General features: G+C 75.3%; 53 protein-coding genes, 1 tRNA gene and 1 riboswitch (2 of these 55 only partly in view). Of the genes, 17 read left to right on the forward strand and 37 right to left on the reverse strand.

Features of this window, described 5'->3' with window-relative positions; all coding sequences use genetic code 11:
- Window positions 1-565 carry the beginning of an FAD-dependent oxidoreductase gene (locus Q0840_RS01270; protein ID WP_298455148.1) on the reverse strand. 791 nt of this gene lie to the left of the window's left edge, so 565 of the gene's 1,356 nt are visible here — the first part of the coding sequence; the start codon lies at window positions 563-565; its stop codon lies off the left edge, out of view.
- Window positions 566-747: 182 nt separating this feature from the next.
- Here Q0840_RS01270 and Q0840_RS01275 point away from each other — a divergent pair, with 182 nt between their 5' ends.
- The 4 genes from Q0840_RS01275 to Q0840_RS01290 all read left to right on the forward strand — a co-directional run bounded on the left by Q0840_RS01275 (window position 748) and on the right by Q0840_RS01290 (window position 3,899).
- Complete coding sequence (locus Q0840_RS01275) at window positions 748-2,472, forward strand: FAD-dependent oxidoreductase (protein ID WP_298455151.1); 1,725 nt, start codon at window positions 748-750, stop codon at window positions 2,470-2,472.
- Window positions 2,469-2,828, forward strand: coding sequence for a rhodanese-like domain-containing protein (locus Q0840_RS01280; protein ID WP_298455153.1), 360 nt, complete (start codon window positions 2,469-2,471; stop codon window positions 2,826-2,828). The genes Q0840_RS01275 and Q0840_RS01280 overlap by 4 nt, the downstream gene beginning before the upstream one ends.
- 353 nt (window positions 2,829-3,181) lie before the next feature.
- Window positions 3,182-3,577, forward strand: coding sequence for a DUF302 domain-containing protein (locus Q0840_RS01285; RefSeq protein WP_298455156.1), 396 nt, complete (start codon window positions 3,182-3,184; stop codon window positions 3,575-3,577).
- A gap of 49 nt (window positions 3,578-3,626) precedes the next feature.
- Window positions 3,627-3,899 (forward strand): metal-sensitive transcriptional regulator, encoded by a 273-nt coding sequence (locus tag Q0840_RS01290; protein WP_298455159.1) that lies wholly within the window; start codon window positions 3,627-3,629, stop codon window positions 3,897-3,899.
- Between the two features lie 46 nt (window positions 3,900-3,945).
- On the opposite strand, the gene Q0840_RS01295 is transcribed toward Q0840_RS01290, so the two are convergent.
- The 4 genes from Q0840_RS01295 to Q0840_RS01310 all read right to left on the reverse strand — a co-directional run bounded on the left by Q0840_RS01295 (window position 3,946) and on the right by Q0840_RS01310 (window position 7,167).
- Window positions 3,946-5,037, reverse strand: a complete 1,092-nt coding sequence (locus Q0840_RS01295; RefSeq protein ID WP_298455162.1) for an ABC transporter ATP-binding protein — start codon at window positions 5,035-5,037, stop codon at window positions 3,946-3,948.
- Window positions 5,034-5,807 carry an ABC transporter permease gene (locus Q0840_RS01300; RefSeq protein WP_298455165.1) on the reverse strand — a complete coding sequence of 258 codons (774 nt, stop codon included), beginning with the start codon at window positions 5,805-5,807 and terminating at the stop codon, window positions 5,034-5,036. The genes Q0840_RS01295 and Q0840_RS01300 overlap by 4 nt, the downstream gene beginning before the upstream one ends.
- 96 nt (window positions 5,808-5,903) lie before the next feature.
- On the reverse strand, window positions 5,904-6,725 hold the full coding sequence (modA, locus tag Q0840_RS01305; RefSeq protein ID WP_298455168.1) for a molybdate ABC transporter substrate-binding protein: 822 nt from the start codon (window positions 6,723-6,725) through the stop codon (window positions 5,904-5,906).
- A 31-nt stretch (window positions 6,726-6,756) separates the two neighbouring features.
- Window positions 6,757-7,167: a molybdopterin-binding protein gene (locus tag Q0840_RS01310; RefSeq protein WP_298455171.1), complete on the reverse strand. Its 411-nt coding sequence runs from the start codon at window positions 7,165-7,167 to the stop codon at window positions 6,757-6,759.
- Between the two features lie 256 nt (window positions 7,168-7,423).
- Here Q0840_RS01310 and Q0840_RS01315 point away from each other — a divergent pair, with 256 nt between their 5' ends.
- The 6 genes from Q0840_RS01315 (at window position 7,424) to Q0840_RS01340 (ending at window position 13,212) form a co-directional block, all read left to right on the forward strand.
- Window positions 7,424-7,879, forward strand: coding sequence for a hypothetical protein (locus Q0840_RS01315; protein ID WP_298455174.1), 456 nt, complete (start codon window positions 7,424-7,426; stop codon window positions 7,877-7,879).
- Entirely contained in the window at window positions 7,876-8,178 is a 303-nt protein-coding gene (locus tag Q0840_RS01320; protein WP_298455177.1) for a transcriptional regulator, read from the forward strand. The genes Q0840_RS01315 and Q0840_RS01320 overlap by 4 nt, the downstream gene beginning before the upstream one ends.
- 171 nt (window positions 8,179-8,349) lie before the next feature.
- Window positions 8,350-9,564, forward strand: coding sequence for a class I SAM-dependent methyltransferase (locus Q0840_RS01325; RefSeq protein WP_298455180.1), 1,215 nt, complete (start codon window positions 8,350-8,352; stop codon window positions 9,562-9,564).
- Between the two features lies 1 nt (window position 9,565).
- On the forward strand, window positions 9,566-11,065 hold the full coding sequence (locus Q0840_RS01330) for an NDP-hexose 2,3-dehydratase family protein (protein WP_298455183.1): 1,500 nt from the start codon (window positions 9,566-9,568) through the stop codon (window positions 11,063-11,065).
- Entirely contained in the window at window positions 11,062-12,069 is a 1,008-nt protein-coding gene (locus Q0840_RS01335; protein WP_298455186.1) for an NAD(P)-dependent oxidoreductase, read from the forward strand. The genes Q0840_RS01330 and Q0840_RS01335 overlap by 4 nt, the downstream gene beginning before the upstream one ends.
- A gap of 9 nt (window positions 12,070-12,078) precedes the next feature.
- The gene (locus Q0840_RS01340; RefSeq protein ID WP_298455189.1) at window positions 12,079-13,212 is read left to right on the forward strand and encodes a DegT/DnrJ/EryC1/StrS aminotransferase family protein; all 1,134 of its coding nucleotides are present in this window, start codon (window positions 12,079-12,081) and stop codon (window positions 13,210-13,212) included.
- Here the strand turns inward: Q0840_RS01340 and lanKC are convergent.
- The 12 genes from lanKC to Q0840_RS01400 all read right to left on the reverse strand — a co-directional run bounded on the left by lanKC (window position 13,209) and on the right by Q0840_RS01400 (window position 26,361).
- The gene (gene lanKC, locus Q0840_RS01345) at window positions 13,209-15,881 is read right to left on the reverse strand and encodes a class III lanthionine synthetase LanKC (RefSeq protein ID WP_298455192.1); all 2,673 of its coding nucleotides are present in this window, start codon (window positions 15,879-15,881) and stop codon (window positions 13,209-13,211) included. The genes Q0840_RS01340 and lanKC overlap by 4 nt on opposite strands.
- Window positions 15,878-17,527, reverse strand: coding sequence for a daptide biosynthesis intramembrane metalloprotease (mpaP, locus tag Q0840_RS01350; protein ID WP_298455195.1), 1,650 nt, complete (start codon window positions 17,525-17,527; stop codon window positions 15,878-15,880). Before mpaP ends, lanKC begins: the two co-directional genes overlap by 4 nt.
- The gene (locus Q0840_RS01355; RefSeq protein WP_298455198.1) at window positions 17,527-18,291 is read right to left on the reverse strand and encodes an ABC transporter permease; all 765 of its coding nucleotides are present in this window, start codon (window positions 18,289-18,291) and stop codon (window positions 17,527-17,529) included. Before Q0840_RS01355 ends, mpaP begins: the two co-directional genes overlap by 1 nt.
- On the reverse strand, window positions 18,288-19,139 hold the full coding sequence (locus tag Q0840_RS01360) for an ABC transporter ATP-binding protein (RefSeq protein ID WP_298455201.1): 852 nt from the start codon (window positions 19,137-19,139) through the stop codon (window positions 18,288-18,290). Before Q0840_RS01360 ends, Q0840_RS01355 begins: the two co-directional genes overlap by 4 nt.
- 120 nt (window positions 19,140-19,259) lie before the next feature.
- Complete coding sequence (locus tag Q0840_RS01365) at window positions 19,260-19,421, reverse strand: daptide-type RiPP (RefSeq protein WP_298455204.1); 162 nt, start codon at window positions 19,419-19,421, stop codon at window positions 19,260-19,262.
- 47 nt (window positions 19,422-19,468) lie between these two features.
- On the reverse strand, window positions 19,469-19,633 hold the full coding sequence (locus Q0840_RS01370; RefSeq protein ID WP_298455207.1) for a daptide-type RiPP: 165 nt from the start codon (window positions 19,631-19,633) through the stop codon (window positions 19,469-19,471).
- A gap of 35 nt (window positions 19,634-19,668) precedes the next feature.
- On the reverse strand, window positions 19,669-20,913 hold the full coding sequence (gene mpaC / locus Q0840_RS01375) for a daptide-type RiPP biosynthesis dehydogenase (RefSeq protein WP_298455212.1): 1,245 nt from the start codon (window positions 20,911-20,913) through the stop codon (window positions 19,669-19,671).
- Window positions 20,910-22,205: a daptide-type RiPP biosynthesis aminotransferase gene (mpaD, locus tag Q0840_RS01380; protein ID WP_298455215.1), complete on the reverse strand. Its 1,296-nt coding sequence runs from the start codon at window positions 22,203-22,205 to the stop codon at window positions 20,910-20,912. Before mpaD ends, mpaC begins: the two co-directional genes overlap by 4 nt.
- Complete coding sequence (mpaM, locus tag Q0840_RS01385; RefSeq protein WP_298455218.1) at window positions 22,202-23,167, reverse strand: daptide-type RiPP biosynthesis methyltransferase; 966 nt, start codon at window positions 23,165-23,167, stop codon at window positions 22,202-22,204. The genes mpaD and mpaM overlap by 4 nt, the downstream gene beginning before the upstream one ends.
- Window positions 23,164-24,252: a daptide biosynthesis RiPP recognition protein gene (mpaB, locus tag Q0840_RS01390; RefSeq protein ID WP_298455221.1), complete on the reverse strand. Its 1,089-nt coding sequence runs from the start codon at window positions 24,250-24,252 to the stop codon at window positions 23,164-23,166. The genes mpaM and mpaB overlap by 4 nt, the downstream gene beginning before the upstream one ends.
- Complete coding sequence (locus Q0840_RS01395; RefSeq protein WP_298455224.1) at window positions 24,236-25,270, reverse strand: LLM class flavin-dependent oxidoreductase; 1,035 nt, start codon at window positions 25,268-25,270, stop codon at window positions 24,236-24,238. The genes mpaB and Q0840_RS01395 overlap by 17 nt, the downstream gene beginning before the upstream one ends.
- Window positions 25,267-26,361 carry a glycosyltransferase family A protein gene (locus tag Q0840_RS01400; protein WP_298455227.1) on the reverse strand — a complete coding sequence of 365 codons (1,095 nt, stop codon included), beginning with the start codon at window positions 26,359-26,361 and terminating at the stop codon, window positions 25,267-25,269. The genes Q0840_RS01395 and Q0840_RS01400 overlap by 4 nt, the downstream gene beginning before the upstream one ends.
- Window positions 26,362-26,718: 357 nt before the next feature.
- Between Q0840_RS01400 and Q0840_RS19010 the strand changes: the two genes are divergently transcribed.
- Entirely contained in the window at window positions 26,719-27,141 is a 423-nt protein-coding gene (locus Q0840_RS19010) for a LysR family transcriptional regulator (protein WP_367183053.1), read from the forward strand.
- 97 nt (window positions 27,142-27,238) lie between these two features.
- Here the strand turns inward: Q0840_RS19010 and Q0840_RS01410 are convergent, their stop codons facing one another.
- On the reverse strand, window positions 27,239-29,509 hold the full coding sequence (locus Q0840_RS01410) for an amidase family protein (RefSeq protein ID WP_298455234.1): 2,271 nt from the start codon (window positions 29,507-29,509) through the stop codon (window positions 27,239-27,241).
- A 368-nt stretch (window positions 29,510-29,877) separates the two neighbouring features.
- Here Q0840_RS01410 and Q0840_RS01415 point away from each other — a divergent pair, with 368 nt between their 5' ends.
- On the forward strand, window positions 29,878-31,290 hold the full coding sequence (locus tag Q0840_RS01415; protein ID WP_298455238.1) for an ATP-binding protein: 1,413 nt from the start codon (window positions 29,878-29,880) through the stop codon (window positions 31,288-31,290).
- 16 nt (window positions 31,291-31,306) lie between these two features.
- On the opposite strand, the gene Q0840_RS01420 is transcribed toward Q0840_RS01415, so the two are convergent.
- Both Q0840_RS01420 and Q0840_RS01425 read right to left on the reverse strand, forming a co-directional pair.
- Window positions 31,307-32,689 (reverse strand): HNH endonuclease signature motif containing protein, encoded by a 1,383-nt coding sequence (locus Q0840_RS01420; RefSeq protein ID WP_298455241.1) that lies wholly within the window; start codon window positions 32,687-32,689, stop codon window positions 31,307-31,309.
- 442 nt (window positions 32,690-33,131) lie between these two features.
- Entirely contained in the window at window positions 33,132-33,782 is a 651-nt protein-coding gene (locus Q0840_RS01425) for a hypothetical protein (protein WP_298455243.1), read from the reverse strand.
- A 68-nt stretch (window positions 33,783-33,850) separates the two neighbouring features.
- On the opposite strand from Q0840_RS01425, the gene Q0840_RS01430 reads away from it, so the two are divergent.
- Window positions 33,851-34,963 (forward strand): GNAT family N-acetyltransferase, encoded by a 1,113-nt coding sequence (locus Q0840_RS01430; protein WP_298455246.1) that lies wholly within the window; start codon window positions 33,851-33,853, stop codon window positions 34,961-34,963.
- 49 nt (window positions 34,964-35,012) lie between these two features.
- Here the strand turns inward: Q0840_RS01430 and Q0840_RS01435 are convergent, their stop codons facing one another.
- The 3 genes from Q0840_RS01435 to Q0840_RS01445 all read right to left on the reverse strand — a co-directional run bounded on the left by Q0840_RS01435 (window position 35,013) and on the right by Q0840_RS01445 (window position 39,386).
- Window positions 35,013-36,191, reverse strand: coding sequence for an ABC transporter ATP-binding protein (locus tag Q0840_RS01435; RefSeq protein ID WP_298455515.1), 1,179 nt, complete (start codon window positions 36,189-36,191; stop codon window positions 35,013-35,015).
- 193 nt (window positions 36,192-36,384) lie between these two features.
- Window positions 36,385-38,034, reverse strand: a complete 1,650-nt coding sequence (locus tag Q0840_RS01440) for an iron ABC transporter permease (protein ID WP_298455249.1) — start codon at window positions 38,032-38,034, stop codon at window positions 36,385-36,387.
- 212 nt (window positions 38,035-38,246) lie between these two features.
- Entirely contained in the window at window positions 38,247-39,386 is a 1,140-nt protein-coding gene (locus Q0840_RS01445) for a thiamine ABC transporter substrate binding subunit (protein WP_298455252.1), read from the reverse strand.
- An 84-nt stretch (window positions 39,387-39,470) separates the two neighbouring features.
- Window positions 39,471-39,584, reverse strand: a riboswitch (TPP riboswitch).
- Window positions 39,585-39,772: 188 nt separating this feature from the next.
- On the opposite strand from Q0840_RS01445, the gene Q0840_RS01450 reads away from it, so the two are divergent.
- From Q0840_RS01450 to Q0840_RS01460, 3 genes are all read left to right on the forward strand, one after another.
- Window positions 39,773-40,255, forward strand: a complete 483-nt coding sequence (locus tag Q0840_RS01450; RefSeq protein WP_298455254.1) for a cation:proton antiporter regulatory subunit — start codon at window positions 39,773-39,775, stop codon at window positions 40,253-40,255.
- Between the two features lie 3 nt (window positions 40,256-40,258).
- Complete coding sequence (locus Q0840_RS01455) at window positions 40,259-41,506, forward strand: cation:proton antiporter (protein ID WP_298455257.1); 1,248 nt, start codon at window positions 40,259-40,261, stop codon at window positions 41,504-41,506.
- Window positions 41,507-41,587: 81 nt separating this feature from the next.
- Window positions 41,588-41,839, forward strand: a complete 252-nt coding sequence (locus Q0840_RS01460; protein ID WP_298455259.1) for a DUF4235 domain-containing protein — start codon at window positions 41,588-41,590, stop codon at window positions 41,837-41,839.
- 21 nt (window positions 41,840-41,860) lie between these two features.
- On the opposite strand, the gene Q0840_RS01465 is transcribed toward Q0840_RS01460, so the two are convergent.
- The 10 genes from Q0840_RS01465 to dcd form a co-directional block, all read right to left on the reverse strand.
- On the reverse strand, window positions 41,861-43,276 hold the full coding sequence (locus Q0840_RS01465; RefSeq protein WP_298455262.1) for a hypothetical protein: 1,416 nt from the start codon (window positions 43,274-43,276) through the stop codon (window positions 41,861-41,863).
- Entirely contained in the window at window positions 43,273-43,827 is a 555-nt protein-coding gene (locus Q0840_RS01470; RefSeq protein WP_298455265.1) for a sigma-70 family RNA polymerase sigma factor, read from the reverse strand. The genes Q0840_RS01465 and Q0840_RS01470 overlap by 4 nt, the downstream gene beginning before the upstream one ends.
- Before the next feature lie 82 nt (window positions 43,828-43,909).
- Window positions 43,910-44,380 (reverse strand): monovalent cation/H(+) antiporter subunit G, encoded by a 471-nt coding sequence (gene mnhG / locus Q0840_RS01475; protein ID WP_298455267.1) that lies wholly within the window; start codon window positions 44,378-44,380, stop codon window positions 43,910-43,912.
- The gene (locus tag Q0840_RS01480) at window positions 44,380-44,754 is read right to left on the reverse strand and encodes an MrpF/PhaF family protein (RefSeq protein ID WP_298455269.1); all 375 of its coding nucleotides are present in this window, start codon (window positions 44,752-44,754) and stop codon (window positions 44,380-44,382) included. Before Q0840_RS01480 ends, mnhG begins: the two co-directional genes overlap by 1 nt.
- Entirely contained in the window at window positions 44,751-45,377 is a 627-nt protein-coding gene (locus tag Q0840_RS01485) for a Na+/H+ antiporter subunit E (protein ID WP_298455271.1), read from the reverse strand. Before Q0840_RS01485 ends, Q0840_RS01480 begins: the two co-directional genes overlap by 4 nt.
- Complete coding sequence (locus tag Q0840_RS01490; RefSeq protein ID WP_298455274.1) at window positions 45,374-46,957, reverse strand: Na+/H+ antiporter subunit D; 1,584 nt, start codon at window positions 46,955-46,957, stop codon at window positions 45,374-45,376. Before Q0840_RS01490 ends, Q0840_RS01485 begins: the two co-directional genes overlap by 4 nt.
- Window positions 46,954-47,418, reverse strand: coding sequence for a Na(+)/H(+) antiporter subunit C (locus Q0840_RS01495; RefSeq protein WP_298455278.1), 465 nt, complete (start codon window positions 47,416-47,418; stop codon window positions 46,954-46,956). The genes Q0840_RS01490 and Q0840_RS01495 overlap by 4 nt, the downstream gene beginning before the upstream one ends.
- 12 nt (window positions 47,419-47,430) lie before the next feature.
- On the reverse strand, window positions 47,431-50,583 hold the full coding sequence (locus Q0840_RS01500) for a Na+/H+ antiporter subunit A (RefSeq protein ID WP_298455281.1): 3,153 nt from the start codon (window positions 50,581-50,583) through the stop codon (window positions 47,431-47,433).
- Window positions 50,584-50,874: 291 nt separating this feature from the next.
- Window positions 50,875-51,954, reverse strand: a complete 1,080-nt coding sequence (locus Q0840_RS01505; RefSeq protein WP_298455284.1) for a hypothetical protein — start codon at window positions 51,952-51,954, stop codon at window positions 50,875-50,877.
- A 7-nt stretch (window positions 51,955-51,961) separates the two neighbouring features.
- Window positions 51,962-52,537, reverse strand: coding sequence for a dCTP deaminase (dcd, locus tag Q0840_RS01510; RefSeq protein ID WP_298455287.1), 576 nt, complete (start codon window positions 52,535-52,537; stop codon window positions 51,962-51,964).
- Between the two features lie 113 nt (window positions 52,538-52,650).
- Here dcd and Q0840_RS01515 point away from each other — a divergent pair.
- A tRNA-Gly gene (locus Q0840_RS01515) sits at window positions 52,651-52,721 on the forward strand.
- Window positions 52,722-52,728: 7 nt separating this feature from the next.
- On the opposite strand, the gene Q0840_RS01520 is transcribed toward Q0840_RS01515, so the two are convergent.
- The 4 genes in view from Q0840_RS01520 to Q0840_RS01535 are tightly spaced (at most 11 nt apart) and all read right to left on the reverse strand, a layout consistent with a single transcriptional unit that may run on beyond the window.
- Complete coding sequence (locus Q0840_RS01520) at window positions 52,729-53,931, reverse strand: site-specific integrase (RefSeq protein ID WP_298455290.1); 1,203 nt, start codon at window positions 53,929-53,931, stop codon at window positions 52,729-52,731.
- On the reverse strand, window positions 53,928-54,134 hold the full coding sequence (locus Q0840_RS01525) for an excisionase family DNA-binding protein (protein WP_298455293.1): 207 nt from the start codon (window positions 54,132-54,134) through the stop codon (window positions 53,928-53,930). The genes Q0840_RS01520 and Q0840_RS01525 overlap by 4 nt, the downstream gene beginning before the upstream one ends.
- Window positions 54,135-54,145: 11 nt before the next feature.
- Complete coding sequence (locus tag Q0840_RS01530) at window positions 54,146-55,738, reverse strand: replication initiator (protein ID WP_298455296.1); 1,593 nt, start codon at window positions 55,736-55,738, stop codon at window positions 54,146-54,148.
- Window positions 55,738-56,794 carry the 3' portion of an FtsK/SpoIIIE domain-containing protein gene (locus Q0840_RS01535; protein WP_298455299.1) on the reverse strand. 410 nt of this gene lie beyond the right edge of the window, so the window shows 1,057 of its 1,467 coding nt (coding positions 411-1,467); its start codon lies beyond the right edge, outside the window — the gene reads right to left on this strand; its stop codon occupies window positions 55,738-55,740. The genes Q0840_RS01530 and Q0840_RS01535 overlap by 1 nt, the downstream gene beginning before the upstream one ends.

Raw genomic sequence — 56,794 nt, forward strand, 5'->3', positions numbered from 1 at the left:
GCAGCGGCCCGGCCAGGTAGGGCGCGGCGTCGCCCTCCCCGATGGCCGGCAGCCCGCTCGCGCCCAGGGGGTTGGAGGTGGACCAGGTGCCCGACGCGTCGATCACCGCACGCGCCACCAGATCCTGGACGCGCCCGTCCGCGGTGAGCGTGCGCACCCGGTAACCACGGCGCGCCCGGCCCAGGCTGCGCGCCTTGTCCGCGCCGTCACGGGCGACCGCCAGCACCCGGGTGCCGGTGCGCAGCCGCGCGGAGATCGCGGGTGTCGCGGCGAGCGGCTCCAGGTAGTCCCGGACGAGGTCGGCCCCCGTCGGCAGCGCGTCCTCGTCCGGCGCGACCCAGCCGGTGGCGTCCAGCAGGCGGCGCGCCGCCGCGTCGATGTCGTGACGCCACGGCGAGAACAGCCGTACGTGTCCCCACGACGCCACCGCCGCCCCGGGCCCCTCGCCGGCCTCCAGCACCAGCGGTTCCACCCCGCGCTCGAGCAGGTGCGCCGCGGCGGCCAGGCCCACCGGTCCGGCGCCGATCACGACGACCGGCTGCTCACTGCGCACGAACCCGACCATGACCACTCCCTAGATCGAAGACTGTCGATATCTGACGGGAGCAACATATTGAGAACTGTCGATTCTTCGCAAGCGTGCCGCCGGGGCCCGTCGGCGGGCCCGTGGGCCGCGGTCGCAGCGACGTGACCAGGACCACCCGGCCCGGGAGTCGACTCTGATACCCCCCGGGGTATCGTTGCGCCATGCCCACCACGTCTCTTCCCAGCACGCCCGCGCGACGACGCATCGTCGTGGTCGGCGGCGTCGCGGGCGGCATGAGCGCCGCCGCGCGGGTCCGCCGGCTCGACGAGACGGCGTCGGTCGTCGTGCTCGAGCAGTCCCCGTACGTGTCGTTCGCGAACTGCGGGCTGCCGTACCACCTGTCCGGCGAGATCGAGAGCCGTGACTCCCTGCTGCTGCACACCCCCGAGTCGCTGCGCGAGGCGCTGGCGCTCGACGTGCGCACCGGCAGCCGGGTCACCGCGATCGACCGCGCCGCCCGGACCGTCACGGTGCGGACGGCCGACGACGAGTACCGGCTCGGCTACGACGCCCTGTTGCTGGCTCCCGGTGCCGTCGCGGTCCGGCCGCCGGTCGACGGGCTGGACCACCCGGCGGTGCACGCACTGCGCACCGTGCCCGACCTGGACGCGCTGACCGCGCGCGTCGCCTCGCTCCCCGCCGACGGCCCCCGCCGAGCGGTCGTCGTCGGTGCCGGCTTCATCGGCCTGGAGGCCGTCGAGGCGCTCGTCGAGCGCGGCCTGGAGGTCACGCTCGTGGAGCTGGCCGACCACGTGCTGCCCCCGCTGGACGCCGAGCTGGCGCCGCTCCTCGCCGACGAGCTGCGGGCCCACGGCGTCGCGCTGCACCTCGGCGTCTCCGCGAGCGCCATCACGTCGACCGACGACGGCGGCGCCCTCGTCGCGCTCTCCGACGGGACCCGGCTGGCGGCCGACGTCGTCGTCGTGAACGTGGGCGTACGACCGGCCAGCGACCTGGCGCGGGATGCCGGGCTCAGGCTGGGCGCCCGCGGCGCGATCACGGTGGACGGCGACCAGCGCACGTCCGACCCGCACGTCTGGGCCGTCGGTGACGCCGTCGAGGTGACGCACGCGGTCACCGGCGAGACGGGGCCCGTGCCCCTCGCCGGCCCGGCGAACCGCCAGGGCCGCCGGGCGGCGGACGCCATGCTCGGTCGCCGCACCACGCCGCAGGCCCCCGTGCTCGGCACCGCGATCGTGCGGGTGTTCGGGCTCACCGCTGCGGTGACCGGGGCGAGCCAGGCCACGCTCGAGCGCGCGCAGACCGAGCACAGCACGGTCCGGATCCACGCCGGCCACCACGCCGGCTACTTCCCCGGCGCCGAGCAGGTCCACGTGGTGGCGAGCTTCGCCCCCGACGGGCGCCTCCTCGGCGCCCAGGCGGTCGGCCGGGAGGGGGTCGACAAGCGGATCGACGTCCTGGCCACCGCCCTGCGCGCCGGGATGACCGCCGACGACCTGGCCGAGCTCGAGCTCGCCTACGCCCCGCCGTACGGCTCGGCGAAGGACCCGGTCAACATGCTCGGCTTCGTCGCCCAGAACGTGCTCGACGGCACGATGCCGCAGTGGCGGGCCGCCGACGTCGACGACGTCCTGGCCACGAGCCTGGTCCTGGACGTCCGCACCCGCGGGGAGTTCGACCGAGGGCACCTCGACGGCGCTCTCAACATCCCGCACACCGAGCTGCGCGACCGGCTCGACGAGGTGGGCGACGCCGCCGACGGCCGCCCGGTCGCCGTGCACTGCGCCAGCGGCGTCCGGTCCCACATCGCCACCCGCGTCCTGCTGGCGGCCGGCCTGGACGCCCGCAACCTCTCGGGCGGTTGGCTCAGCCTCACCACCACCCGCCCCGACCTCGCCCGCACCCCTGAAGGAGCACACGCATGAGCCTGCGCGACATCCTCGGTCGCCTCGTCGGCCGCGCCGACGACGGATCCCTCGCCGTCACGGTGGACGGTCCGACCGCGGTCCAGCTGGTCCGCGACGGCGCGAGCCTGCTCGACGTGCGCGAGCGTGCCGAGTGGACCAGCGGTCACGCACCCCAGGCGGTGCACGTGCCGCTCGGGGGCGTCGCAGACGCCCCTCGTCGCCTGACCCGGGACGCGCCGGTCGTCGTCATGTGCGCCTCCGGCATGCGCTCGCGCACCGCGGCCAAGCAGCTCCGCGCCCTCGGCCTGCAGGCGACGAGCCTGTCCGGCGGCATGGGCGCCTGGCAGGCCGCCGGCGGCGCCGTCCGGCGCTGACGCCGCGACCTCGGGACCTGGACCCGTGACCCCTCCCTCGGCCCGACGCAGCACGGCCCGGGGCGGCCCAGTGCGACGCCCCCCGGCCCGACCCGCCCGAGGCCGACCCACCCACGACCGACGTACCCCCACCCCGACGAACCCCACCCCGAGAGGACCCACCATGTGCAGCCCCGTCCGATGCCGCGCCTGCGGCAAGATCACCTGGACCGGCTGCGGCATGCACGTCGAGGCCGTCATGGCCGACGTGCCCCGCAGCGAGCGGTGCACGTGCCGATGATGACCCCACGGCCGACCAGCACCCCGGACGCCGTCCCCGGTGACCCGCGAGCCACCCCCGAAGGAGATCAGCGATGAGCTACGCACTGAGCACCACCGTGACCGCCGGCTTCGACGACACCGTCGGCGCCGTCCGGACGGCGCTGGCCGAGCAGGGCTTCGGCATCCTCACCGAGTTCAACCTCGCCGCGACGCTCAAGCAGAAGCTCGACGTCGACGTCCCCCGCCAGGTCGTCCTCGGTGCCTGCAACCCGCCGCTCGCCCACGCGGCGCTGGGGGTGGAGCCGAGCATCGGCCTGCTGCTGCCCTGCAACGTCGTCGTGCGCGACGGCGCTGACGGACAGGTCGCCGTCGAGGCGCTCGACCCTGCTGTGATGGTCGACGTCACCGACAACGAGCAGCTGCGCGCCGTCGCCGACGACGCGGCCACGCGGTTGCGCGCCGCGCTCGCGACGATCGCCGGCCACTGACCCACCGCTGCGCCCACCCCGGGCCGGCCGACATCCCCAGGAGGACCCCGTGGACCTCGATCCCGACGAGATGACCAGGGTCGGCAACCGGCTCAAGCGCGCCCAGGGCCAGCTCACCGCCGTCATCCGCATGCTCGACGAGGGCGCGAACTGTGAGGACGTCGTCACGCAGCTCGCCGCCGTCTCGCGGGCGCTCGACCGGGCCGGCTTCGCGATCATCGCGTCCGGCATGAAGCAGTGCCTGACCCAGCCGGAGGCCGCGACGGACGCCCCGACCCTCGACGTGGCGAAGCTCGAGAAGCTGTTCCTGTCCCTCGCCTGAGCGCGGCCCGCGGCGAAGGCGGGTCCCGCGCCCCGCTGCGTCGCCGTCAGGGCTGCGGGCCGGCGGTCGGCGCCGACGGCTGGTACACCTCGATCTCGGTGGCCTTCGCCGACAGCCACACCTGGCCGCCGGCGACGATCCCCAGCTCGGCGACGGCGGCGGGTGTGACGTCGACGAGCGCGGACGGCGCCCCGACGAGGTCCAGGCGGACCCGGTCGGCGAGCATCGTCAGGCCGGCGACCGTGGCCGGCCACGTGTTGCGGGCGCTGGAGGCGTCGGGCCGGTGCGGGCTGACGACGATCGCCGACGGCCGCAGGGCGACCAGCACGGGCCCGTGCTCGCCGTGCTGGGGGACGACCAGCGTGCCGCCGCCGTCGAGGCGGACCTCGTCGCCGTCGGCGGTCCCGGGGTAGAGGTTCAGGCCGATCAGCCGGGCGACGTACTCGGTGGCCGGGCGCCGGGCGACGTGCGCCGGGGTGCCCTCCTGCACGACGCGGCCGTGCTCGACGACGACGAGCCGGTCGGCCAGCACGAGCGCCTCCACCGGGTCGTGGGTGACCACCAGGCTCGGCCCGGCGAACCCCGACAGGTGACGCTTGAGCTCGCCCTGGACGTCCAGGCGGGTGCGGGCGTCCAGCGCCGACAGCGGCTCGTCCAGGAGCAGGACCGCCGGGTCGCCGGCCAGGGCCCGGGCGAGCGCGACGCGCTGCGCCTGCCCGCCGGACAGGGCGCCGGGGCGCCGGTCAGCCAGCTCGACCAGGCCCAGCCGGCTGATCCAGTCGTGCGCGACGGCCCGGGACCGCGCCCGGCCCGCGCCGCGGGCACGCGGCGCGAAGGCGACGTTGTCCAGGACGCTCAGGTGGGGGAACAGGCGCAGGCCCTGGAACACCACGCCCACCGGGCGGTGGGCGGCGTCGAGGAACGCACCGGAGCCGGCGTCGTCCAGCACCTGCCCGTCGAGCAGGATGCGCCCCGCGGAGACCGGGGTCAGGCCGGCGACCGCGCTGAGCAGCGTGGACTTCCCGGCGCCGTTGGGGCCGAGGACGGCCACGACCTCGCCCGGCGCGGCGCGCAGCCGGGCGTCCAGGGTGAAGGCGCCGCGCACGACCCGGGCGTCGACGACGAGCCCGTCGATCATGCGGCCGACCCGGCGCGCAGCCACCGGTCGCGCAGCGCCAGCAGCACCGCGACCGAGACCAGCAGCAGGACGAGGCTGAGCAGGATCGCGGCGTCGGGGTCGGCCTCCAGGGCGTAGTAGACGGCGATCGGCATGGTCTGCGTCCGGCCGGGGAAGCTGCCGGCGAACGTGATCGTGGCACCGAACTCCCCCAGCGCCCGGGCCCAGCACAGGACCGCGCCGGCGGCCAGGGACGGTCCGATCAACGGGAGCGTGACCCGGCGGAACACCGTCATCCGCCCCGCCCCCAGCGTCTCGGCGGCCTCCTCGAAGCCGCGGTCGGCTGCTCGCAGTGCGCCCTCGACGGTCACGACGAGGAACGGCATCGCTACGAACGTCTCGGCGATCACGACCGCGGCCGGGGTGAACGGCAGGGTGACCCCGAACCACCGGTCCAGGTGCTGCCCGATGAAGCCGCTGCGCCCGAACGCCATGAGCAGCGCGACGCCGCCGACCACCGGCGGGAGCACCAGCGGCAGGGTCACCAGGGCGCGCACGAGGCGCTGGCCCGGGAACACGGTCCGGGCCAGCAGCCACGCCAGGGGCACGCCGACCAGCAGCGAGATCACGGTCGCGACCGTGGAGGTCCACAGCGACAGGCGCAGCGCCTCACCGGCCGCAGACCCGCGCAGGCTCGTCCAGGCGTCGGCCCACGGTGCCCGCAGCAGCAGACCGACCAACGGCAGGACGAGGAACAGGATCCCCACGAGCGCCGGGGCCAGCAGCGGCACGGGCGCCGACCGCGACCCGGCGCCGGTCCTCGCCCGGCGGGTGCGTTCTCGCGGGCTCAGCGTCGTCGGCACGATTCGGGGCTCCCTGGATGCCGGTCAGCGTGGCGCGAAGCCCGCGGCGGACAGCACGCCGGCCCCGGTCGGGGACAGCACGAGGTCGACGAACGCCGCGGCGACGTCCGGGTGCTGGCTGCGCGACAGGGTGGCGATCGGGTAGTCGGTGGTCGCGTTGACGGCGCCGGGGATCTCGACGCCCTCGACGTCGTCGCCCGCGGCGAGGACGTCGGTCACGTACACGACCCCGGCGTCGACCTCACCGAGCCGGACCTTGCTGAGCACGGCCTTGACGTTCGGCTCGAGCGTGACGGGTCGCACCGTGAGCCCCGCGTGGGTCAGGACCTGGGCCGCGGTCGCCCCGCAGGGGACCTCCGGCTGGCACAGGGCGGTCGTGACGGCCGGATCGGCCAGGTCCTCCACACCGGTGACGTCCCCCGGGTTCCCGGGCGGGACGGCGATCTGCATGCTGTTGACGGCGAACACGACCGGGTCGTCCGCGTGCCCGGCCGCCGTGACGTCGTCCATCGTCGTCGCGCTGGCCGAGGCGTAGACGTCCGCCGGGGCGCCGTCGGCGATCTGAGCGGCGAGCGTCGAGCTGGCGGCGAAGCTGACCGTGACCGACACCCCGGGGTGGGCGGCCTCGAACCGCTCCGCGAGGGTGGTGAACGACTCGGTCAGGGACGCCGCCGCCAGCACGGTGATGTCGCCGCTCAGGTCCGACGTCGGGGAGCCGGCCGTGGTCGTGCCCCGCGTCGCCGAGGCGCCCGTGGCGCCGGCGCCGGGGCCCGGCGCGCCACCACCGCACGCGGCGAGGGCCAGGCCGGCGACCGCGGTGACCAGCGCGAGGGCGGGACGACGCATGGTGTGCTCCATGTCTGAGGCCGACCCGCGGTCAGCGCGCCCGCGGGATCTCGACGGACACGTTCGTCGCCTTGACGGCCGCGACCGCGAGCACGCCCGGCTCCAGACCGAGCTCGTCGGCGGCTTCGCGGCTCATCAGCGACACGACGCGGTGCGGACCGGACTGGATCTCGACCTGGGCCATGACGGTGTCCTTGACGACGCGGGTCACCAGGCCGGTGAAGCGGTTGCGCGCCGAGGCCGCCGCGACCTCGCCGAGGTGCGGCTGCGTCGCGTCCCGGGCCGCCTGCGCGGCGAACCTGGCCAGCTCCGCCCCGTCGACGACCGCCCGCCCGGACGCATCGGTCGTCGTAGTGATCCGGCCGCTGTCCGCCCAGCGCCGCACGGTGTCGTCGCTCACGCCGAACAGGTCGGCTGCCTCCTTGATGCGGAAGACGGTCACACCTGGAGGCTACCCGCACATCCGGCTGATGCGCGCCGCTCCTGGCGCGTCTGCCGCTGCAGGGGCCGCCCGGAAGCCGCAGACGCGTCCCGGCGTCCGTCGGCCTCAGGCGCCCCCTACGGGCCATCGGATCGCCCAGGCCGGGACCCGGCCCGGGACCCGGGCCGCGACCTGGCTGGACCACGTCACCGACGAGGAGCACCACTCGCGGATCCGGCACTTGCCGGACTGGAAACCTCTCCCTATGCTTTCTCACATGGAAAGCGCTGAGATCCTCCGTCAGTCCGATCGTGCAGCGGCCTCGCCGTTCATCGACCACCCGCGCAGCCCGGGGTGGTACAGCCCCGCCGTCGGCCTCTGGTGGGCCGGCCTGGCGGTGATGGTCCACCTCTACCTCGACGGCCGAACCGTGGCGGCGTCGATCCTGCTGGCCGCCCTCCTGGTCTCGGAGATGGCCGTCATCGCCTGGCTCCGGCGCCGTTGGGGCGTGTGGCCGCGGATGGCGCAGGCGCCGGCCGAGGTCAAGAGCACGTACCACCGGTTCGTGGTCGGCGTCGTGCTCGTCGCCCTGGTGGCCGCGCTCGCGTGGTGGCAGCTGGGCTGGGTGGTCGGCGTCGTGGTGATCGCGGTGGCGATGACCGCCCTGCACGCCTTCTACCGCCTGCGCGCCTACCCGGCAGCGGCCGAGCGGGTCAGGGAGCGTCTGCGGTGAGCTCCCCCCTCGACGAGCTCGACCCGGTCCTGAACGCGCCGAAGCGGCTCGCCGCACTGGCGATGGTGAGCTCCACCGAGAGCGTGGACTTCGCGTACCTGCGGACCCGGCTGGGGCTGAACGACTCCGACCTGTCCAAGCAGATGGCGTCCCTGGACGACGCCGGCTACGTGCGGGTCACCAAGTCCGGGCGGGGACCCGGGGCCACCACGACCTACGCGGTGACGGCGAGCGGGCGCAAGGCCCTGGTGCGGCACCGCCGGGCGCTGCAGGCCGTGCTCGGCCTGCAGGCCGGCTGAGCCCGACCGACGTCCGACCACGTCCGACCACGTCCGACCACGTCCGACCACGTCCACCGACGCCCGACGGCGTCGTGGGCGGGGATCGACCGCCCGTCGCGTCGACGGCGGTGTGTTCAAGAATCCGCAAGTCCGTAGGTCCGGCCGAAGGGCCGGACCTACGGTCACCGCATGCCAACCTGTCGGGCCTGCGGGGACCGGGCCGAGCAGTTCCTGGACCTCGGGCGCCAGCCCCTGTCGGACGCGTTCCTGCGGCCCGAGGAGGTCGCTACCGAGTTCACCTACGACCTGACGGTGACGTGCTGCCAGGGGTGCGGCATGGTGCAGCTGGGCAGCGAGGTGCCGCGCGAGCGGATGTTCCACAGCGAGTACCCGTTCCGCACGGCGAGTTCGCACCGGATGACGCAGCACTTCCGAGCCGTGGCGGACCGGCTGGTCGCGCACAGCAGCACCGCGGACCCCTTCGTCGTCGAGGTCGGCTGCAACGACGGGACCATGCTGCGCCGGCTCGCGGAGACCGGCGTCCGCCACCTCGGCGTGGACGCCTCCGCGGACGCCGTGCGGGACGCCACCGCCGCCGGCGTGCAGGCGCAGTGCGCGTTCTTCGAGCTGGAGACCGCCCGCCGCATCGCCGCCGAGCACGGCCGCGCCGACGTCGTCTACGCGGCCAACACGATGTGCCACATCCCGTACCTGGACTCGGTGCTCGCCGGCGCCGCCGCCCTGCTGACCGACGACGGCGTCCTGGTCTTCGAGGACCCCTCGTGGGAGGACGTGTTCCGGCTCGCGTCGTTCGACCAGATCTACGACGAGCACTTCTACCTGTTCTCCGCGACGTCGGTGAGCGCGCTCGCCCTGCGGCACGGGTTCCGGCTGGTCGACGTCGAGCACCTGGACGTGCACGGCGGGGAGCTGCGCTACACGCTGGCACGCTCGGGAGCCCGTGAGCCCGGGCCGGCGCCCGCGGCGCAGGTCGCACGCGAGCGGGCGCTCGGGCTGACCGACCCGGACGTCCTGGCCGGGTTCGCCGAGCGAGTGGCGGCCAAGCGGACCGCGCTGCTGGACCTGCTGCGGTCGACCCGGGCGCAGGGGCGCAGCGTCGCCGGCTACGCGGCGACCGCCAAGAGCGCCACGGTGCTCAACTACTGCGGCATCGGTCCGGACCTCATCCCGTGCGTCTACGACACCACGCCGGAGAAGCAGGGCCGGCTGACCCCGGGCACCCACATCCCGGTGCTGCCGTTCCCGGACTCTCCTGACGACCTGCCGGACACGTTCGTGCTGTTCGCCTGGAACCACACCGCCGAGGTGCTCGACAAGGAGTCGGCCTTCAGGGCCGACGGCGGCCGGTGGATCCGGTACGTCCCGGACGTGGAAGAGGTCTGACGTGGTCGACGCCGTGCTGGTCCCCGGGCAGGTCGAGCGGCCGGTCGAGCGGCCGGTCGGGCCGCAGGTCGCGTCGGGGGTGCCGGTCAGCCGGCCGCGAATGCCCCGGCCGAGGCCGGCCGGCCGGGCGGACGTCGTGGCCGCCACCCGCGACTGGCTGCGGTCGGTCCCGCCCCGGCTGCACGCGACCCCGACCCGGGTCCCGCTGGACGAGGTCGTCGGCTGGCTCACCGATCCGCAGGCCGACGACATCCGGCACGGCACCGGACGCTTCTTCCGCATCATGGGCATCGAGGCCCACGTCGAGGTCGAGGAGCGGTGGAGCTGGACCCAGCCGATCATCGACCAGCCGGACGTGGGCGTCCTGGCCCTGGTCAGCCGGATGGGCCGCTCGGGGCTGGAGCTGCTCGTCCAGGGCAAGCCCGAGCCGGGCAACCCCACCGGGCTCCAGCTGGCACCGACCGTGCAGGCGACGCGGAGCAACTACATGCGAGCGCACGGCGGCCGCCCGGTCCCGATGCTCGACGTCCTGCAGGCCGCGCGGCCGAGCGACGTCCTCGTCGACGTCCGGCAGTCCGAGCACGGGACCGTGTTCTTCCGCAAGCGCAACCGCAACATGGTCGTGCTCACCGAGCGCCCGCCGCAGGCCCCCGAGCACTTCCGCTGGCTCCGCCTCCCCGAGCTGCACCACCTGTTCCTCGCCGACGACCGGGTCAACATGGACACCCGCACCGTGCTGTCCTGCCTCCCGTGGGGACTGGTCCCCGTCGACCCGCACGACCACGACCCGGTGGTCGCCGCGCTGGCCCGCTCCGGCCGGGTCGGGTCGCCGAGCCGCCACACCCTGCAGGCGATCCTCAACTGGGTCACCGAGGTCCGGTCGAGCACGTACGTGCGGGTCGACGTGCGCCCGCTGCACACCCTCGAGGGATGGTCGCGGACCGCCGCCGGGCTGAGCCACGAGGACGACGCCTGGTTCGACGTGATCGGGGTCAGCGTGGAGGCCGCCGGGCGCGAGATCGACCGGTGGTCGCAGCCGATGATCGAGCCGCACGCCGACGGGACGCTCGGTCTGCTCGTCGCCCGCTTCGGGGACGTGCTGCACGTGCTCGTGCACCTGCGCACGGAGCCGGGCCTGGTGGACGCCGTGGAGATCGCACCGACGGTGCAGCACCGCCCGATGGAGCCCGCGGACCTCGCCAATCCCGGCACGCAGCGCCACCTGGAGCCGCTGACCAGCGCCCCCGCGGACCGGGTGCTGTACGACCGGGTGCACTCCGACGAGGGCGGTCGGTTCTTCCGGTCGGCCAACCGGCACCTGATCGTCGAGGTGGACCCGGACCCGGCCGTGGAGGGCCCGGGCTTCCGCTGGGTGACGGTGCACCAGCTCGAGGAGCTGCTGCGCCACAGCCACTACGTCAACCTCCAGCTGCGCAGCCTGCTCAGCTGCCTGCAGGCCGTGGGCACCATCGGGCGTGCGCCCGCATGGCGCACGGAGTGAGCGGAGCGCACCCGGTCGCCGTGCTCGGGGGCAGCGGCCTGCTGGGCAGCGCCGTCTGCCGGCGGTTCGCCGACGCCGGCCGGCCCGTCCGAGCGGTGTCCCGCAGCGGGTGGGGGGTTCCGGGGGGCGGCGTGCACGGCGTGCGGGCGGACGTCACCCGCCGCGCCGAGCTCGAGGCCGCCCTGATCGGTGCGCACACCGTGGTGGTCGCGGTCTCGCACCGCGCAGCCGGTGCGCAGGGCTGGCGGGTCGACGGGACGGGGCCCGAGCGCGGCGTCTACGTCGACGTGTGCGAGCACCTGGCGTACTGGGCCGGTCGGCAGCGCCGGCCGGTCGTCCTGCTGCACGCCGGCAGCTCGAGCCAGTCGGGCGGGTCACCGACCACGGCCTACGACGCCCTGAAGAGCCGCGGTGAGGCCCTGGTCCTGGGGGCGTCGTCCGGCGGCGTGGACGCGGTCGGCCTGCGGTTGAGCACCCTCTACGGTCAGCGTCCCGGCACCCCCGACACCGGTGTGGTGGCGACGATGATCCGCACCGCGCTGCGCGGGGAGCCGCTGAGCGTCTGGGCCGACGGCGCGATGACCCGTGACCTGCTGTGGGCCGACGACGCCGCCGAGGCCTTCCTCGCGGCCGCCGCCCACGCGGGCGCGCTGGCCGGGCGGCCCTGGACGGTCGGCCACGGCCGGGCGCATGCGGTCGCGGACATCGCCGCGACCGTCGCCCGGGAGGTCGCGGCGGCCACCGGCCGCACACCCGTCCCCGTGCGGCGCACCGACCCTCCCCCGTGGGCGACCGGGCACGACCTGACCGGCCACGTCGCCGACCCGGCCGACTTCGTCCGGGCCACCGGCTGGCGCCCCCGCACCACCTGGCACGACGGCGTCCGGCGGCTCGTCGACGTCCTCGCCGCGCGGACCCTCCCGGGTGCGCCTGCGCCGGACGCCGTACCCGTCCCCCTACCCCTACCCCTACCGCCGGCCCCGGCCCCGGCCCCGGCCCCTTGAGGATGTGACATGTCCGTCGACGTCAACCAGCACGATCCCGTCCGGGTCTGGGACTACCTGCCCGAGTACGAGGCCGAGCGCGCCGACCTGCTCCAGGCGGTCCAGACCGTGTTCGCCTCCGGCCAGCTGGTCCTGGGACCGAGCGTCGCGGCGTTCGAGCGCGAGTTCGCGGCGTTCCACGGCCGCCGGCACGCGATCGGCGTCGACAACGGCACCAACGCGCTGGTGCTGGCACTGCGGGCGGTCGGCGTCGGGCCCGGTGACGAGGTCGTCACGGTGTCCAACACGGCCGCGCCGACCGTCGTGGCGATCGAGGCGGTCGGCGCCCGCGCCGTGTTCGTCGACGTGGACCCCGACACCTACCTCATGGACGTCACCCAGCTCAGCGGGGCCGTGACCCCGCAGACGCGGTGCGTGCTGCCGGTGCACCTGTACGGCCAGGCGGTCGCGATGGAGCCCGTCATGGCCGTCGCCGCCGACCACGGGCTGTCGGTCGTCGAGGACTGCGCACAGGCGCACGGTGCGACCCGGAACGGGTCGGTCGTCGGCTCCCTCGGAGATGCCGCGGCGTTCTCGTTCTACCCCACGAAGGTGCTGGGCGCGTATGGCGACGGCGGCGCGGTGCTGACCGACGACGCCGCGGTGGACGCGTCGGTACGCCGGCAGCGGTACTACGGCATGGAGGACCGCTACTACGTGGTCAGCACGCCCGGCGGCAACTCCCGGCTGGACGAGGTGCAGGCCGAGATCCTGCGCCGGAAGCTGGGCCGGATCGACCAGTACATCGCCGGCCGGCGGGAGATCGCCGACCGGTACGACCGCGCCCTGGCCGGGTCCGCGCTCACCCTCCCGGTCACCGCGCCGGGCAACACGCACGTGTACTACCTGTACGTCGTCCGGCACCCGGCGCGCGAGGAGATCCTGGCCCGGCTCGCCGAGCGGGGCATCGAGCTCAACGTCAGCTACCGCTGGCCGGTGCACACGATGTCCGGCTTCGCCCACCTGGGGGTGCCGGCCGGGTCGCTCCCGGTCACCGAGCGGCTCGCCGACGAGATCTTCTCCCTGCCGATGTACCCGTCGCTGCCGGTGGACCGGCAGCGACGGGTCGTCGACGAGCTCACCGACGTGCTGGACCGGGTCTAGCTGCGCCGAACAGGTGCAGGTCCGAACAGGTGCAGGGGCAGGTCCTGGCCGGCTCGGCCGGTCAGGACCCGGTCGAGCACGGCCAGCACGCCGGCCGCCCCGGTGGCCAGGTCGCAGGACTGGCGCAGCAGCACGTCCCCCAGGAACCCCAGCCCCTGCTCACCGCGCACCTCCGCGATCGCCAGCGCCGGGGCGTGGGCGGCCAGCGTCGCACCGACCGCCGCCCGCCCCGGTCGTAGCGTCGTGCCGACCAGGAGCTCGCCGCTCCGTCCGCGCAGCAGCCCCGGGATGAGCCGGACCGAGGTGGTGCCGCGGTCGGCGACCGTGTCCAGCACGGGGGCGAGAGCCGGGTCCGGCTGCCGGGCGAGCAGCATCCGCAGAGCGAGCGCGACGCCGCCCGCCTCCGCCACCGCCGCACCGGGCACCGGTCGGCCGTCCGGTGCCGCGGCGTCGTCCGGTCCCCCGCCGCCGGGCAGCAGCCCGAACGCGGACAGGTCGGAGGTGATCGCCGTCCGTGCGGCGGTCAGCAGGACCGGGTCCGCGGTGAGGTCGTGCAGGGCGAGCAGGAAGACGGCCTCGCCGGACGGTCCCCGCAGCAGACCCTGGGCGGGCCGCCCGGCCGGCCCGCGCGCCGGCTCGGCCGCCCGCCGGCCCGTCGGCTGGTCCGCCCGCTGGTCCGCCCGCTGGTCACCCGGGTGGTCCGCGGCCAGCAGCCGGTCCGCGACCTCCCGCGCCGCGTCCAGGTGCTCACCGGACCCGGTGCGGGCGGCGAACCAGGCCAGGGTCGCCCCCAGACCGGCCAGCCCGGAGAACAGGCTGCGGTCCCCGGTGCGCTCGACGGCGGCGGGCAGGCCGGCGGCGAGCGAGCGCCCGGCGTCCTGCGCACCGAGCGACTCCAGCGCGTAGGCGAGGCCGGCGGCGCCGTCGTGCAGGCCGACGGGCAGCAGGACGGCGCGCCGGGAGGCCTCGACCAGCCAGTCGACGTGCCCCGCCGGGACCTCGACACCGGCGTCCCGCAGCGCCAGCAGCACGCCGGCGGCGCCGTACGCCAGTCCCAGCCCACCGGCGGGGTGGGCGAACTGGGCGACGTCGCCGGGGAACAGCCGGTCGGACCGCTCGGGCGTGGCCTGTGCGCAGATCCATCCCGCGACCGCGTCCCGGACCGCCGGCCACGTCGCCTCCTCGGCGGTGCGGACCGACGGCCGGGCCACCGGTGGCGCGTCGGCCGCGGAGCCGTCCCCGCCCAGGCCGGTCGCGGAGCGATCGACGCCCATGTCGCGCCGGACCAGGCCGTCGTAGTCGGCCGGTACCGGGAACCGTGCGTGCACGAGGCTCAGCACCGCCGTCAGGGCCTCGGGATCCCAGGCGAGCGGAACGGTGGACTCGGGCAGGAGGACCGCCAGCCGCAGGCAGCCCAGCGCGTAGCGGTCGAGCCGGCGACCCCGGGACCCCGGCGGCGCGCGGAACCCGGGGGCGGCGAACACCTGCTGCGCGTTCTCGGCGACGGGGGTCGCCGTCTCCAGGTCGATCAGGCGGACCGAGTCGTCGTCCTGCACGAGGATGTTGCCCGGGTGCAGGTCGCCGAACACGACCCCGGCGGCGTGCATCTCCTCGATCCCCCGGTCCACCTGCGCGACGATCGCCAGCACACGCCGGGTGTACTGCTCCAGCTCGGTGGGGTCCGCGGAGCCGTGCAGCATCGGGTGGTGCCGCCCGACGAAGTCGAGCAGGTTCAAACCCTCGACGAACTCGCGCGCCAGGAACTCGTGCTCGTGCCCGTGCACGTGCGCCACCAGCCCCGGCACGATCGACACGTCGGCGAGCTGCTCGAGCGCCCACAGCTCCCGGCGCTGGCGGGCGACGGCGTCCCGGTCGCCCTCGTCCAGCCCGGCGAACGGGCGTGCCTCCTTCAGCAGCACGGTCCGGCCGGTGGGCCGGTGCGTCGCCCGGTAGACGCCGCCGCCGTTGGAGAAGTACAGCGCCCGCTCCACCGCGAACGGGAAGTCGGCGAGCACCCCCGCCTGGCGGGCGGCCAGGGCCTCGTGCAGGCAGTCGGGGACCGGCGCCCACGCCGGCGGGCGGAACGACGGTGTGCGCCGGTCCTCCACGAGCCGGCCTTCGGGGTCGCGGATGCAGTGCAGCACGCGGCCGCCGTCGGTCTCGACGACCTCGCTGACGAACGCCCCGTACCGCACGTACAGCGGACCGCCACCCCACCGCAGGTCGCTGAGGATGTAGGGGCCCCGCTCGCCCTCGAGCCGGGTGCCGAGCTCGCGCAGGGTCTTCTCCAGCACGGCGTCGTCCGGCGGGTAGATGGTGATGAACTTGCCGCTGCCGCCGCGGTGGGCGTCCTTCGCGTTGCGCCGCCGCAGGACCGCCGGTCCGCTGAGCACCTTCAGCTGGAGCTGGTGGGCCACGCAGTACTCGATCACCACGTCGAGGACGCGCTCGGCGTTGTCCGGGCACGCCGACACGTGGATCTTCCAGCCCTGCCGCACGAGCGGGACCCCGGTCGGCACCAGGTGGGTCCACTCCGGCTCCCGCCGGCGCTCCCAGCCCGGCGGCACCGGCCCGGCGAGCGCCGGGAACGTGGGCTGGTGGACCTGTGCCGGTCCCAGGTCGTAGAAGGGCGTCCCGCCGTGGCAGAAGGCCAGGTACTGACGATTCACTCGAACCCCGCTGCGATGTAGGTGAGATAGAGCCACTGCCCGAGCGGGCGCAGCCCGGCGTCGACCACGGCGGCGCCGTCGTCCGGCCGGCGACCGCCGTCGAGGCGCACCTCCCAGGCCTGTGCCGGGAGGGTGACGTCGCTGGTCACGGTGACCGGCAGGAACGCCGCGGCGGGCGCGTCCACCAGTCCGTCGACCGGGCCGACGACCTGCCCGGTGGCCCGGGTGCGGGTCAGCACCAGCCCTGCCTGCGCGACCTCGACCGGCGCTCCGGGGTCGATCCGGGGCACGCCGACGCCCTCGGGGACCGCGAAGAGGAGGCGGCCGTCGACGGCGACGTACGCCCCGGGCACCGCGAGCGGGAGCCGGACGGTGGTCAGGCCCACGGCGACCACCGCCGCGACCGCGGTGAGCGCCGCCGCGGTCCGCCCGGGACGGGCCCCGTTGCGGCGACCGGCGGCCACCAGCCGGACCGCGCCCTGCACGACGAGAGCGGCCAGGTACACCGCGCCGACCACGAGGACGGCCACCCCGAGCGGCCCGGTCCTGCTGAGCAGCCCGACGTACAGGCCCAGGACCGTCAGGGCGAGGTACCAGGGGAACAGGACGCTGGCCCACCCGAACGCGGCACCCCAGCGCGGCACGCCCGCCGGGCGGACCGGGCGGCCGCCGCCGAGCAGCGCCCAGGCGGTCGTCGCCCGGGCCCAGTCGATGCACAGCGCCCGCAGGTTGGGCCGGTCCAGGTGGGTCATGAGCGCGATGTACCCGTCGAGCTTGACCAGCGGGACCAGGTTGAGCAGCCCGACGGCGTAGCTGCCCGCGGCGAACACCAGCAACCAGTCCCGCACCGGGCCGGGCACGGGCAGACCGGCCGCCAACGCGCTGACCGCGCCGATGACCGCCTGGGTCAGCACCCCGGCCAGCGCCACCCGCACGCGCTGCGCCGGCCGCGGCAGGCGCCAGGCGTCCGACACGTCGCAGAACATCGCCGGCATGAGGTAGAAGAGCATCCAGCCCATCCGGCTCGGGCGGCCGCCCTCGTGCACCAGCGCGACACCGTGGGACACCTCGTGCACGGTCGTCGCGGCGCCCGCGGCCAGCACCAGCAGGACGACGGACTGCCAGGGCACCGGTGTGCTCAGCGCCTCGACCAGTGCACCGCCCTGCATCACCAGGGCCAGCAGCCCGAGTGCGACCACCGCGACGACGACGCTGCGTGTGCGGTGGTCCGCGAGCGACGGGACGACCCGCGCCAGCCGCTGCATCCCCCGGCCGGGCCGGACCAGGGTGAGCTGCACCGACAGCGGCGGGACGAACACCACGCGCCGCGCCGTGGCCGCCGGTCGGGTGCGCCCGTCGTCGAGCAGACCCGCGCTGCCGAGCCGGTCCACCGCCAGCTCGACCGCCTCGGGCGACCAGGGCGGCCCGAGGCGGTCGGCGAGCGTGGCCCGGTCTGCGTGCCCGTCCAGGCCGGCCGCGAGCCGGCCCAGGTCCGCACCCACCCGCAGGTACCCCGCACCCCGGCGGATGACCCAGGGCGCGCCCGGCTCCCCGGGCGCGATCACCTCGACGCCGGCAGCCAGCGCCGGCCGGTCCAGCAGGGCAGGGTCGGTGGCTGCTCGCGGGGAGCCGGCCCGGGCGGCCATCACCCGACGACGTCTCGCCTGCGCAGCAGCACCGCAGCGAGCGCCGCCGCGGCGGCCAGCCACGCCACCGCGGCCGTGTAGGCCAGCGGAAGGCCCAGCAGCCCGTCCTTGCCGTCGAGGTAGATGGCGCTCAGCACGATCGAGAACGTCCAGCTGAACCGGTCCGGCGAGATGGTCTGCAGCAGCGGCTCGATCATCAGCGTCGTCACCAGCAGGACCACGATCGTGACCACCTGGTTGCGGAAGACCCAGGCCAGCAGGGACCCCCACAGGGCGCCGAGCACGCTGACCGCGAAGACGCCCACCAGGGTCAGCCACAGCTCCCGGCTGACGGTCGGGGCCACGTCCAGGACGCCCAGCGACACCCAGGTGCTGACCACCGAGCCGACCACCGCGACCAGGCCGTACGCGGCGCCGATCCCGGCGGCGACGAGCACCTTGGCGGCGAACAGGCGGGTCCGGTCACCGGCCAGCAGCACGCTGCGGGTCACGGTGTGGGCGGAGTACTCGCGGGTGACCGCGATCGCCGCCAGCAGGCTCGTGACGAGATGCATCTGGAACCACTGCCGGGCGACCACCGCGGTGAGCGCGGCGGGCTCCACCGGGGCGGCGCCGGCGGGCACACCCTCCGGCGGCGACACCTCGAGCACCCCGAACGAGTACGCGATGTAGGAGCACCACAGCAGTGCGATCGCCCCCATCACCCACCACGTCCTGCCCGTCCACACCTTCTGCCACTCCGCCCGGAGCACCCGGCCGGTCATCGGACCCCGCCCACCGTCGCCGCGGAGCCTGCGGTCGAACCCGCGACCGGGCCTGCGACCGGGCCTGCGACCGGGCTCGGGGACGAGGTCAGGGACGAGGGCGGGGGCGAGCTCGGGGACGAGCTCGGCCGGGGCTCGACGAGGTCGAAGAACGCCTCCTCCAGCCGGCGGCTGCCGCCGCCGGTCAGGTCGGCCAGGGACCCGGAGTACCGCACGGTGCTCTGCAGGATGACGACGTCCTGGACCGTCTGCTCGACCTCGGCCAGCAGGTGGCTGGACACGATGACCGTGCGGCCGTCGGCGGCCAGCCGCTGCAGCAGGTCCCGCAGCCACCGGATGCCGTCCGGGTCCAGACCGTTGGCCGGCTCGTCGAGGATGACGACCTCCGGGTCGGCCAGCAGCGCGACCGCGAGGTCCAGCCGCTGCCGCATGCCGGTGGAGTAGGCGGACACCGCCTTGCGCTCGGCTCCGGACAGCCCCACCAGGTCGATGACCTCACCGACCCGGGACCCGGGCAGCCCGAGCATGGTCGCCCAGACGCGCAGCGCCTTCGCGCCGCTGACGCCCGGCGGCTGGCCGTCGCCGTCGAACGTCGTGCCGACCCGGCGCGGACCGTCCGGCAGCTGCGGGTACGGGTGGCCCAGCACGGTCGCGGTGCCGGAGGTCGGGCTGGTCAGCCCGAGCATGATGCGCAGGGCCGTCGTCTTGCCCGCGCCGTTGCGGCCGAGCAACCCCAGCACGCGACCCGTGCGGGCCTCGAAGCTCACGTCGTCCAGCGCCGTGGTGTCCTTGTACTGCTTGGTCACGCGGTCCAGCACGACGCTCGACCCGTTCTGCCTGCCACTCATCCCGTTCTCCTCCGCCATGCGGGTCCGTCGGGGCCTGTGGGGCGGCGCAGGGCCGCCCCACAGGCCGTCACACGAGCACGGACCCCTCGGACGGGCCGTGCCTGGGCGTTCCTGGCTCGATCAGGTGATCGCGCTGACCGCGATCGCGCTGGCCAGGTAGGCCGCGCCGCCAGCCGAGCTGACGGCGACGCCGGCGCTGAACGAGTCCCAGAATCCGGGCGCCTCGAGGTCCTCCAGCTCCTGCAGGTCCAGCTCCAGCGGAGCCAGATCGGTGTTCGGCATGTCTTCCCTCCCCTCCGGGTGCGATCCGTCGTCGGTCGGTCAGGCGCTCACGTGATGGCGCTGACCGCCAGGGCGGAGCCGATGTAGGTCACGGCGCTGCTGGCGACCGCGCCCAGCGAGAACCCGACCACGTCGATCCAGCCCGGGGCCTCGAGCTCCTCGAGCTCCTGGAGACCGAGCTCCAGGGGTGCTGCACTCGCGTCGATGCTCATGTCGTCCCTCCTTCCTCTCTCGTTCAGACCTGCTCTCACCGGGTGGTGAGGACAGGCGTCGTCCCGGCCGTGGTCACGGCCGGGAATCCGTGGTCCGGGCGGGGCGCGGGCGCGCACCGCTCGAAGAGCGTGGTCAGCTCGTCCAGGCGCACCCCGGCGAGCATGGGCAGTCCGGCACCCCAGCGCCGACGGGCCCGGCGGGCGGTCCGGTCGGCGTCCTCGGCGACCGCAAGCCGTGCCGGCAGCCCCCAGCGGTCGAACAGCGCGCCCAGCCCGGGGCCGGGGTCGGCGGGCAGGTCCGGGGTGTCGCCCGCTGCCGTGCGCATGGCCGCCCACAGGGCCGCCGCCCGGTCCGCCGACCCGAGCGCGGGTACCGCCGCGCACTGCGCCCACAGCACCGGGAGCAGCACCGCGAGCGCCTCGGGCTTCGCGCAGCCGGCCGACCGGGCCAGCTCTGTCGCGAGGAACCAGGTCCGGCTGGCGAACGGATCGCGTCCCTCGTTGAGCCACTGGTCGTGGCTGCGGCCGCTGATCCGGGCGACCTCCAGCCGGACGTCGTCATCGGCCGGCGCGCCCCGCCGGTCGGCGGCCGCGGCGACGTCCCCGAGCTGGACGAGCCGCCGCACGAGCACCTCGGTGATGCCGTCCTGCACGGGGGCCGGGCGTGACGTGCCGATGTAGGGCGCGGTCACGCGGCCGAGGATCTCGACGACGGCAGCCGTCACCTGCCCCGGCGGCAGGCCACGGGTCGCCGCCGGGTCCAGCAGCGCCAGGTCGGGCTGCAGGGCGTCGCCCTGCACGAGCTGCGTGCCCTGCGGGCCGCCGAAGCAGGCGAACCGGCTGGCCTCGCTGCCGGTCCCGAGCGTGGTGGGCACCGCGACCAGCGGACGGCGCGCGGCCGTCGACGGCGGCAGCGGCACCCACCCGCACCGCTCGCGGGGCTCGATGCGCTGCCGCACCCCGGGCTCGCCGGCGCAGGCCGCGTAGAGCTTCGCCCGGTCGATGACGCTGCCGCCGCCCACCGCGACGACCGCGTCCGGCAGCGGCCGGGCCAGGGCGGCGTCCAGCCAGTCCAGCGGCCGGTCGGGTGTCGCTGGGACGAACGGCTGCTCCGTCACGGCGACGCCGTCCCGGCGCAGCAGGTCGGCCACGGTCCGGCTCGCGGCCGCCCGGGGGTCCGTCCAGAGGACGACCGTCCGCGCGTCCTTGGCGGCCAGCCACGCCGGCAGCCCACCCAGGCCGAGCATGGTCGCGGACTCGCGCACCACCCGCCACGTCACGCCGCGTCACCCCGCGCCGCCGCGCCCAGGAAGGACGCCATCCCGTCGGCGACCCGCGACAGCAGCTCCGTGACCTCGTCCGCGGTGTAGACCAGCGCCGGCACCAGCTGGATGCCGGCCGGCCCCGGCTGGACGACGGCGCCGGCGGCCAGGACGTGCCGGACCACCGCGGGCACGTCGCCGGGTGCGAGCACGTCGCCGTCCGGCCCGCGCAGGGTCAGCCCCCGGAAGCAGCCGCGCCCCGTGACGCCGGCCAGCCACGGCTGCGCGGACAGCTCGGTCAGGCCCTCGTCCAGCGCGGCCGCCACGGCGCGGCCCGCGCCGACCAGGTCCAGGTCGCCCATCCGGTCGATCACCGCCAGGGCCGCCGCGCACGCCATCGGTGTACCGGCCTGCGTCTCGGCGTGCACGACCGTCGCGTCGGCGCGGGTCAGCGCCCCGGCGACACGGTCGCCGATCAGGACCGCGGACGCGGCCGCGGTGCCGTTGGTCAGCGCCTTGGACACCAGCAGCAGGTCGGGGCGCGCCGGCCACCGGTCGGACGCGAACGCCTCCCCGGTGCGGCCGAACCCGGTGGCCACCTCGTCGGCGACCAGCAGCACGTCGTGCTGGTCGCGCAAGCGGACGAGCTCGGCGACGTACTCCGCGGAGAGCTCCACCGCGCCCGTGCCCAGCACGGGCTCGACGACGACGGCCGCGACCGTGTCGGCGTGCCGGTCCAGGAAGCCGCGCAGCGCGGTGACGTCGTTGACCGGCAGGTGTCGCACCAGGCGGGTGTCGACGCCGTAGAGCCCCTGGCCCAGCGCCTCGCCGGTCAGCGCATGCGCCCCGAAGGTCAGGCCGTGGTAGCTGCCCTGCAGGCCCACCACCACCCGCCGGCGGCTGCGCCCGGCCACCGCCTGGTACTGGCGGGCGACCTTCATCGCGAGGTCGTTCGCCGACCCGCCGGAGGTGGCGAACATGACCCGGCGGTACCAGTGGGGCCCGCACAGCTCGACCAGGGCGTCCGCCGCGGCGCGGGCGTAGCGGTGCTCGCGACGGAACAGGGACAGGTAGGACGCCTCGCGCAGAGCGGCGACGACCGCGGACTCCACCGCGGGGTCCCCGTACCCGAGGTTGACGTTCCACAGGCCGCTGGTGCCGCACAGCACGGTCCGCCCGTCGGCGAGTGCCACCCGGGTGCCGCGGGCCGACACCGCGCACAGGTCGTCCTGCCCGTGCTGGGACGGCGGGAGCAGGGCCGGCCACAGGGCCGATCGAGCCGCACCTGGCCGGGCTGCGGTGACGGTCATGACGGCACCGCCTCGAGCAGCTCGAGCGCGTGCCGGGTCCGGACGTCCGAGCGGACCCGCTGCACCCGGACGACCCGCAGGCCCGCCCGCTCCAGGTCGGCCCGCAGGCGCTCGACCGGCAGCACCCGGACCGTGGAGGTGAACACCTCGAGGGGTCCGGCACCATCGGCACCGTCGGCACCATCGGCACCATCGGCACCGTCGGCGGGGGCCGGGAAGACCGTCACGGTCCGCTCCGGTGCGCCCACCGGCCAGTACTCGTGGACGACGCCACCATCGGGCAGCGGCGTGACCTCCTCGGCGTCGTCGGCCGCGGTCCCGGCGGCGTCGTCCGCGGCGGTGCCAGACCTGCCGTGCGCCCCGTCCCCACCGGCGCCGCCGCGCACGGCGGTGGACAGCAGCAGCACGCCGTCCGGCGCCAGGTGCCGCCGCACCCGGTCGAGCATCCGGGCGCGGCCGTCGTCGTCCAGCAGGGACGTCGAGCTCGCGCCGACCACCACGGTCGTGAAGCGCCCGCGGACCCGGAACCGCGTCATGTCGGCGCGCACGACCCGGCATCGCGCGCCGCGGCCGGACGGCAGGGCCGCCAGCTCGGCCCGCAGGATGGCCAGCATGGGGTCCGACAGGTCGATCGCCGTGACGTCGAACCCGGCCGCGACCAGGGGCAGCGTGAGCCGGCCGGACCCCGCGGCGAGCTCCAGCACCGGTCCCGGGCGGCTGCGGACCGACGCCAGGACCTCCCGCACCTCGGAATGGTCCCCGCGGACCAGCTCGTGGTAGCGCTGCGCGCCGCCGCCGTCGTACAGGTCCAGGACCACCGCCCGGTCGCCCAGCTCCGCGAGCCGCTGCGCGGCACGGCCCTGCACCCGCTGGGCGCGGTCGCGGCGGGCGGCGACGACCGCGGCGCTCATCGCCGCGGACCCCGACGCCGCCACCGCGGCCGCCGCGCCGGCGATGCTCACGCGCCCACCGCCAGCGGGCGCGGGGCGGCGGCGATCCCGACGGCGGCGAGCTGGTCCGCGGCCTGGGCCGCCGACGTCGCCGGGACCCACTCCGCGGCCGCGGCGACCGACCCGGTCACCAGGACCGCCTCCACCGCCGCGGCCGCGTCCCGGTTGAACCGGAACGTCCGGCGGCGCGCAGGGTCGCGCAGGAACGCCTCCTGCGCGGTCCAGGCCAGGACCACCCCGGACGCGCCGGGCGCACCGGACGCGCCGGCGGTCCCGGTCGTCCGGGGCGGGCCGGCGGTGTCGGGCGTCGCCGCGTGCAGCCCGGGGACGAGGGTGTGGCCCCATCCGGAGACCCGGGCGCCGGTGACCCCACGCACCGTGAGGTCGCGCAGCGCGTCGACCGCATCGAGGTAGCCGCGCAGCCACGGCCGGTCGAGCAGGGCGCGGTCCCGCACGGTCGCCGGGACGGCGTCGCCGAGGCAGACGGCGCACGGCGCGGCGGCGGCGTCGTTCAGCGCCTGCCACCGGCCCTCGAGCGCGTCCAGCCCGTCGCCGACCGTGCCGAGCGGCGAGCCGGTCGGCGACGTCGTCACCGTGCCGTCGGGCCGGACGAACACGCGCCGACGCGGACCGTCCCCGGACGCGTCGCCACCGAGTCCCGGCAGGTCGGCGAGTCGGGCGGCGGGGGCCAGCAGGAAGTCCGGGAAGACGCCGTCGGCCCGGGCCCGGTCCGCATCCGCGACGAAGGCCGCGAGGTCCTCCTCGCCGAAGACGCGCACGAGGGTCGGTCCGATCACCGACAGGTACGCGCTGGTGCTGTAGTCCTGGGTGAACAGGTAGAACTCGTCGCAGACCGTCGCCTCGCTGCCCGACTCGGTCAGCTCGCCGGTGTACGTCACGGCGCCGTCCGTGGCGGCACCGTCCCCCTCGGGCACCAGCACGACGGTCCGGTCGGTGACCAGGCCGGACGCCACGGCAGGCGCCAACGCGGACCGGTCGGCCAGCACCGCCACCCCGGTCCCCGGCCCGGTGGCGGCGCCACCACGGCCCTCGCCCCACACCAGCAGGGCGTCGAAGAGGTCAGTGAGCTGCGGCATGGAGCACTCCCGTCGTGGATCTGCTGTCGGCCGGGACCGCGGCAGGACGCCGCTCCCGGGCCAGGTAGGCGTGGTGGATCGCCTGCGCCTCGGCCAGTGCGGCCGGCACCCCGCGCAGGGCACAGCTCGCCGCGAGGTTCAGGACGACCTCGTCCACCCCGGCGGCCTCGAACCCGGCCAGGCCGGCGGCGACCGTGTCCGGGTCACCGTGCAGGAAGCCACCGCCCTCGGCGAGCGCGACGGCCATGTCCCGGAAGCCCGAGCGCGGCAGCCGGACCCCGGCCTGCTCCAGCATCGAGCGGTAGTGCGGGCCGCGCAGGTGCCGGCCGTGGGCGGCCATCACGAGCTGCGCCAGGTCGGCGTCCGGCCCCTCGACGGCGACGCCGATCATCGCGGCCACCCGTGGTGTGGCGCGCCCCGCGCCTGCGGCGCCCTCCGCGAGCGCCTGGGCGATCGGGCCGGCGAGGTAGCCCGCCGGTGTCATCCAGGTGATGGCGACGTCGGCGCACTCCCCGGCCACCCGGGCCATGCCCGGACGCAGCACGCCCGCACCGACCTCCACCGGATGGCTCGGCGGCCCGGTCAGCGCGCCCTCGCAGTGCAGCTCGGCGCCGCGCACGGACACCGCCCGGCCGGCGACCAGCTCGCGGACCACGCCCAGGTACTCACGCATGACGTCGAGCGGGCGGGGGTACGGCGCACCGAGCAGCGCGGCCTGGAACGCCCGGGAGCCGGGCCCGAAGCCGGCGACCACGGGCATCCCGGTGACCTCGGCCAGCGACCGGGCCTGGACCGCGGCGTCGAAGGGGTGCCGCAGCGGGGTCAGCGTGACGCCGATGCCTGCGGGGACGCCGATTCCGGCGCCGGCCGCCGCCACGAAGGCGTGGGTCGGGTCGGCCGACGCCGCCTGCCCCTGCCACAGGCGGGCGGCGGGACGGTCGTGCACCGCGCGGGCGAAGGCCAGCACGTCGGCGGTGGGCATGCCGGCGAAGGGCAGCACGTAGGAGACCGCGATCATGCCGTCGCCCCGTGCCGTGCCGCGGCGCCGAGCACCGAGTCGCCGTCGAGCGCGTCCGGCCCCACCGCGTCGGCCATCAGCGCCGTCAGGCGGGGCATGTGCTCACCGGTCGCCACGGCGATGCGGACGGCGTGCCGCTGCGTCTGGGTGGCCACCACGCTGCCGAGCGACCAGCCGTCGGGCGTCTGGCCCACCCGCAGCGACTCCCACACGCGTCCCTCCGCGGCCACCACGGCGTCGATGAGCCGGCCGATGCGCGCCGCGTCCACCGCCCAGTCCGAGGGGGTCGCGAGCTCGCCGGCGTCGAGCAGCCGGGTGTACAGGTCGCGGGTGTCCTGCCGGTAGGCGTCGAGGAAGCCCGCGGTGCGCCGGCGGTCGGTCAGCGCGCGCCACGCCCGCCGCGCCGCACCGGCGTCGCCGAAGCGGGCCAGCGGGACGTCGTACGGGCACGGCAGGGAGTGCTTGCGGGTGGCCGCGTCCTCGGTGATCCGGGCGGTGACCGCGGACACCGGCGCGAACCGGTGGCCGGCGTCGGCCAGGCGCAACCACAGGTCCCAGTCCTCCAGCCCGTCCGGGCTCTCCCGCCAGCCGCCGACGGCGGCCACCGCGGCCGGGTCCCAGGCCGCCCGGACCGGCTCGAACACCACGTTGAGCAGCTGGAGCAGCGGGTGCCACAGCTGCCCGAGCTCCTCGGTCACCCCGAGCGCGGTCCCGTCAGGGCGCTCGCGCAGCGCCCGGGTGTACGCCAGGGCCGCACCGGAGTCCAGCGCCCGGAGGAGCACCGCCAGGTGGTCCGGCTCCCAGTGGTCGTCGTGGGCGAGGTAGGTGTGCACCGACCCCCGGGCGACGGCGGCGCCCTCGTTGCAGGGGCCGGACGGGAACCCGTAGCGGCGGGTGCGGTGCAGCCGGATCCGCTGGTCGGACCGCGCCATGTCGGCGACCACCGCGTCGGTCCCGTCGCTGCTGGCGTCGGACATCACGACGAGCTCCCAGCTGCGCTCGGTCTGCGCCAGCACCGACGCGATCGTCGACCGGATCGCCGGGCCCCGGTTGTAGGTCGGGCACAGGATCGACACCAGCGGCTGCGGCACTGCTCCCCCTGCGGCGCTCGTGGTCGACGCCGGCGTCGGCCCGCACCGGGCCTCCGACGACCGTCGCGGTGGTCCGCGACGCGCTCATCGTGGTGCCCGACGGGCCTGTGTCAACGTGACTTCACAGAAGTCAGAAGTCCATGGACAAGCGGCGTCCAGCGTCCTCACCTGGGCTCTTGCGTTCCGGTGGCGAAAACCGCGCCGGAGTCGTATGGAGCGTGACAGGGTGTCACCGCAACAGCGACCCACCAGGGGGGTGGGCGCAGCACCAGGGGGACGTCCGTGCCAACCGTCACAGAGCTCACGACCTTCGTGCGGGTCGCCGAGCTCGGCTCGATGACCCGAGCCGCGCAGGAGATGCACTACAGCGTCAGCACCGTCAGCACGCAGATCACCTCGTTGTCCCGGACGTTGGGGGTGACCTTGTTCGACCGTCGCCGCACCGGCGTGGAGCTCACCCCGGCGGGTCGCCAGGTGGTGGCTGCCAGCTGCGCCGCGCTCTGCGCGCTCGCACGCATCAACGGCGCCGCGCCGACGCCCGGGCCGTACCCGGGATGCCCGGCCAGTGAGCGGCTGCCCTGCCTCGGCCTGGACGCGTGCCCCGGACGCCCCGGCGCCGCCGCGGGCGGGACGGCGCCCGGCAGGACGGCGCCGCCGGCCGGGACGACGTCTCTGACCGGGACGGCGTCCTCGCCCACGACGCCCTCGCCCACGACGACGTCCTCGCCCGCGACGGCGTCCTCGCTCGCGGCGGCGCCGGCTGGCCGGTCGACGCGGTGAGACCAGCGCATGCAGGGCGGGCCGCACCGACGCCCGCCGCGCAGACGGCGGCCGCGCCCGGGTGGACCCGGACGCGGCCGCCCTCGGCCCCGCGGTGTCAGGTCGCCAGCACGGTGTCCAGACGCTGGAGGAAGGCCGCCATCGCCTGACGGGAGACGGCGGAGGCGGGCTCGTACACGCCCCCGACGTAGCCGGTGGACAGCGACTGCGCCTTCATCCACGCGATCTCGGCGCAGAACGGGTGCGACGTCGGGACGTCGGCGAACGGCTCACCCGTGCACGACGCGGCGGGGACGTCGCCGTCGACCAGTCGCTGCACGAACGCCGCCATGGCCTGGCGCGAGACGGGAAGGGTGGCCCCGAACGTGCCGTCGGGGTAGCCGCTCGCGATCCCCTGCTCCACCAGCCAGCCGATCTCCCCGCAGAACGGGTGGTCGACCGGGACGTCGACGAACGGCGCGGTGGTGCACGCGGGGGCGTTGCGCTCGCCCGTCGAGAACCGGTGGAGGAAGGCCGCCATCGCCTGGCGCGAGACGGCGTCCGTGGGCCGGAAGGTGCCGTCCTCGTAGCCGGTGGTGATGCGGTTCTCGACGAGCCAGCTGATCTCGTCGTTGAAGGGGTAGGCCGCCGGCACGTCGACGAACGACGGGCCTCGGGTGGTCGCGAGGTCACGGTTGACGACGCGACCGCCGTAGGCCTCGGCGTAGTCGTAGGCGTAGCCGAGCAGCTCCGCCTCGGTCCACTTGGTGTCGAGGAACAGGAGGTTGAACGGCTTGCCGCTGGCGTAGGCGCCGTCCGGCACGACGACGCCGGGCACCTGGGCGAAGTTGATCTCCGAGACGGTGCTGGCGGCCACCGTGCCGCCGAAGATCGGCCCGACCTCCTGGACCTGCTGCGGGAACACGAGGGCGTCGAGGTCGTGGTCGGCCATCACCTGGTCGAACGTGGTCAGGTAGGCGTCGCGGCGGGCCAGGAAGCCGGACAGGTCCGGCTCCTGGCTGACGTCACCGAGCATGGCGTCGATGAGGGTGTCGTCCTCGAACCCGTTGGCGTCCGCCCAGGCGTTGAGCTCGGCGATGGAGCTCACCGCCGCGCTGGCGCCCAGCCGCTGCAGGTACTGCTCGACGGCGTAGTTGTTGAGCGGGCCGATGCCGGTCTCGCCGCCGGCGGCACGCAGCTCGGCGAAGCCGGACCCCGCGAACGGGTCCTCGACGACGGTCGCGCCCTGCTCCTCGAGCCTGGCGACGGCCTGCGCGTAGAGCTCGGCGGTCTCCGGTGAGAGCTCGCTGTTGCTGCCCACGCGCCAGCCCGGTCCGTACAGGCCGATGCGCTTCCCCTCGAGCGCCGTGGTGGACAGCTGCGACGTGAAGCCGCCCTCGGGGACCACCGCACCCTCGGTCTTCGGGTCCTGCGGGGAGTACCCCGCCAGGACGTCGAGCATCACGGCGGCGTCCTCCACGGTCTTGGTGAGCGGTCCGAGGACGTCGCGGGTGGAGCCGCTCAGCGGGAAGTTGCCGGTGTTCGGCACCAGGCCGAACGTCGGCTTGACCCCGTACAGGCTCTGCGCGGAGGCGGGGTTCTGGATCGACCCCCCGGTCTCCTCGGCCATGCCGGCGACGGCGAAGTCGCCGGCCACGGAGGTCGCGGATCCCGACGACGACCCACCGGGCGCCCAGTCCTGGTCGAGCGCGTTGTACGTGGGCCCGTAGGCGCTGGTGTTGGCGTTGTTGCCGCTGCGGGCCAGGGTCGGCAGGTTCGTCTTGCCGAGGATGATGGCGCCGGCGTCGCGCAGTCGCTGCACCGCCGGCGCGTCGGTCTCCGGGACGAGGGCGAGGCCCCCGGCGATCGGCGCGGTGAGCGCCCAGCCCGAGGTCGTGGGGATCCCCGCGACGTCGAGGGAGTCCTTGATGACGATCGGGACGCCCTCGAGCGGGCGGACGTCGTCGGAGCCGGTGCGTCGCTCGTCCGAGGCGGCGGCGTCGTCGAGCGCGTCGACGTTCATCTGGGTGAAGGCGTTGTAGTACGGCTCGTAGGTCTCGATGCGGGCGAGGAACGCCTCGACGAGCTCGACGGACGTGTACTCGCCCGCGTCCAGCGCGGTCAGGGCCTCGGTGATGGTGAAGGTGGTGGGGTCCGGCAGCTCGGTGTCTGCCACGGCTGTGACGGGCGACCGGCGCTGGGCAGAGCCGGGCAAGACGGTGGTGGGCGCGGTGGTGGTGGGCGAGGCGGTGGTGGTGGCCGGGACGGTGGTGGCGGCCGGGACGGCGGTGGCGGCCGGGGCGCTGACCGCGGCCAGACCGCCGGTGGCGAGGAATGCGCCGACGGCGACTCCGGCCACGCGGCTGCGCCGCTGGGAGAAGGTGCTCACGACAGGGTCTCCAGTCTCTGGTCCGTGGACGACGAGACGGAACCTATGGTCGGGACGTTTCGGCGCCGTTGCCCGGATGTTCCGAACCGAATCGGTTCGAGCGACGGGTGTGAGGCCCGTCCGGGTGGCGGACCCCACCGGGCGGTCTGGTCACCAGGCGGGCTGGTCACCGGGCGGTCTGGTCACCAGGCGGGCTGGTCACGTACTGCGCGCTGGTCACGTACTGCGCGCTGGCCACGTACTGCGGGCTGGCCACGTACTGCGCGCTGGTCACGTGCGGCGACCTGGTGCACGCGCGGCGCGCCGGTCACCTGCGGTGGGCCGGTCACCGGGGCGGCGGTCGCACCGCGCACGGTCTAATGGTGCGCGTGACCCCAGCGGACGGTGCCGGCGACGAGACGGGCGGACCCCTCGCGACCGCGACCAGATCCGTCCGGCTCCCCCCGGACCTCGGCAGCGCCCGCCGGGCCCGGCAGCTGCTCCGGGAGGTCCTCAGCGACGCCGACCGGCTGGACTGCCTGGACGCAGCAGAGCTGGCCTGCACCGAGCTGGTCACGAACGCGGTGCTGCACGCCCACACCGACGTCGAGGTCACCGTGGACGTGGCGCGGTCGATCCGCGTCGCGGTGCGGGACTTCAACCCCATGCCCCCCCTCCAGCGGCACTACGACCTGCACGCGACCACGGGGCGCGGGCTCGCGCTGGTCGCCGCGGTCAGCGACAGCCACGGGGTCGAGGATCTCGGCCCGGCGGGGAAGACCCTGTGGTTCACCGTCGGCGCCCCGGAGCCGGCTCGGTCCGACGGCGAGATGGTCGCCGCCTGGCACACCGCCGACTGGACCGTCGACGCGTGGTCGGCTGCGGCCACGGCCAGCGCGCCGGTGCGGACGATCCGTCTCGTCGGAGTCCCGCCGACGCTGTGGTTGGCCGCCCGCCAGCACGACGACGCCCTGCTGCGGGAGCTCGCGTTCTACCGCGCGAGCCACCCGGTGGACGTCGACGTGGCGGCGGCCGACCGGGCCCGGTCGCTGATCTCCGACGCGGTCGTCGCGGTGATCGAGGCGGCGCAGCGGCGCGGTGAGGCGCAGCCCGCGCTGCCCAGCGGGCACCCCAGCCCCCTGCCTGCCGTCCCGCCTCCGTTCGACGTCGAGCTCGAGGTCACGGAGGGCACCGGGGCGGACGCAGCGGCCATGCAGGACGCGCTCGACGTCGCCGAGGAGCTCGCGGCCGCCGGCCAGCTCCTCGCCCGGCCGGGGCTGCCCGAGGTCGTCGCGGTTCGCGACTGGGCGTGCGAACAGGTGCAGGCCCAGCTGGGCGGGGTGGACGCGTCACCGTGGCCGGGGACGGACTCGGCCCGGTTCATGGGTGACGTCGACGTCGATGCCGCGCACGCCCTGCGGACGTTCACCACCGAGGTCCGCACGTCCGATCGCCGCGTGGTGGCCGCGGACGACGCCAACCGCATCGTCGCCGTCAGCGCACCGCTGGCCGGCGCCCTCGGGTGGGACGTGGACGATCTGGTCGGCCGCCGCATCGTGGCGTTGATCCCGCCGCACCTGCGCGAGGCCCACGTCTCGGGGTTCACGCGTCACCTGACCACCGGTCAGGCGCACGTCCTCGGCGTCCCGCTGGTCCTGCCCGTGCTGCGACGTGACGGCACCGAGGTGGACTGCACCTTCCTCATCGAGCAGCGCCGTCCCACGACCGGACGGGCGGTGTACGTCGCGTTCATCGACCCCGTGTCTGCGGCCCTCGCGGAAGGCCTCCACCGAGCGCGGTGACGGCCGGCCTCACGCGTCACATCCTCCGCGGGTACGGCACCTCGAGGTCGTCGACGACGGGCCGTCCGTCACGGTCCTCGAACTCCCACCGGCCTTCCCGGCGCCGGATGCGCAGGTCGCGGCGATGCACCAGGTCGTGATGGAGCCAGCACAGCAGGATGCCGTTGGCCACCGACGTCGGTCCGCGATCGCGGGCCCACTGCTCGACGTGGTGGCACTCGCCGAGAACGGGAGGAGCGGTGCAGCCCGGGAATCGACAGTGCTTGTCCCGCGCGATGACCGCGGACCGCAGATGTCGGGTGAAGGTGCGCTCCGCGCGGCCCACGTCGATGATCTCCGATTCCGGGCCGAAGATCACGCGGTTCATCTCGCCGTCGCACATCAGCCGGTCCAGCAGCGCTCTCGGAACGGGAACGCCGTCCTCGAATCGCGGGCCAGAAACGGGCGAGTCGCCACCGACCGCCGCGGAGAATGCGCCGTCGGGGCATGCTGAATGATCGACACCCTCGCGGCCGCGCGCGGACCCGGAAGCGACGGCGGCATAGGGCACCAGCACGGTGATCCGTGGCCGCACGCCGCACCGCTTGGGTGCCAGGCCGTTCTCGAGCACGACCCGGGCCACGTCGCCGAGGGCCTGCGCGCGCCGCTGCGCGGACGTCCGCTCGTCGCCGGCAGACGGCACCCGCGTGACCGCCTCCAGCGCCGACTTGAGCCACTGCCCGTGCTCGAGGGTCAGCTGCCCCGCGAGGTGGTAGCCGTCCGGCATCGGCGACATGGTGAAGTGCTCCCGGTCGGCCGCCTCGCGGTACCCCCGGTCGTCGGCGTCCGGGTCGGCCGCGGCGGCCCAGCGGCGCGCGACGATCGCGAACGAGTCGACCGGCCACACCCGCGCCTGCCCCACGAGGAACTCCTCGTTGCACTCGACCTCGGGGTCGGCGAGCGCCTCGCGGCGTCGCTCCGTCGTTGGCCCGAACCTCGCGATCAGCTGGGTGTGCTCGAGCGTGATGTCGCCGGTGGCCGCCGCCTGCGCCGTGGTCGGCAGGTGGTCACGCAGGGCACGACCCAGGCGGACCTGCGCGTGGGCGGCACGTGCGCTGATCCGGTGCTGCGCGGACACCCACCGCGGGAAGGAGCGTGCGCCACTCAGCGCCCACCGGCCGTCGGCCTCGACCACCGGGAGCATCCGCGCCCCCACCACGCCGAGTCGGCTGGTCACCGAGGCCACCGCGCCGGCCACGACGGCGGCTCCTGGCCCGTCGAGGTCGGCGACGCTGATCTGCGCGAGCGCCTCCGTCGCCGCCAGCAGGTCCGCAACACCCGCGGCGACATCCGGCGGCAGCATCGACAGGTCGAACGACGACGCCCTCGTCGGCCCGGAGAACGACCGGTCGGCCGGCATGATCCCCCTCCCGCCGCGTCGCCGAGGATTCCGGGGAATCTGACCCCGCCCTTCTGCACCCACACTAGGGCGACCCACTGACATGCCCGAGAACCGGAGAAACGGCTGTGGACGGGTATACGAAGTGCGCGCCCTGGGGTCGCATCGACACCACCGGAATGCATTGATCGACGGCCGGCCCCTCGGATTCCCATGGCCGCCATCGACACCGATGCGGGCCGCTATTCACGCGACCCTTTCACGCGACCCGGGCGCGGTCGACACGACTGCCTGTGCCGAGCACACGTCCCCTCGCCGACGACCGCCTCGGCGGCCCTCACACGACCTCCACGCGGGACGCGCGAGCCGGCGACGAGCGAGCGGATGCCCTGCCGGCGGGCGCCGCGAGCACGGGCCCAGCCAGCACGAGCCCGGCCAGCGCAGGCCCAGCCAGCGCCCCCTCTCACCCCACCGCGGCGTCCCGCACGTCGCGGACCCAGCCGTCGTCGGACCGGTGGAACCCCACCCGCGCGTAGTAGTCGCGCGAGCCGACGACGTCGTCGGGCGCGACCACGGTGCGGAAGCCGTGCCGGGCGAAGATGCCGCTGCGCCGGTAGACGAACTCCCCGGGCGTGAAGTCACGGAAGCGCGGGGTCACGTAGTCGAGCTCGATCTGCGCCACCCCGGCGCCCCGGTCGCGCACGACGACGGCACCCACCGTCTCGTCCCCGCGGAGCACCAGGAACGCCCGGCGGCCGGCGGGGCCGTCGTCGGGCGACCGGTCGGCGGAGAAGCCGGGGTAGAACCGGGCGATGTCGGACGCGTGCATGCGCAGCGTGTGCCGGAGGTAGGCGTCGTCGGCCCCGACCTCGACGACGTCGTAGCTCGCCTCGTCGTGCCGCTCGCGGTGCAGCCGGACCAGCCAGTACAGGTCGATGATCGTGATGGCGCCGTTCATCGCCGCGAACGGCCAGATCTCGAGCCACGTGTTGTACCCCGTCGCGATGAGCGCGCCGGCGAAGTTGAGCACGCGGAACCGCCACACCCCGGCGACCGTCAACGAGATCACCACGAGCGCCGATCCCAGCCAGCCGACGACCTCGAGCCACACCATGCGGCGGAGCCTAACCGCGCTCGCGAAAACCCCTGGACCGCCGCGCCCCGGCGGCGGACGCTCGGGCGATGACGACCACCACAGCGACCCCGTGGACGCTCGGGACGGTCCCCGTCCCCGCCTCGCTCGACGACGACGACGCCTGGGCGCTGCGAGGAGAGGTCGAGCTGGAGCGCCTCGTCGAGAGGGACCTGCGCGGGCACGACGACCTCGCCTACTCGGTCCAGGAGACGCTCGTGGCGCTCCGGGACCAGCGCTACGTGGCCCGGACCCACCTCGTGGTGACCCACCCCGACCGGCCGCGTGACGTCGTCGGGGCGCTGCACCTGCGCGCCCCGCAGCTCGGGGACACCCACCTCGTCGAGTGCGGCCTGCTGGTGCACCCCGACCACCGGCGCCGCGGCGTCGGCACCCTGCTGCTCGCGGCGGCGGAGCGCCACACCCGGGACCTCGGACGCCGGCTGCTGCTGGTCGCGAGCGACCACGGCCCCGAGCCGGACGCCGACGACCCGGACGCCGTGACGCCGCCGACCGGCAGCGGGCGGATCCGGCGCACGGACCCGTTCGCGCGCCTGGCCGCCCGCGGCGGGCTCGTGCTGCAGCAGTCCGAGCGGTACAGCGTGCTGGACCTGCCGGTCGACCCCGGGCACCTGGCCCGCCTGCGCGCCGACGCGCAGGACGCCGCCGGTCCCGACTACCGGGTGGTCACCTGGCAGGACCGCTACCCCGGGCAGTGGGTGGACCAGATCGCCGTGCTGGTGACCCGGATGAGCACGGACGTGCCCCGGGGCGCGGTCGAGGCGACCGAGGACCCGTGGGACGCCCGGCGGCTGCTCGACGCGGCGGCCGACACCCGGGCGAGCGGGCGGGGCTGGCTGGGTGCCGCCGCGCTGCACGTCCCCACCGGGACGCTGGTCGGCTTCACCGAGGTGGAGTACCCGCTGCACGCACCCACGGTCGTGTTCCAGGAGGACACGCTCGTCCTGCGCGAGCACCGCGGCCACCGCCTGGGCCAGCTGGTCAAGGCCGCCAACCTCCAGCGGCTGGCCGAGGTGCGCCCGACGGCGCGCCGGGTGCACACCTGGAACGCCGAGGAGAACAGCTACATGCTCCGCATCAACGTCGCGCTGGGGTTCCGCCCGGCCGGCGTGAGCGGGCTGTGGACGAAGCCGGTGGGCTGACCGCCCGGGCCGCCCGGCGGGCCGGAGTCCACCGGTCAACGCCCGCCGGTCAGCCCGGGACGACGGCCACGAGGTCCGGGTCGACGCGCAGCGGGACGCGCTGGCCCGGCGCCAGCACCGGGACGCCGGCGGCCACCGCGGTGACCGACCCCACCCCGGCGACGTCGACGGCGACCTCGGTCCGGCCGTGGCGGAAGGTCGTCCCCTGCACCACCCCGTCCACGTGCGCGCCCGCCGCCGACCGCCCCCCTGCGAGGTCGACGACGAGCGCACCGCGGGCCAGCGCCGCCACCGCGCCGCTGGAGGGCTCGGCGCGGGCGGCCGCTGCACCGCCGTCCGACACGGCGCCCCCGTCCGGCACCGCACCGCTGTCCGGCACCGCAGCCCCGTCCGGCACCACGCCCCCGTCCGGCACCACGCCCCCGTCCGGCACCGCGAGCGCGCGCACCAGCGCCGCACGGATCGCCCGGGCGGGCTCGGCGGCGCCGCCCGCACCGTCCGCTCCGGCGTCGTCGTCCAGCACCACGAACGCCTCGTACCCGAGGAACTCCGCCACGGCGCGGGACCGCGGCCGGCGCCACAGGCGGGCCGGGGTGTCGACCTGCAGCAGGCGCCCGGCGCTCATCACCGCGACCCGGTCGGCGACGGTGAACGCCTCGTCGTGGTCGTGCGTGACGAACAGCGCCGTCGTGCCGGTCTCGACGAGCGTCCGCCGCACGTCCGCGGCGAGGCGCTCACGCAGCGACCGGTCCAGCGCGGACAGCGGCTCGTCGAGCAGCAGCAGCTGCGGCGTCGGCGCGAGCGCTCGCGCCAGGGCGACCCGCTGCTGCTCACCACCGGACAGGGTGCTGACCGCGCGCCGGCCGTACCCCGCCAGGCCGACCGTGCGCAGCAGCCGCTCGACCCGGTCCGCCCGGTCACGTCGCCCCACGCCGGCCATCTCCAGCCCGAACGCCACGTTCCGCGCGACGTCGCGGTGCGGGAACAGCTGCCCCTCCTGGAACATCAGCCCGAACCCGCGTCGGTGCACCGGCACACCCGCGAGGTCGGCGCCGTCCCAGCGGACCGACCCGGCGACCGGCGGCTCGAGCCCCGCGACGGCGCGCAGCAGGCTGGACTTGCCGCAGCCGGACGGCCCCAGCAGCGCGACCACCTCGCCGGGCGCCACGTCCAGGCAGACGCCGTCGACCGCCGTCGTCGGCCCCGTGTCGCCGTCGTCGTAGCGCACGACGACGTCGCGGACGCTGAGCCCGCGCGGCTGCGGCGCCACCTCGGGCGTCCCGGGACCCGGCGTCGTGGCAGCCGGTGTGGCGGACGTCGACGTCGTGGCGGCCGGTGTCGTCGTGCGGTCGGTGACGCTCACAGCGCCTCCCGCCCGCCCGCAGCGCCCTGCTCGCTGCGCTCGCAGCTCCTCCACGGGCTCACAGCAGTCCTCCGGTCCCGGGGCCGCGCAGCCGCTCGGCGAGCGCCACCACCCCGGCGGTCATGGTGGCCAGGACGACCGACGCCGCGAGCGCCATCCCCGAGCTGTCCGCACCCGGCCGTCCGATCAGCCGGAAGATCACCACCGGCAGCGTGGGCGCGTCGGGACGCGCGAGGAACGACGTGGCGCCGAACTCGCCGAGCGCGACCGCGAACGCGAACCCGACCGCGAGGCCGACCGCGCGGGCGGCGATGGGCAGGTCGACCGCGGCCAGGACGCGTCCGGGCGCCGCCCCGAGGGCCGACGCCGCCTCCCGCAGCCGGGGGTCGACGGCGCGCAGCACGGGCAGCACCGTGCGCACGACGAGCGGCACCGCGACGACCGCCTGCGCGACCGGCACCAGCAGGCCGCTCGTGCGCAGGTCCACCGGCAGGCCGAGCGGGCGGTCCAGCGTGATGAGGATGCCGAAGCCGACGGTCACCGCGGACACCCCGAGCGGGAGCATGAACACCGCGTCCAGGCCGCGGACGGCGCGCCGGCCGGACCGCGACCGCGGGCGCCGCGAGACCACCAGCGCGACCAGCCCGCCGACGACCAGCGCGAGCACGGTGGCGTCCACCGCGGCCCGCAGCGAGTTGCCGGCGGCCTGCCAGACCGTGACCGCGAGACCGTCGCCGACCGTGCCGAGGTTCGCGTAGTTCGCCAGCCCCCAGCCGTCCGGTGTGCGCAGCGACCGGGCGACCAGCGTGGCCAGCGGCAGCGCGAGCAGCACGACCACGCCGGCGGTGAGCACCGCGGCACCGCGGTCTCCCCGGCCCGCCGTGCGCCACCGCAGCGGGGTCGACCGGTCCGCGCCGGCCAGGTGCAGGGCACGCTCGCCGCGCGCGCGGGCTCGACCGGCGACGGCGAGCGCACCGGCGACGATGACGAGCTGCACCACGGACAGCACGGACGCCGTGCGCAGGTCGAGGAACTGCGTCGTCTGCACCCAGATCTCGGTCTCGACGGTGCCGAGCCGGGGCCCGCCCAGGACGAGCACGGTGCCGAACGCCGTTGCGCAGAACAGGAAGACGAGGGACCCGGCCGACGCGATCGCGGGCAGCAGCGCGGGCAGCGTGACCCCGGTGAACGCCCGCCACGGCGGCGCGCCCAGCGCCCGGGCGGCCTGCTCGGCCCGCGGGTCCAGGCGCTCCCACAGCCCCCCGACGGTCCGCACCACCACCGCGTAGTTGAAGAACACCAGGGCCGCGACGACGGCGGTCATGGTGCCGTCCAGCCGCAGCCCGGCCAGCGGCCCGCCCTCGACGAGCAGCGATCGGAACGCGACGCCCACGACGACGGTGGGCAGCACGAACGGCACGGTCACGAACGCCCGGACCGCCCCGCGGCCGCGGAACCGGCGGCGGTAGAGCACGTACGCGCCGGGGATGCCCAGCGCGAGCGAGATCACGGTGCCGAGCGTGGCCTGCGCCAGCGTCTGCCCGACGATCCGCCAGGTGCGCGGGCGGCTGAACACCTCCGCGAAGCCCGACAGGTCCGGTGCGCCGTCGGTGGTGAAGCCGCGCGCCACCAGCGCAGCCGCCGGCCACCCGAAGAAGAAGCCCAGGAACGCGAGCGGCACCCCGGCCGCGAGCGCCCACCCGACCACGGGCCCCCAGGCGATGCGACGCGAGGGTCGCCCGCCCCGGCCGGCCGGGGTCGCCACGGGCGGCCCGGTCACGCCGGGCGCGACGGGCGCGCCGGGCGCGCCGGGCGGCACGGGCGGTACGGGCCGGCCGGGGGCGGCGGGCGCACCCGGCCGGCCCGCCGACGACCGCGGGGCGGCTGCGGCGGGCGGGACGGCCGGGTCCGGTGCCAGGGTCAGCCGATGACCGTGTCGGTCCACGTCCTGATCCACTCGTCACGGTGGGCGTCGATCGTCTCCGGGGCCACGGTGAACGGCTCGGGCGCGAGCGGCGCGAACTGCTCCCACGACTGCGGCAGCGCGACCGACCCGTCGACGGGGTACATGTACATCGCGTCCGGGACCTGCGCCTGGACCTCGGGGCTGAGCAGGTAGTCGACGAGCTGCTGCGCGCCTTCGGGGTTGTCCGCCCCGGCCAGCACCCCGGCGTACTCCACCTGCCGGAAGCACGTGTCGAGCAGCGCCCCGGTGGGCGACTCGTCGGCACCCTCGGCGACCTCCGCGGGCGGCGACGACGCGTAGGACACGACGAGCGGACGCGCGCCCTCGCCGGCCGAGCCGGAGAAGTCGACGCTGTACGCGTCCGACCAGCCGTCGACGACCTTGACGCCGTTGTCGCGCAGGTCGGCCCAGTACTGCTGCCAGCCGTCCTCGCCGAACGCGCCCACGGTCGCCAGCAGGAAGGACAGGCCCGGGGACGACGTCGCCGGGTTCGTCACGACGAGCAGGTCGCGGTAGGCGGGGTCGGTGAGGTCGGTGAGCGTGGTCGGTTCGGCGACGCCCTGCTCGGCGAACCACTCGTGGTCGACGTTCACGCACACGTCGCCCAGGTCGACCGGGGTGAGCAGGCCCTCGTCGTCGGCCGCGTACTGCTCGGCGCCGGCCGGCAGCTCCGGGGACGTGTAGGGCGCCAGCACACCCTCGGTGATGGCGCGCGACGCGAAGGAGTTGTCGATGCCGTAGACGGCGTCGCCGATCGGCGAGTCCTTGGTGAGCACCAGCTGGTTGACGAGCGCGCCCCCGTCCCCCGGCTGCACGACCTCCAGGGTGAGCCCGGTCCGCTCCTCGAAGGCCGTCACGAACTCCTCGCCGAGCCCGAAGGAGTCGTGGGTGACCAGGGTGACGGTGCCGCCGTCGGCGGTGCCGTCGGACCCGCCGTCGGGCTCGCCCGCGCTGCCGGTGCCGACGGTCGAGCACCCCGCCAGCACGAGGCCGGCCAGCCCGGCGACGGCGGTGCGGGCGACGGCGGTGCGGGCAGTGACGGTGCGGGCGGCGGCGCTCGCCCTGGTGCCCGGGGCACCGGTGGTGGTGGTCATGTGACTCGTCCTCCTCATGGATGCAGGAGGGGTTCCCCGCGCCGCCGCTCGGCGCCCGCACGCGGGCACACCACGGCACCACGGGGAATGAGAAGCCCGACTCCCTACGCCGGTGCAAACCGGATCAGGTTCGAGGGTCTGCGGTTCACCGCACTCTCAGCGTCGTCCGTGACCGGCGACGCTCCCCTGTCGTTCGACGCGACCCTACACCCGGCCGTCCCGCCGCGGTCCGGAGCCGGATCGAGGTCCCGACCCGGCGCCGGTCAGGGGGCCAAGGGCGGCGGCGGCGCACGTCGAGCCGGCCGGAAGAGGTGACGCCCGCACGGCGTTGTACACCCGCGCCCGGTGGTGGCAGGGTGCGACGGTCGTCGGCGGAGGGGCATGACATGGACATCGAGGAGACGCGGCTGCCCGGGGTCGGGCTCCGGCACGAGCTCGCGATCCGCGGTGGACGGCGCGTGGGCGTGGTCTCGCAGGTGAACGGGGACCGCGAGCTGGTGCTCTACGACCAGCACGACCCCGACGCGTGCCAGGCGGTGCTGCACCTGACACCGGAGGAGGCGAGCACCCTCGCCGAGCTGCTCGGCGCCCCCCGGGTCACCGAACGGCTCGCCCGGCTGCGCGAGCAGGTCGAGGGCATCGCCACCGAGGGCCTCGTGCTGGCGCCCGAGTCGCCCTACGTGGGCCGCACCCTGGGCGACGCCCAGATCCGGACCCGGACCGGGGTGTCCGTCGTCGCGGTCGTCCGGCACGGGGAGGTGTCCCCGTCGCCCGCCCCGACGTTCCGCTTCGTCGCCGGCGACAAGGTCATCGTCGTGGGCACCGACGACGGGGTGGCCGCGGTCCACCGCCTGCTCGCCGACGGCTGACGGGTGCACACCGCCTCCCTCCTCCTGCAGCTGGGGACGGTCCTGTTCGGACTCGGCCTGCTGGCGCGTCTGGCGGCCCGGGTCGGCCTGTCCCCGATCCCGCTGTACCTGCTCGCCGGCCTGGCGTTCGGCACCGGCGGCATCGTCCCGCTGGACGCACCGGAGGGGTTCTTCGAGGCGGGCTCCGAGATCGGCGTCGTCCTGCTCCTGCTGCTGCTCGGCCTGGAGTACTCGGCCCCCGAGCTCGTCGGGCAGCTGCGCCGGCAGGCCCCCGTGGGCGTGCTGGACCTGCTGCTCAACGGGCTGCCCGGCGCCCTGCTCGCGCTCGCCCTCGGCTGGGGGCCGGTCAGCGCGCTGGCCATGTTCGGCATCACCGCGGTGAGCTCCTCCGGGATCGTCGCGAAGGTGCTGACCGACCTCGGCCGCCTCGGCTACCGGGAGACGCCGACCATCCTGGGCATCCTGGTGCTCGAGGACCTGGCGATGGCGGTCTACCTGCCGGTGCTCACGGCCGTCCTCGCCGCGTCGGGCGGTGCCACCGCGCTGCAGTCGGTCGCCATCGCCCTCGTGGTGCTCGCGCTCGTGCTGGTGGTGGCGCTGCGGTACGGCACCCAGGTCTCCCGGCTCGTCGCCGCGGACAGCGGCAGCGAGGTGCTGCTGCTGCGCGTCTTCGGGCTGGCGCTGCTGGTGGCCGGCGCCGCGGAGGCCGTGCACGTCTCGGCGGCCGTCGGCGCCTTCCTGCTCGGCATCGCGCTGTCCGGCGAGGTCGCCACCAAGGCCCGGCCGTTGCTCGAGCCGCTGCGCGACCTGTTCGCCGCGGTGTTCTTCGTCTTCTTCGGCCTCTCCACCGATCCGGAGCAGCTGCCCGCGGTGCTGGTGCCGGCCGCGGCGCTGGTCGTCATCGGGATCGCGACCAAGGGGGTCACCGGGTACGTCGCCGCACGCCGCGCCGGCATCGGTCCCGGTGGCCGCATCCGTGCCGGGGCGGCGCTGGTCGCGCGCGGTGAGTTCTCCATCGTCATCGCCGGGCTGGCAGGCAGCGCGGTCGACCCCCGGCTGGCCCCGACCGTCGCCGCCTACGTGCTGGCGATGGCGGTGGTCGGTCCGCTGATGCCGCGCCTGGCCGACCCGGTCGCCCGCCGCGCCGCCGAGCGGGCCGCCGCCCGGGCCGCCGTCCTGGCCGCGGTCGGCGACGTGCCGGCGGGTGCGGGCGCGACCGGCACGGGGGTGCGCGCTCAGGCAGGCCGCTGATCCGGGCGGACGCGCACCCGGCGGACAGCGCCGTGCCGCACTAGCGTGTGGGCGTCCGCTCACCTGCTCAGGAGGTTCCCCGTGGTCGACGAGTCCACCCAGTCCACCGTCTCCAAGGTCGTCGGTCTGGCGGTCGCCGGAGGCGCCGTCTGGGCAGCGCAGAAGGTCGTGGGCCTGGTCTGGCGTCGGGTCACGGGCCACACGCCCCCCAAGCCCGAGGACGACGACGACCCGCGGATCCTCGAGGTCGCGGTCGCCGCGGCGCTCACCTCGCTCATCGCCTCGCTCGCGCGCGTGCTCGCCACCCGCGGGACGGCGAAGTTCCTCAGCTGACCCGAGCCCCCGCGTCGGGCGTCAGTCGCCCGTGTGGGTCTGCGGCGGATCACCGAACGCCGCCGGGACCACGGCGACGCTCGGCGCGTCGCCGTCGGGCGTCGCGAGCAGCGTCCGGGTGGCGCCGGTGGCCGGGTCGACCGCGACCAGGGTCGCCGTCGACGGGTCGCTGCCCCACGGGGACCGTTGCACGGCGACGAGCTCGGACCCGCGCACGTCGACGACGGTGACGGCGGGGGTGCCGCCGCTGCTGAGCGGCGTGACCCCGTCCGGGCCGACCTCCCACCACGACGCCTCGGACTCCGTCGGGCCGGACAGGCCCGCCACCAGCCGGGCGCCGACCCGCCACACGCCCCCGACCCGGGTCGCCGGCGGCATGCCCGCGAGCAGCCGGGCCGGTCCGGAGACGGGAGCCACCCAGAACTCGCTCGGGTCCCCGACGGCGTAGTCGGCGGTGCCGCCGGTCGCGCACTCGAGCAGCACCTCGGCGTCCGAGACCCAGCCCCACGCCCGGCACGCGGCGGGGCGGTCGGGGTACGGCGCGAGCGTCGCCACGGCCGAGAGGTCGCCCGCGGCGACCACCCGCGGCCCGGAGACGGCGTTGACCACGACGTCCGACGTGGACGGGCTCGCGACCCACGCCGTGGTGCCGTAGGGCACCTCGACCGCGGGTCCGGTCGCGCGCAGGGCCCCGTCCAGGCCCACCCGCCGGGTGACGACCGTCGACGGTCCGTCCCGCTGGGCGACGAGGACGTCGCGGCTGCCGTCCCGCACGAACTGCGCCTGCGCCCACCCGGCGCCCACCTCGTGCACGGTGGCGCCGGTGAGCAGGTCGATCACCTCGATCACGGGGTCGGCGACCTGCTGGACGAGCGCCAGGGACGTGCCCGGCAGCCAGTCCAGCAGGTACCAGGCCGCCGGGTCGCCCACGACCGGGACCTCGTACACGGCGCCGTCCGGAGCCAGCAGGTACACCCCGGCCGGTGACATGTCGCCCCCGGGCGTGGCCGGGACCTGGTGCCGCACGAGCCGCCAGTCGCCGTCGGTGGTCGCGAGCAGGCCGGGGGCCATCGGCTGCGCCGATGCGAGCGACGGCACCACCGCCACGGTCGGCTGCGGGGCCGGGGTGGCCACCGGCTCGGGGAGCGGGGCGACCGGCGGCGCCTGCGTGGGCCGTGAGGTCGACGACGGCGCCGGTTCGGCGGGGGCGGGCGGGGCTGGGTCCCGGCCGGCGCCGCTGCCCAGCACCAGCGACACCGCGACCACGGTGACGGCGGCGGCGGACGTGACCGCCCCGCCGGCGCGCGCGGCGCGGCGACGGGCCACCCGGCGGGTCAGCCGGTCGATCTCGCGGTCCAGCTCGGGCGGCGTGGCGTGCGCCGCGCGGCTCTCGGTGGCGACGAACCCGTGCAGGGCGTCGCGCAGGTTCTCGTTCATGCCTCGGTCTCCCGTGCCGTCGTGACGATCCATCGCTCGTGGCCCGGCTCACCGGGGGCGTCGTCGGGCATCCCCAGGGCCTCGCGCAGCTTGCGGGTGCCGTCGCTGAGGTACCGCTTCACGGCTCCCGCGCCGATGCCGAGCTCGGCGGCGACGTCGGCCACCGGGAGGTCGTCGACGTACCTCAGCGCGACGCAGGCTCGTTCCCGCGGCGACAGCGCCGCGAGCGCCGACCGCACGTCGACGGCGGCCGTGGCCGCGTGCTCGGCGGCGGGCGCGCTGGTCGGGTCGGCCAGCAGGTGGAGGCGCTCACGCCAGGTGCGCTGCCGGCGCACGCCGTCCAGGAAGGTGGTGCGGATCGCCGCCCGCACGTATCCCTCGGCGGCGTGCACGTCGGTGACCGACCGGGTCCGGGAGAGCGTGCGCACGACGGCCTCGTGCACGAGGTCCTCGGCCTCCCGGCGGTCGACGACGAACAGGCAGGCGTAGCCCACCAGCGCGGACCGCCGCTCACGGATCATCTCGTCGAGCACCTCGCGCCACTGCGTCATGCGCGAGCACCCCCCTGCACCCGTCGTCCCATGCCACCCCAACGGCCGGGGCGGCCGGAACGTTGGGGGCCGGGTCCGGGAGTCACCCGACCGGTCGACCGCCGCCCCGGGCCGGCGGGCGGCCCTCGGTGTCCCGCGCGACCTCGGCCGGGGTCGGCCGGTGGTGGTCGCGGGCCTCGTCCTGCGCGGCTCGCGCGTCGGCGGCGTCCTGGTCGACGGTGAGCTCGTCGACCAGCAGGAGGTCGTGGCGGACCTTGCCGGTCCGGTAGCCGGCGCGCCCGACCATGTGCGCCGCCACCGGTGAGCTGAGCAGCCCGAAGACGGCGACCAGCACGAGGATCGAGGTCACCGGACCGGTCCGCAGCCGCAGCGCCACGCCGATCAGCACGAGCACCAGGCCCAGCACCTGCGGCTTGGTCGCCGCGTGCATGCGGGACAGCAGGTCCGGGAACCGGACCACGCCGACCCCGGCCGCGAACGCCAGCAGGGCGCCGCCGATCAGGCAGGCCGCCGCGACGACGTCGGCCACCACGGTCCAGTCGACCCCGGCCATCAGACGTCCTCCTCGGTGCGCTCGCGCACGGGAGCGGCGGCGTCGGACTCGTCGAGGCCCAGCCGCTGCGCCTCGTCGCGGGCGATCTCCTCACGGGTCCGGACCCGGCCCTGCCCGGGCGGCTCCTTCGAGGCGAACCGGGCGATGGTCACCGATCCCACGAACCCCACCAGCGCCAGCGCCACGAGGAGCGGGACGGTGTCCGTCCGGCGCGACACCGCGGTCTGGACCGCGACGAACCCCACCAGCACGGTGGTGAGCACGTCCAGCGCGATGGTGCGGTCGAGCATGCTGGGGCCGCGCTCCATGCGGACGACCGCCAGCGCACCGGCGGCCGCGAGCAGCGCGGCGCAGATCAGGCCGACGACGGTCACGAGGTCACCTCCTGGGAGGGGGTCGACGGTGGTGTGGCGGTCGAGGTGCCGGTCGAGGTGGCGGTCGACGCCGTGCGGCCGGGACCGCCGAGCCCGGCGGCGGCCAGCTCGGCGTCGGACGCCAGGGCCCGCAGCACGCGCTCCTCCTGGTCGAGCACCCGGCGACGCGCGTGCTCGATGCCCCGCTCGCCGTCGACGTCCAGCTCGTGCAGGTACAGCGTGCTGGTCAGCCGGTGGGCCTCGACCACGAGCGACCCGGGCACGAGGGAGCAGAGCTCGGCCGTGAGGGTGAGGTACAGGTCGGACGTCGTGCGCAGCCGCACCCGGATCACCGCGCTGCGCGGCGCCCGCCGCCGGAACGCCAGGACGGCGACCCCGACGCTCGCGACGCAGACGTCCTTGACGAACACCGCGAGCAGGTGCGCGAGTCGCAGCGGGCGCAGCCTCCCCTCGGTGGCCACCGGCGGCAGCGGCAGGCCCATGCTGACCAGCAGCCCGATGGCGAGGCCGGCGAGCACGTTGGCGGGGGTCAGACCGCCCCACAGCAGCACCCAGACGATCGTCAGCCACAGCAGGGTCGGCCACTGCACCGCCATCCGTCGGCGGCGGGTGTGCAGGCTCACGGCTCGCCTCCGTCCAGCGGGTCCTCGAGCTCCTCGAGGTCGGCGTCGCGGGTGACGTCGTCCGACACGCCGTCCCCGCGGCCGCCGCCGGGCAGCACCGACTCGATGTAGGGGGCGCGGGCCCGCAGGTCGCCCGCGGCCCGCTCGGTGTAGCCGTACAGCGGACCGGCGACGACGGTCAGGCCGACCCCGAGCACCACGAGCGAGGCCGCGGAGCCGACCATCCCGCGCGGCAGGTGCATCGGCGCCACCTGCTCCGGCGCGGTCTGCCAGAACGCCTTGTTCCACGCCTTGACCAGCGCGTACAGGGTCAGCAGGGAGGTCACGACGCTGCCCGCGACCAGCGCGTACGCGAGCGGGGTGCCCACCGCGACACCGGCCTGGATGAGGCCGACCTTGCCGAGGAACCCGGAGAACGGCGGGATCCCGGCGAGGTTCATGGCGGGGACGAAGAACAGCACCGCGAGCAGCGGGGCGATCTTGGCGAGCCCGCCGAGCTGGTCCAGCGACGTCGACCCGCCACGACGCTCGATCAGGCCCGCGACGAGGAACAGGGTGGTCTGCACGGTGATGTGGTGGACGACGTAGAACACGGCCGCGGCCACGCCCGCCTCGTCCGACAGCGCGATGCCGAAGATCATGAACCCGATGTGGCTGACCAGGGTGAAGGACAGCAGCCGCTTGATGTCGTTCTGCGCGACGGCGCCCAGGATGCCGACGACCATCGTCGCCAGCGCGGCCCACATCAGCAGGTCGTCGGCCCGGCCGCCGGGGAAGAGCAGGGTCTGGGTGCGCAGGATCGCGTAGACGCCGACCTTGGTCAGCAGCCCGGCGAACACCGCGGTCACCGGGGCGGGCGCGGTCGGGTAGGAGTCGGGCAGCCACGCGGACAGCGGGAAGATGGCCGCCTTGATGCCGAAGGCGAGCAGCAGCATGAGCTGCAGCACCAGGGCCACCCCGGGGTCGATCTCGGGCAGCCGCTGGGCGAGCTGGGCCATGTTCACCGTGCCGGTCGCCGCGTACGTCAGCGCGATCGCGAGCAGGAAGATCAGGGAGGACAGCAGTGCGACGACGACGTAGATCGTCCCCGCGCGGACCCGCTCGGCGGAGCCGCTCAGCGTGATGAGCACGTAGCTCGCCGCGAGCAGCACCTCGAACCCGACGAACAGGTTGAACAGGTCGCCGGACAGGAACGCGATCGCGACGCCGGCCGCCAGCACGAGGTAGGTGGGGTGGAAGATCGCGACCGGCGTCTCCTCGTCGCCGTCGGCCACGCCCTGGGCCAGGGAGTAGACCAGGACGGCGAGCGTGACCGCCGAGGAGATCGCCAGCATCAGCGAGGCGAGCCGGTCGGCGACGAGGTTGATGCCGACCGGCGCGGACCAGCCGCCGGCGTCCACGACCAGCGGACCGGTGTCGACGTGCCACAGCAGGGCCAGCGAGGCGGCCAGCGTGAGCGTGAGCGCGGCGAGGCTGATCACGCGCTGGGCGTGGGCGTGACGCCAGAGCGCCAGGGCGAGGCCCGCCCCGGTGAGCGGCAGGACGACCGGGAGCGGCACGAGCCAGGACAGGTCGTTCACCGGCGCCGCACCCCCCCGGTCTCGTCCCGCGCGACGGCCGCGTCCTCGTCGAGGTCGCCGCCGACGTCGCCGGAGTCGTCGTCGGCGAAGATCGCACCGTTCGCCGCGGCGATGCGCGCGATCCGGCGGTCCTCCAGGTCGTCCTGCACCTCGTCGTGACGGTTGAGCTGCCAGGACCGGTACGCCATGGCCAGCACGAACGCGGTGATCCCGAGGGTGATGACGATCGCGGTGAGCACCAGGGCCTGCGGCAGCGGGTCGCTCATCTCGGCGGCGTCCGTCTGGCCGACGATCGGCGGGCCGCCCGCGGCGCCCCCGGCGATGAGGAACAGCACGTTGATGCCGTTGCTGGCCAGGATGATGCCGATGATGATCCGGGTCAGGCTGCGCTCGAGCATGAGGTAGACGCCGGCGGCCACCAGCACCGCCACGACCACCGCCAGCAGGATGTTCGGCGTCATGTCCGGGTCCACTCAGCTCACCTCCTCGGGTTCGCGCGCGTCGTCCGAGGTCCCGGACGCCGGGGTCGTGGTCGGGGTCGGGGTCGTGGTCGGGGTCGTGGCCTGGGCCGTGGTGGTGGTCGGGGCCGGCAGCGCGCGCCGGACGCCGTGCTCGGACCCGGCGGGGTCGCCGCCCTCCTCCTCGCCGTGCTGGTCGATCTCGGCACCCAGCGAGCGCAGCACGTCGAGCACCAGGCCGATGACCACGAGGAAGACGCCGATGTCGAAGAACAGCGACGTCACCAGGTGCACGGTCCCCAGCACGGGCACCTCGAGGTCGATCGCGGTGCTCTGCAGCACCTCACCGCCCAGGGTCAGCGCGACCAGGCCGACCCCGGCCGACAGGAACAGACCCGACCCCAGCAGCAGGCCGGGGTGGACCGGGGCGGCCTCGCCCAACTCGTAGCGCCCACCGGCCAGGTACCGCACGACCAGCGCGACCCCGACGACGAGGCCCGCGGCGAACCCGCCGCCCGGGGAGTTGTGGCCGGCGAACAGCAGGTACAGCGCGACGACGACCATGGTGTGGAACAGCAGGCGGGTGATCACCTCCAGGATGACCGACCGGCGCTGCGGGGCGAGCGTCTGCTCGGCGCGCAGCCAGGCCCGGGCGCGCCGGCTCGCCATGCCGACCGACGCGGCCCCTGTCGACGGGGGCAGCCCCGCTCGGGAGGCGCCCGCCGGCCCCGACGCGGGCGGTCGTCGCAGGGACGCGCCGGGGTCGGCGTCGCCGCCCCACACCCGGGCCTCGGAGCCTTCGTCGACCTCGCCGACGCGGTACAGGTCGCCGCTGCGGCGGCGCAGGAACAGCAGGGACGCCACCCCGGTGGCGGCGACCAGCAGCACCGCGATCTCGCCCATCGTGTCCCAGGCGCGGATGTCGACCAGGACGACGTTGACGATGTTCTTGCCGCCGCCGAAGGCGTACGCCTCCTCGGGGAACGGCACCGACTGCGGCAGGTGGCGGCGGGCGCCCGGGGCGATCAGCGCGAGCGCGCCCACGGTCAGCCCGACGCCGACGGCGAGCCCCAGCCGCAGCCAGCGGCTGCGGGCCAGCGGCCGGTCGGAGAAGTACGGGGGCAGGCGCCGCAGCACCAGCACGAACACGACCAGGGTGATCGTCTCGACGAGCACCTGGGTCAGCGCGAGGTCGGGGGCGCCGTGCAGCACGAACAGCACCGCGATCCCGTACCCGCAGGCCCCGAGCAGCACGACGGACTTCAGCCGGCGCCGGGCGTTGGCGGCCAGCACGGCGGCCACGACGACGAGGAGGGCGGCCACCCACTGCAGCACGGACTCGCCCCAGACGACCTCGGTGGGCAGCCGGGTGCCGGTGACCAGGGCGGTCCCGGCCAGTGCGATCAGCACGACGAGGATCGCGCTGAGGTAGAACGGCAGCGACCCGCGCTGCGTCAGCGCGGTGACGTCGGCGGCGACGTCGTCCAGCCGGCGCATGCTGCGGCGGTACGTGCGGTCGGCGTCCGGGCCGGTGTGCAGCGCCGCCTGCACCCGCTCGACCGTCGACCGGCCCACGAACAGCGCGAGCCCGGCGACGAGGACCGCGACCGTGATGCCGAGAGCGGGGGTCAGGCCCGCCCACAGGACCAGGTGGCCGGCCTCGCCGCGGGGCAGCGTCCCGGCGTAGGGCGACAGCACCCGCTCCCCGATCGCGGGGACCAGCGCGAGCGCGAGCCCGAGGACGGCGAGCACGACGGCCGGGGCGACGAGGACGAACGACGGCCGGGACACCGACGCGAAGCCGGCCGGCTCGTCCGTGGGGCCGTCGGCGGCGTCGGGCCCGGCGCCGGGCGCGGCGGGCGGGTGCGGCTTGCGCGCGAAGGCGCCCCACAGGAACCGCAGCCCGTAGGCGACCGTGAGCGCCGAGCCGACCGCGACGGCGACCAGGACGACGACCGCGACGGCGCCGCCGTCCTCGTCGTGCAGGAGGGCCTCCAGCGCGGCCTCCTTCGCGACGTACCCCGCGAACGGCGGCAGGCCGATCATGGACGCGGTCGCGAGCAGGCCGGCCGTCGCGGTGATCGGCAGCGCGCGCCCGACGCCGGACAGGCGGCGCAGGTCCCGGGTGCCGGTCGCGGCGTCGACCACCCCGACGACCAGGAACAGAGCCGCCTTGAACATGGCGTGCGCGCCCACCAGGGCGACGCCGGCGAGCGCGGTCGCCTGCGTCCCGTAGCCGACCAGCAGGACGATCAGCCCGAGCTGGCTGACGGTGCCGAAGGCGAGCACGAGCTTGAGGTCGTGCTGGCGGATGGCGCGGTAGCCGCCGACGAGCAGGGTCCCGCAGCCGAGGGTCAGGACGACGGCGCGCCAGACGGTGAGGTCGGCGAAGCCGGGCGCGAACCGGGCGACCAGGTACACGCCGGCCTTCACCATCGCGGCGGCGTGCAGGTAGGCGCTGACCGGCGTCGGTGCCGCCATCGCGGCCGGCAGCCAGAAGTGGAACGGGATGAGGGCCGACTTGGTGACGGCGCCCGCCAGCACGCAGGCGATCGCCACGGTGGCGACCGTGCCGCCGGGCGGGTCGGCCAGCACCAGGGAGAGCCGGTAGGTGCCCGCGGCGTGGCCCAGCAGCACGAACCCGACCAGCATCGCGAGCCCGCCGGCGGTGGTGATCACGATGGCCTGCATCGCGGCGCGGCGGCTGGCCTTGCGGTCGGCGTAGTGCCCGATCAGCAGGTAGGAGAAGACCGTGGTCAGCTCCCAGAAGACGTACAGCAGGAGCAGGTCGTCGCTGGCGACGAGGCCCAGCATCGCCCCGGCGAAGGCGACCAGGACGCCACCGAAGCGGCCGAGCCCGCCGGCCGAGGCCGAGAAGTATGCCGAGCAGTACACGAGCACGAGCGCGCCCACGCCACCGACCAGCAGCACCATGAGCCAGGTCAGGGTGTCGAGCCGGAACGCGAGCTCGAGCCCGAGGGCGGGCACCCACGAGACCGTCTCGACCGGACCGCGGCCGTCCAGCACCGCGGAGGTGTGGGCCAGCGCCCACACCGCGGCCGACGCCGGCGCGAGCGCGAGGACGAGGAAGGCCCGCCGTCCCCACCACGCGACGAGGACAGGCGCGGCGAGCGCCATGACCAGATGGGTCGCGAGGAGGTACAGCACGTCCGCTCCGTCCGGGTCGGGGGCGGGTGGGCGAGGGTCGGGGGACCGCTGTCCGGGCCGCCGCCGCGAGGGGCGCCGGTCCGGCATGGGACGGCCGTGTGGTGTTGTCAGCGAGCGGGTACGCGCAGGCTCCGAGGGCGACGATCCCCTCGGCCGCGCGTCACAGGTGTTCCAACAGAATACCAAGCACTCGTCGACGGGTCGGCCTGGCGGCGTCGCCGTGGCCGGGGTGAGCGCAGCGGCACCCCTCGGTCGGTGCGAGGTGCCGCGGTGCGGCGGCGACGGGCGGCGTCAGAGGTCGCCCGGGTCGACCAGGAACTCCGCGGCGTCCGCGATCTCCCCGCCCACCACGGCCTGGAGCTCGCGCGCAAACGCCGTGACGAAGGCCTGGGCCCGCGTGCGGGACGCGGCGTGCCCGGCGGACGGGTGCTCGCGCTCGAGCTCCTCGACGTCGGCGGGCTCCCAGCGGACCCGGTAGGTGGCGACGCCGTCGGCGGTCCAGGGCAGGCCGCGCAGCACGAGCGGGACGACGTCGTCCCCGCCGGCCTCGACCACGACGAGCCCGTCCGCGCCCAGGTCGACCTCGACCCCGTAGCCGTCCAGCTCGTCGGGTGCGGTGAGCGCCGTCGCGTCCCACTCGTCCGCGCGGGCGTGCAGCCGGCGCCGGACCCGCTCCCCCAGCCCGGTCAGCGCGGCACCGGCGCCGACTCCCGGCGCTCCCGCCGCGCTCGGCCCGGTGGCGGGGCTGGTGGCCGGCCCCGCCCAGGGGACGCCGTCCATCGCGAGCCGCGCGGACGGCGCCGCGCGCTGCACGACGGCGAGGCCGGACGCCGGGTCGAGCCAGGTGTCGGAGTACACGGTCAGGTCGATCCCGGCGCCGACGTCCGGCACGAGGACGGCGGCGCCGTCGGCGACGCGCACCGCGCCGGCCAGCCGCCGGGCGGCGTCGACCAGCCAGCGCAGGACCCGCTCCTCGTCGCGGACCGGCACCGCGTCGGGGAAGGCCCGCTTGAGCCCGTCCCGGTCCCCGCCGGGGTACGGCGGCTCGCCGCGCTCGCGCGGGGTGGCGACGAGGAAGGCCGTCGCCGTGCCGTCGGGCAGGCCGAGACGGGCGACGTCGTCGGCGGTGAGGGCGAAGGGCCCGACGGCGGAGGAGTGGCGGGACAGCCGCAGCACGCCGACGCCCGCCATCGGGTCGCGCGCCGCCCGGCCGCGGGGAGCCGTGGCGGGGACGGGCGTCTCCCAGCGGGACCCGACGAACCGGCTCAGCGCGAGGACCTCGACCTCCTCCGCCGCGACGTCGTCGGGCAGCGCGAGCAGGTGACGCCCGGCGAGGCGCGGGTCGTCCGCGGCGAGGCGGGGAGGGAACATCGCGTGCCTAGACGGCCGTGCGGTGGAAGCTCTGCCAGGAGCGCGACGGCGTCGGCCCGCGCTGGCCCTGGTAGCGCGAGCCGTACTGCGCCGACCCGTACGGGTGCTCCGACGGCGAGGACAGCCGGAAGAAGCACAGCTGGCCGATCTTCATCCCGGGCCACAGCGTGATCGGCAGCGTCGCGACGTTGGACAGCTCGAGGGTCACGTGGCCGGTGAAGCCCGGGTCGATGAAGCCCGCGGTGGAGTGGGTCAGCAGGCCGAGGCGGCCGAGCGAGGACTTGCCCTCCAGGCGCGCCGCGACGTCGTCGGGCAGGGTGACGGCCTCGTACGTCGAGCCGAGCACGAACTCGCCGGGGTGCAGGATGAACGGCTCGGTGGGGTCGACGTCGACGAGGCGCGTGAGGTCGGGCTGGTCCTGCGCGGGGTCGATGACCGAGTACTTGTGGTTGTCGAACAGCCGGAAGTACCGGTCCAGGCGCACGTCGATGCTCGACGGCTGGATCATCGCCGGCTCGTACGGGTCCAGCACGACCCGCCCGGAGTCGAGCTCGGCGCGGATGTCACGGTCGGAGAGCAGCACGCGGCCACGGTAGCCGCGGTGGGCGCGCTCCGGTGGTGTGTCCGCGGCCGGTGTCCCCGCCGCTGCCGGCGTTGGGTATGCTCGGTGCCGCGCGCTCACGCCCCGAGCGCCGCGCGGGTGTAGTTCAGTGGCAGAACTTCAGCTTCCCAAGCTGATAGCGCGGGTTCGATTCCCGTCACCCGCTCCCAGCATCACCGCAGGTCAGGGCCGGCGCCCGGAGCCTGCGACAGCCCCTCAGCGTCAGCAGTCTCTGCGTCGTGCCCGCTGCGTGCCCGTTCCCGCTGCACCAGGCCGTCCAGCGCTTGCGCTACCGCGCGGTCCCGGGTCGAGCTGGTGTGCAGGTAGATGAGCGCCGCACGGGCGCTGGCGTGCCCCATCCGAGCCATGAGGTCGGGCAACGTCGCGCCGGCCTGAGCGGTGAGGGTGTTGCCCGTGTGCCGCAGGTCGTGGAAGTGCACGCCCTCCACCCCGGCCGTCGCCAGGGCACCGCGCCAGATCGCCTGGAAGTTGCTCCGCCGAAGCAGGCCGCCTCGCTTCCCGACGAACACGTAGGAGCCGGCTCCCTCTCCCGCGAACCGCTGCAGGTGGTCTACGACGTCGGGCAGGATCACGGCGGGCACGGCCACTACGCGCCGCCCGGCCGCCGTCTTCGGTGGTCCCATGACGAACGAGCCGTCCGCGAGCTCGACGACGGCGTTGCGCACATGGACCCACCCACCGGTCGCGCTTCCAGCGAGATCGGTCTCGATCACGATGTCCTGACGGGCCTGGGCGACGAGCTCACCCCACCGCAACGAGCAGAAGGTCGCGAGCAGGGGGAGGCACCGCAGGTGGTCGGGCAACGCATCCGCCACCGTGTAAACCTGGTTACCCGTCAGGGTGGGCCGCTCAGGAGTGCGCTCGACGGACGCGCCCCGCAGCTGGCACGGGTTCGCCCGGATCAGCCGGTCCTCGACCGCCGTCCCCATGATCGTGCGCAGCAGGCGGTACGCCTTGGCGACCGTCGACTGGCCGAGCCCGCTCTCGACCAAGCCCGCGCGCCACGTCCGGACGCGAGCCGGCGTGATGCTCACCAGGTCGTACCCGCCCAAGGCCGGCGTGATGTGCAGCCGCACCAGGCCTTCGTAGAGCTGGCGCGTCTTGGGCCGCAGTCCCGGCCGCTCCTGCACCCACCGAGAGGCGTACTCCCCGACCGGGATACGGCCGGCGTCGGGATCGGTCCAGTCCCCCTGCATCAGGTCCTGCTCGACCGAAGCCAGCCACCGGTCGGCGTCCGCCTTCCGCTCGAAGGTGTGGGGCGCCGGCCGGTCCACTCCGTCGGGACCGAGGTAGCGAGCCTGGTAGCGCCCCGACGGAAGCCGCCGCACCCGACCGAAGCGGCGCTTCGCGGTCACGCCAGAACCCACGTGCCGCGCCGACGCCGCACGGGCTCGACGGTTCCCGCGTCGATGAACTCCCGCAGCGCCGACTCCGGGATGCGCACGTGCCGTCCCACCCGCACGAACCGGATGCGCCGCTCCGTGATGAGCCGCCGCACGAACCGCTCCCCCGTCCCCAGCACCTCGCCGGCCTCCACGACCGTCAACAACCTGTCCACCGCTACCCCTCTCACGCCGCCGACTCCGTTGCCGAATGCCTGTCCACAGGTGCCGTCGGTGGGCCGGCACGTGGCCCGGCTGCCTTGGCGGCTTCGTACTGCTCGCGCCAGGCGCGGCGTTGACGCATCGACGCGCTGATGGCCGCGGTGTAGTCGCGCTCCAGCACGGGCACGTCGGCCCACTCGAACCGGGGCCGTCCGTCGCTGGCGAGGACCTCAGCGGCGAGGCGTCGCGCGTCGGGTGGTTCGATGCCGGCGGCCTGGAGGACTTCGCGGACGACGGTGGCGCGGTCGGCGCGGTGCTCGGTCAACGTCTTGCCGGACCACTGCCGGGAGACCAGAACGCGTCGGCCGCCGAGGCCCAGGTGTTCGCGGTCGTGGGCTTTGGACGGGCACGCCCCGGGGATCAGGCCGGGGCCGGCTTCCATCGGCTGGACGCCATGGCGCAGCCAGTTCGCGCACCGCGGCGAACACGGCAACCACCGGAGCTCCATGTGGAGCCGGTCGATGTGCGCCTCGTACGCCCGCACCGCCCGATCCTCGGGGTCCACGTGGTCGCGGGCGTAGGTCTCGGTGACCGACTTGGTCAGGTACTTGCACAGGTACCGCACTGCCCGGTCGGAGTCCTCCGTTCCACCGAGCAAGCCCTTGAGGTCGACCTGGGCGCCGAACCGCAGCACGTGCAGCGGCTTCGCGTCGGGGTCAGCCCCGAGGTCGTCGAGCGCCCGGTCCCAGCTCGTCAGCGGCGCGGCAGTGTGGGGGTCGCGGTAGCAGCTCGCGTCCGCGTCCCACACGGGCAGCCGGTCACCGTCGTAGACGACGCGGTCGATGGGGGGCCACCACACCTGGTGGTAGGTCGCCTTGACGACCTGCCGCACCACCGAGCGCGGGATGGTGCCGCGGATGGCGGCGTGCAGGTGCGGGGCGAGGCGCTTCTGTGGTTCGACGGCGGCGAAGTACTGCACCCGGTAGCCGGCGCACCTGCGGAGGTTCTGCCAGAACCGGTCCACCAGCCGCGGGAACAGCAAGGCGTCTAGGGCGGCGCGCCGGTAGTCGTACCGGGCCGGGTCGACCGGTGTGCCGGTGCCGGGGATGACCTTGCCGTACGACCCGAGCGTGAGGGTGAGGAACATGCTCGGCCGGTAGGTGCGGCCCGTCTTGGCGTCGGTGAAGGCCCGCCCGGTCGTGCGCGAGTCCATCGGGACCCGGGGCAGCTCGGGAGCGTCCTGCCGCCGTCGAGTCGACCGCGCCCGCCGCGAGGCATCCTCGTCATCGTCGCTCGCGTGGGCGTCGTCCAGGTCCAGGCCCAGGTGGAGCTCGTCGTCGGCCTGGTCGTCGGTAGTGGGGCTGGGTGGGTCGTCGGTTAGGTGCCAGCCTTCGCGGCATTGGTGCATCCGCAGCCGGCGCGCCCGGTCGGCGCACGAGGGGCAGACCGTCTCGCGGGTGGATCCGCACGGGATCGGCACGGTGGTGACCTGGCCGGTGGCGCGGTCGGTCACGCGGCGTAGCAGCGGGCGGATGCAGACACCGGCGGCTTTGGCGGCGTCGATCACCACATCGGTGGTCAGGTCCGGCGCCGACTCGACCCGCTGCTGTGTGGGCATCACGCCACCTCCGCCACGGCCGGCAGAGCCGTCATGGACCGGGGCGCGTACGCCTGCGCCAGGGCGGCGATGTCCGCGTCCGTCACGTGCGTGAATCGCACCCGGGCGGCCTCCGGTGCCCCGTCCTGCCCGACGTACGCGACGCCGGGGGTGGCCTCGTCGATGAGGTCGGCACGTGCGCCGCGGTCGCGTGCACCTTGACCGAGGGCGAGGGCGACGTGTTCGGGCTCGGTGACCCGCAGCAGAATGCGGGTCGGGAAGAGGTCTCGCATCGAGATGACGTCCTTGCGGGGGTCCTGCACCGCCCCAACGACCGACACCCCGACCGCGCGGCCTTGGGACAGCAGCAGGGACAGGGCGGCGATGATCCGGCGCTTGGCGTCCCGGTCGTTGACGTACGCGGTCAGGGACGCGAGCTCGTCGACGATGACCACGATCAGCGGCTCATCCGCGGTGGGCGTGTGCAGGCGGGATCGACCTCGCAGGGCCGATTGGCGGCGGCGCATCACGGTGACGGCGTCCTCGAAGCCCCGGGCGAACTCCAGCTCGTACCCGGTCGTGTCGGCGCCGTCCGCGGTGTCGCCGTAGACGAACCGAGCGAACAGCGCCCGGCCCGGTGCGAGCTCCATGCCGCCCTTGGGGTCGATCGCCCACACCTGCACCAGCCCGTCGCGGATCCCGGGCGCAACCGCGGCAAGCAGGGACCACAGGACCGAGCCCTTCCCAGACCCGGTGGCCCCGATGACCAGGACGTGAGCGCCGAGGAGCCGGACGTGGTGCACGAGCCCGTCCTCACCAACCGCGACCGGCAATGCGCCCAGGCGGGGAGGGTCGGCCGGCTCGAACGGCTCCACCGGCGCCGTGAGCGGGTCGGTGGTGAGGAACCACAACGCGAGGTCGTGCGCCCGCCCGGGGACGGTGCGGACGCGGCAGTCGACTGCGCCGAAAGTCTGCGCCAGGCGCTGGGTGTTGCTCGCCCAGTCGGTGAGAGTTTGCCCGGGCAGCATCCGCACCCGCACCACATCCACCGCCCCGGTCGAGGCCACCGACACCAAG

The sequence above is a fragment of the uncultured Cellulomonas sp. genome (genome assembly GCF_947494015.1).
GTDB lineage: Bacteria > Actinomycetota > Actinomycetes > Actinomycetales > Cellulomonadaceae > Pengzhenrongella.

Coding starts and splice junctions, on each gene's coding strand:
- Q0840_RS01275 (WP_298455151.1), top strand. CDS start 748: ATGCCCACCACGTCTCTTCCCAGCACGCCCGCGCGACGACGCATCGTC.
- Q0840_RS01280 (WP_298455153.1), top strand. CDS start 2,469: ATGAGCCTGCGCGACATCCTCGGTCGCCTCGTCGGCCGCGCCGACGAC.
- Q0840_RS01285 (WP_298455156.1), top strand. CDS start 3,182: ATGAGCTACGCACTGAGCACCACCGTGACCGCCGGCTTCGACGACACC.
- Q0840_RS01295 (WP_298455162.1), bottom strand. CDS start 5,037: ATGATCGACGGGCTCGTCGTCGACGCCCGGGTCGTGCGCGGCGCCTTC.
- modA (WP_298455168.1), bottom strand. CDS start 6,725: ATGCGTCGTCCCGCCCTCGCGCTGGTCACCGCGGTCGCCGGCCTGGCC.
- Q0840_RS01315 (WP_298455174.1), top strand. CDS start 7,424: ATGGAAAGCGCTGAGATCCTCCGTCAGTCCGATCGTGCAGCGGCCTCG.
- Q0840_RS01325 (WP_298455180.1), top strand. CDS start 8,350: ATGCCAACCTGTCGGGCCTGCGGGGACCGGGCCGAGCAGTTCCTGGAC.
- Q0840_RS01340 (WP_298455189.1), top strand. CDS start 12,079: ATGTCCGTCGACGTCAACCAGCACGATCCCGTCCGGGTCTGGGACTAC.
- mpaP (WP_298455195.1), bottom strand. CDS start 17,527: ATGGCCGCCCGGGCCGGCTCCCCGCGAGCAGCCACCGACCCTGCCCTG.
- Q0840_RS01355 (WP_298455198.1), bottom strand. CDS start 18,291: ATGACCGGCCGGGTGCTCCGGGCGGAGTGGCAGAAGGTGTGGACGGGC.
- Q0840_RS01360 (WP_298455201.1), bottom strand. CDS start 19,139: ATGAGTGGCAGGCAGAACGGGTCGAGCGTCGTGCTGGACCGCGTGACC.
- Q0840_RS01365 (WP_298455204.1), bottom strand. CDS start 19,421: ATGCCGAACACCGATCTGGCTCCGCTGGAGCTGGACCTGCAGGAGCTG.
- Q0840_RS01370 (WP_298455207.1), bottom strand. CDS start 19,633: ATGAGCATCGACGCGAGTGCAGCACCCCTGGAGCTCGGTCTCCAGGAG.
- mpaD (WP_298455215.1), bottom strand. CDS start 22,205: ATGACCGTCACCGCAGCCCGGCCAGGTGCGGCTCGATCGGCCCTGTGG.
- mpaB (WP_298455221.1), bottom strand. CDS start 24,252: ATGCCGCAGCTCACTGACCTCTTCGACGCCCTGCTGGTGTGGGGCGAG.
- Q0840_RS01395 (WP_298455224.1), bottom strand. CDS start 25,270: ATGATCGCGGTCTCCTACGTGCTGCCCTTCGCCGGCATGCCCACCGCC.
- Q0840_RS19010 (WP_367183053.1), top strand. CDS start 26,719: ATGCACTACAGCGTCAGCACCGTCAGCACGCAGATCACCTCGTTGTCC.
- Q0840_RS01420 (WP_298455241.1), bottom strand. CDS start 32,689: ATGCCGGCCGACCGGTCGTTCTCCGGGCCGACGAGGGCGTCGTCGTTC.
- Q0840_RS01425 (WP_298455243.1), bottom strand. CDS start 33,782: ATGGTGTGGCTCGAGGTCGTCGGCTGGCTGGGATCGGCGCTCGTGGTG.
- Q0840_RS01430 (WP_298455246.1), top strand. CDS start 33,851: ATGACGACCACCACAGCGACCCCGTGGACGCTCGGGACGGTCCCCGTC.
- Q0840_RS01445 (WP_298455252.1), bottom strand. CDS start 39,386: ATGACCACCACCACCGGTGCCCCGGGCACCAGGGCGAGCGCCGCCGCC.
- Q0840_RS01450 (WP_298455254.1), top strand. CDS start 39,773: ATGGACATCGAGGAGACGCGGCTGCCCGGGGTCGGGCTCCGGCACGAG.
- Q0840_RS01465 (WP_298455262.1), bottom strand. CDS start 43,276: ATGAACGAGAACCTGCGCGACGCCCTGCACGGGTTCGTCGCCACCGAG.
- Q0840_RS01470 (WP_298455265.1), bottom strand. CDS start 43,827: ATGACGCAGTGGCGCGAGGTGCTCGACGAGATGATCCGTGAGCGGCGG.
- mnhG (WP_298455267.1), bottom strand. CDS start 44,380: ATGGCCGGGGTCGACTGGACCGTGGTGGCCGACGTCGTCGCGGCGGCC.
- Q0840_RS01495 (WP_298455278.1), bottom strand. CDS start 47,418: ATGACGCCGAACATCCTGCTGGCGGTGGTCGTGGCGGTGCTGGTGGCC.
- Q0840_RS01505 (WP_298455284.1), bottom strand. CDS start 51,954: ATGTTCCCTCCCCGCCTCGCCGCGGACGACCCGCGCCTCGCCGGGCGT.
- Q0840_RS01530 (WP_298455296.1), bottom strand. CDS start 55,738: ATGCCCACACAGCAGCGGGTCGAGTCGGCGCCGGACCTGACCACCGAT.